At 57.0% G+C, this 57,671-nt stretch carries 28 protein-coding genes and 26 pseudogenes (2 of these 54 cut by a window edge); 24 read left to right on the top strand and 30 right to left on the bottom strand.

Going from position 1 to position 57,671, the window contains the following annotated elements; all coding sequences use genetic code 11:
- Nucleotides 1–187: the final stretch of a hypothetical protein gene (locus tag ML_RS14855; protein ID WP_231846682.1), read on the top strand. It extends 197 nt beyond the left edge of the window; the window shows 187 of its 384 coding nt (coding positions 198–384); its start codon lies beyond the left edge, outside the window; it ends in the stop codon at nt 185–187.
- Nucleotides 188–1,158: 971 nt separating this feature from the next.
- Here ML_RS14855 and ML_RS01790 read toward each other — a convergent pair.
- From ML_RS01790 to ML_RS01750, 11 genes and pseudogenes are all read right to left on the bottom strand, one after another.
- A complete protein-coding gene (locus ML_RS01790; protein ID WP_049769643.1) occupies nt 1,159–1,395 on the bottom strand; it encodes a hypothetical protein in 237 nt (78 codons plus the stop codon).
- A gap of 593 nt (nt 1,396–1,988) precedes the next feature.
- Complete coding sequence (glmM, locus tag ML_RS01785; protein ID WP_010907686.1) at nt 1,989–3,380, bottom strand: phosphoglucosamine mutase; 1,392 nt, start codon at nt 3,378–3,380, stop codon at nt 1,989–1,991.
- Between the two features lie 106 nt (nt 3,381–3,486).
- Entirely contained in the window at nt 3,487–3,948 is a 462-nt protein-coding gene (gene rpsI, locus ML_RS01780; RefSeq protein WP_010907685.1) for a 30S ribosomal protein S9, read from the bottom strand.
- Nucleotides 3,945–4,388: a 50S ribosomal protein L13 gene (gene rplM / locus ML_RS01775; RefSeq protein WP_010907684.1), complete on the bottom strand. Its 444-nt coding sequence runs from the start codon at nt 4,386–4,388 to the stop codon at nt 3,945–3,947. The genes rpsI and rplM overlap by 4 nt, the downstream gene beginning before the upstream one ends.
- Nucleotides 4,389–4,639: 251 nt before the next feature.
- Nucleotides 4,640–4,938, bottom strand: a pseudogene (locus ML_RS01770) (WXG100 family type VII secretion target).
- A gap of 153 nt (nt 4,939–5,091) precedes the next feature.
- Nucleotides 5,092–5,660, bottom strand: a pseudogene (locus ML_RS18420) (MCE family protein); the annotation flags it as partial.
- A 62-nt stretch (nt 5,661–5,722) separates the two neighbouring features.
- A pseudogene (locus ML_RS01765) lies at nt 5,723–6,551 on the bottom strand (MlaE family ABC transporter permease); the annotation flags it as partial.
- Nucleotides 6,548–7,297: pseudogene (locus ML_RS01760) on the bottom strand (MlaE family ABC transporter permease). The pseudogenes ML_RS01760 and ML_RS01765, both read right to left, overlap by 4 nt.
- Before the next feature lie 726 nt (nt 7,298–8,023).
- Nucleotides 8,024–8,302, bottom strand: a complete 279-nt coding sequence (locus ML_RS14845) for a hypothetical protein (RefSeq protein ID WP_231846681.1) — start codon at nt 8,300–8,302, stop codon at nt 8,024–8,026.
- Nucleotides 8,299–8,433: a hypothetical protein gene (locus tag ML_RS17195; protein WP_269147055.1), complete on the bottom strand. Its 135-nt coding sequence runs from the start codon at nt 8,431–8,433 to the stop codon at nt 8,299–8,301. The genes ML_RS14845 and ML_RS17195 overlap by 4 nt, the downstream gene beginning before the upstream one ends.
- Nucleotides 8,434–8,555: 122 nt before the next feature.
- Nucleotides 8,556–8,723 (bottom strand): annotated as a pseudogene (locus ML_RS01750) (ferredoxin); the annotation flags it as partial.
- A gap of 224 nt (nt 8,724–8,947) precedes the next feature.
- Here ML_RS01750 and ML_RS01745 point away from each other — a divergent pair.
- The 3 pseudogenes from ML_RS01745 (at nt 8,948) to ML_RS01735 (ending at nt 12,466) form a co-directional block, all read left to right on the top strand.
- A pseudogene (locus ML_RS01745) lies at nt 8,948–10,127 on the top strand (acyl-CoA dehydrogenase family protein).
- A pseudogene (locus ML_RS18415) lies at nt 10,108–11,165 on the top strand (acyl-CoA dehydrogenase family protein). The pseudogenes ML_RS01745 and ML_RS18415 overlap by 20 nt, the downstream one beginning before the upstream one ends.
- A 41-nt stretch (nt 11,166–11,206) precedes the next feature.
- Nucleotides 11,207–12,466 (top strand): annotated as a pseudogene (locus ML_RS01735) (AMP-binding protein).
- Here ML_RS01735 and ML_RS01730 read toward each other — a convergent pair.
- From ML_RS01730 to ML_RS01715, 4 genes and pseudogenes are all read right to left on the bottom strand, one after another.
- On the bottom strand, nt 12,411–13,958 hold the full coding sequence (locus ML_RS01730) for an acetolactate synthase large subunit (RefSeq protein WP_010907682.1): 1,548 nt from the start codon (nt 13,956–13,958) through the stop codon (nt 12,411–12,413). The pseudogene ML_RS01735 and the gene ML_RS01730 overlap by 56 nt on opposite strands.
- A pseudogene (locus ML_RS01725) lies at nt 13,955–14,763 on the bottom strand (amidohydrolase family protein). Before ML_RS01725 ends, ML_RS01730 begins: the two are co-directional and overlap by 4 nt.
- Before the next feature lie 22 nt (nt 14,764–14,785).
- Nucleotides 14,786–15,555: pseudogene (locus ML_RS01720) on the bottom strand (fructosamine kinase family protein).
- Between the two features lie 75 nt (nt 15,556–15,630).
- Nucleotides 15,631–16,476 (bottom strand): annotated as a pseudogene (locus tag ML_RS01715) (AMP-binding protein).
- 133 nt (nt 16,477–16,609) lie between these two features.
- On the opposite strand from ML_RS01715, the pseudogene ML_RS14840 reads away from it, so the two are divergent.
- Nucleotides 16,610–17,240 (top strand): annotated as a pseudogene (locus tag ML_RS14840) (enoyl-CoA hydratase-related protein).
- A gap of 1,277 nt (nt 17,241–18,517) precedes the next feature.
- Here the strand turns inward: ML_RS14840 and ML_RS17190 are convergent.
- The 3 genes from ML_RS17190 to ML_RS01710 all read right to left on the bottom strand — a co-directional run bounded on the left by ML_RS17190 (nt 18,518) and on the right by ML_RS01710 (nt 23,089).
- Nucleotides 18,518–18,649, bottom strand: coding sequence for a hypothetical protein (locus tag ML_RS17190; RefSeq protein WP_269147054.1), 132 nt, complete (start codon nt 18,647–18,649; stop codon nt 18,518–18,520).
- A gap of 2,972 nt (nt 18,650–21,621) precedes the next feature.
- Complete coding sequence (locus ML_RS14835; RefSeq protein ID WP_145985165.1) at nt 21,622–21,819, bottom strand: hypothetical protein; 198 nt, start codon at nt 21,817–21,819, stop codon at nt 21,622–21,624.
- A 238-nt stretch (nt 21,820–22,057) separates the two neighbouring features.
- Complete coding sequence (locus ML_RS01710) at nt 22,058–23,089, bottom strand: LLM class F420-dependent oxidoreductase (RefSeq protein WP_041322380.1); 1,032 nt, start codon at nt 23,087–23,089, stop codon at nt 22,058–22,060.
- Between the two features lie 1,088 nt (nt 23,090–24,177).
- On the opposite strand from ML_RS01710, the pseudogene ML_RS14825 reads away from it, so the two are divergent.
- Together ML_RS14825 and ML_RS01705 are read left to right on the top strand one after the other, a co-directional pair.
- Nucleotides 24,178–24,589: pseudogene (locus tag ML_RS14825) on the top strand (lipid-transfer protein); the annotation flags it as partial.
- 59 nt (nt 24,590–24,648) lie between these two features.
- Nucleotides 24,649–25,794: pseudogene (locus ML_RS01705) on the top strand (thiolase C-terminal domain-containing protein).
- 307 nt (nt 25,795–26,101) lie between these two features.
- Here ML_RS01705 and ML_RS14820 read toward each other — a convergent pair.
- Both ML_RS14820 and ML_RS14165 read right to left on the bottom strand, forming a co-directional pair.
- Nucleotides 26,102–26,617: pseudogene (locus tag ML_RS14820) on the bottom strand (alpha/beta fold hydrolase); the annotation flags it as partial.
- A gap of 50 nt (nt 26,618–26,667) precedes the next feature.
- Nucleotides 26,668–27,812: pseudogene (locus ML_RS14165) on the bottom strand (acyl-CoA dehydrogenase family protein).
- A 272-nt stretch (nt 27,813–28,084) separates the two neighbouring features.
- Here ML_RS14165 and ML_RS01700 point away from each other — a divergent pair.
- Nucleotides 28,085–29,071, top strand: a pseudogene (locus tag ML_RS01700) (ferredoxin reductase domain-containing protein).
- Between the two features lie 94 nt (nt 29,072–29,165).
- Nucleotides 29,166–29,648 (top strand): annotated as a pseudogene (locus tag ML_RS17720) (hypothetical protein).
- A 225-nt stretch (nt 29,649–29,873) separates the two neighbouring features.
- Here the strand turns inward: ML_RS17720 and ML_RS17715 are convergent.
- A pseudogene (locus ML_RS17715) lies at nt 29,874–31,630 on the bottom strand (acyl-CoA dehydrogenase); the annotation flags it as partial.
- Nucleotides 31,631–32,057: 427 nt separating this feature from the next.
- Between ML_RS17715 and ML_RS01690 the strand changes: the two are divergent.
- Nucleotides 32,058–32,627 (top strand): annotated as a pseudogene (locus tag ML_RS01690) (TetR family transcriptional regulator).
- Nucleotides 32,628–32,660: 33 nt separating this feature from the next.
- Here ML_RS01690 and ML_RS14800 read toward each other — a convergent pair.
- Nucleotides 32,661–33,697 (bottom strand): annotated as a pseudogene (locus tag ML_RS14800) (type 1 periplasmic-binding domain-containing protein).
- 203 nt (nt 33,698–33,900) lie between these two features.
- Between ML_RS14800 and ML_RS01685 the strand changes: the two are divergent.
- The 11 genes and pseudogenes from ML_RS01685 (at nt 33,901) to ML_RS01645 (ending at nt 43,924) form a co-directional block, all read left to right on the top strand.
- The gene (locus ML_RS01685) at nt 33,901–34,809 is read left to right on the top strand and encodes a metal ABC transporter solute-binding protein (protein ID WP_010907680.1); all 909 of its coding nucleotides are present in this window, start codon (nt 33,901–33,903) and stop codon (nt 34,807–34,809) included.
- Nucleotides 34,810–34,883: 74 nt separating this feature from the next.
- A complete protein-coding gene (locus tag ML_RS01680) occupies nt 34,884–35,645 on the top strand; it encodes a metal ABC transporter ATP-binding protein (protein ID WP_172591945.1) in 762 nt (253 codons plus the stop codon).
- A complete protein-coding gene (locus tag ML_RS01675; protein WP_010907678.1) occupies nt 35,645–36,505 on the top strand; it encodes a metal ABC transporter permease in 861 nt (286 codons plus the stop codon). The genes ML_RS01680 and ML_RS01675 overlap by 1 nt, the downstream gene beginning before the upstream one ends.
- A 930-nt stretch (nt 36,506–37,435) precedes the next feature.
- Nucleotides 37,436–38,194 carry a LamB/YcsF family protein gene (locus tag ML_RS01670; RefSeq protein ID WP_010907677.1) on the top strand — a complete coding sequence of 253 codons (759 nt, stop codon included), beginning with the start codon at nt 37,436–37,438 and terminating at the stop codon, nt 38,192–38,194.
- Nucleotides 38,194–39,019, top strand: a pseudogene (locus tag ML_RS18410) (MBL fold metallo-hydrolase). Before ML_RS01670 ends, ML_RS18410 begins: the two are co-directional and overlap by 1 nt.
- A gap of 42 nt (nt 39,020–39,061) precedes the next feature.
- Nucleotides 39,062–40,336 (top strand): annotated as a pseudogene (locus ML_RS17710) (SLC13 family permease).
- A 3-nt stretch (nt 40,337–40,339) separates the two neighbouring features.
- A pseudogene (locus ML_RS13900) lies at nt 40,340–40,496 on the top strand (type II toxin-antitoxin system antitoxin MazE5); the annotation flags it as partial.
- Nucleotides 40,454–40,829 (top strand): annotated as a pseudogene (locus ML_RS01655) (type II toxin-antitoxin system PemK/MazF family toxin). The pseudogenes ML_RS13900 and ML_RS01655, both read left to right, overlap by 43 nt.
- 1,845 nt (nt 40,830–42,674) lie before the next feature.
- Nucleotides 42,675–42,989: pseudogene (locus tag ML_RS18405) on the top strand (PE family protein).
- A 126-nt stretch (nt 42,990–43,115) separates the two neighbouring features.
- Nucleotides 43,116–43,268, top strand: a complete 153-nt coding sequence (locus ML_RS18400) for a PPE domain-containing protein (RefSeq protein WP_368730489.1) — start codon at nt 43,116–43,118, stop codon at nt 43,266–43,268.
- A 374-nt stretch (nt 43,269–43,642) separates the two neighbouring features.
- Entirely contained in the window at nt 43,643–43,924 is a 282-nt protein-coding gene (locus ML_RS01645; protein WP_162618221.1) for a hypothetical protein, read from the top strand.
- A gap of 2,319 nt (nt 43,925–46,243) precedes the next feature.
- Here ML_RS01645 and ML_RS01640 read toward each other — a convergent pair.
- The 6 genes from ML_RS01640 to carD form a co-directional block, all read right to left on the bottom strand.
- Nucleotides 46,244–46,507, bottom strand: a complete 264-nt coding sequence (locus tag ML_RS01640) for a PI-PLC domain-containing protein (protein WP_010907676.1) — start codon at nt 46,505–46,507, stop codon at nt 46,244–46,246.
- 401 nt (nt 46,508–46,908) lie between these two features.
- Nucleotides 46,909–47,838 (bottom strand): 23S rRNA (guanosine(2251)-2'-O)-methyltransferase RlmB, encoded by a 930-nt coding sequence (gene rlmB, locus ML_RS01635; protein WP_041322375.1) that lies wholly within the window; start codon nt 47,836–47,838, stop codon nt 46,909–46,911.
- A complete protein-coding gene (cysS, locus tag ML_RS01630; RefSeq protein WP_010907674.1) occupies nt 47,828–49,249 on the bottom strand; it encodes a cysteine--tRNA ligase in 1,422 nt (473 codons plus the stop codon). Before cysS ends, rlmB begins: the two co-directional genes overlap by 11 nt.
- Before the next feature lie 54 nt (nt 49,250–49,303).
- A complete protein-coding gene (gene ispF, locus ML_RS01625) occupies nt 49,304–49,780 on the bottom strand; it encodes a 2-C-methyl-D-erythritol 2,4-cyclodiphosphate synthase (protein ID WP_010907673.1) in 477 nt (158 codons plus the stop codon).
- The gene (ispD, locus tag ML_RS01620; protein ID WP_010907672.1) at nt 49,777–50,502 is read right to left on the bottom strand and encodes a 2-C-methyl-D-erythritol 4-phosphate cytidylyltransferase; all 726 of its coding nucleotides are present in this window, start codon (nt 50,500–50,502) and stop codon (nt 49,777–49,779) included. Before ispD ends, ispF begins: the two co-directional genes overlap by 4 nt.
- A gap of 18 nt (nt 50,503–50,520) precedes the next feature.
- The gene (gene carD, locus ML_RS01615; protein WP_041322368.1) at nt 50,521–51,009 is read right to left on the bottom strand and encodes an RNA polymerase-binding transcription factor CarD; all 489 of its coding nucleotides are present in this window, start codon (nt 51,007–51,009) and stop codon (nt 50,521–50,523) included.
- A gap of 369 nt (nt 51,010–51,378) precedes the next feature.
- On the opposite strand from carD, the gene ML_RS01610 reads away from it, so the two are divergent.
- Nucleotides 51,379–51,930, top strand: a complete 552-nt coding sequence (locus tag ML_RS01610; RefSeq protein ID WP_010907670.1) for a lipoprotein — start codon at nt 51,379–51,381, stop codon at nt 51,928–51,930.
- Between the two features lie 1,162 nt (nt 51,931–53,092).
- On the top strand, nt 53,093–53,344 hold the full coding sequence (locus ML_RS01600; RefSeq protein WP_064430445.1) for a hypothetical protein: 252 nt from the start codon (nt 53,093–53,095) through the stop codon (nt 53,342–53,344).
- 884 nt (nt 53,345–54,228) lie between these two features.
- Here ML_RS01600 and groL read toward each other — a convergent pair.
- Together groL and ML_RS01585 are read right to left on the bottom strand one after the other, a co-directional pair.
- The gene (gene groL, locus ML_RS01590; RefSeq protein WP_010907669.1) at nt 54,229–55,854 is read right to left on the bottom strand and encodes a chaperonin GroEL; all 1,626 of its coding nucleotides are present in this window, start codon (nt 55,852–55,854) and stop codon (nt 54,229–54,231) included.
- A 208-nt stretch (nt 55,855–56,062) separates the two neighbouring features.
- Nucleotides 56,063–56,632 carry a TetR/AcrR family transcriptional regulator gene (locus tag ML_RS01585; RefSeq protein WP_172591898.1) on the bottom strand — a complete coding sequence of 190 codons (570 nt, stop codon included), beginning with the start codon at nt 56,630–56,632 and terminating at the stop codon, nt 56,063–56,065.
- Nucleotides 56,633–56,759: 127 nt separating this feature from the next.
- On the opposite strand from ML_RS01585, the gene ML_RS01580 reads away from it, so the two are divergent.
- On the top strand, nt 56,760–57,671 hold the 5' portion of the coding sequence (locus tag ML_RS01580) for an SDR family NAD(P)-dependent oxidoreductase (protein WP_010907667.1). Its footprint extends 3 nt past the window's final position; the window shows 912 of its 915 coding nt (coding positions 1–912); it begins with the start codon at nt 56,760–56,762; its stop codon lies off the right edge, out of view.

The raw sequence follows: 57,671 nt of genomic DNA, 5'->3' as shown, positions 1-57,671 counted from the left end.
GGACGAAAAAGTTGAGCTTACTTCCGAGATCGCCAAGGACCGGAAACCGATCTTTTTCTACTCCGAGAAGGCCGAGTCAGTCTGGGGTGAGGAGCTGACGGCCGGCGCTGCCAAGCGGGATCCCACACTAGGGCCACCAGAGATCCTGCTGCATGCGTCGTTGGCGATAGGCGACGGCGATCAATGATCGGCTGAACTGGACAAAACGCAACTGGCCCTTTACACCACATCGACGAAATAGGAGCCAAGAGCCACACCTTCTGACGAAACGCTACGGGCTCGACGCAGTCGCGGACCGAATACAGAAACTGAGCGGCCGTAAGCATGCGGCCATTGGCACGGTTCCGTACGATTTGGTGCACGGAATCTCGCTTTCGTCCCAAGTCGATTCATCGCCGAACACTTAGCCTCCTTCAACGAGGCTGGTGTCACCACACTAGTTGGTGAGACCTATGGCGACAGACCCAATCGAGGTCCGTGAGCTACGTCGAGAAACTCCTGTAGATACAGTCCACTTGACCCGTCACTGCCCCGCCTCCGGAGCCCGCCCGCGGCGATCTTCACGTGTGGAGTTGATCCGTCGGACAGCGGAAGCGCCTAGCCATTTTGACAGCGGCGCAGCAGCTGGCCCCAAAGTGGCAGCCGGCGGTGGTGTATCAACCGATGACACCCCTGGGGCTCGTTGACCCCGGTGATGGCACACCAACCGGGGGGATTCCTAATCGGGCGACAGCGCTTCGAACTTGTCCACCTCGGCTGTTTCTTCCCCTTTTTCGACCCTGGCACCAGGGATGTCATCAGCATCATCATCGGTGGCGTAGTGTGGTGTCCTCGTCGAATGGAGACTCGACCAACCGATCGTCAAACGCCGACAGATCAGACAGCTGTTAAACCGCCAAACCCAGCAGATCACCGATAGATTCGACGATACGACTGGCCAATCCGCCAAGGTTGCTCAGGCCACCGAGAGTTACGAAGCTTGCTGGAGTGTCTGCACAGTGGGTACGCCCGAAGCCTGACCGATTGAGGTTTTCACGCCCTAGGTGGTAGGCGTCAACTCAGTTCGGCACAGCAACCGGCGGTAAGGCCAGAAAGGCAATGGGTCGGCCAGCCTGTCGTAAAACGCTGCTACACCAGCCAGCGTCGAACTCATTACAGTCAGTCGTTGCGAATATCGTTGTCCACGTAGGGCTGTATCTTTTGGTGAACCAGCTCGTCAGCCGTCGACCGATCCCCTGCCCCGATCGTAACCGCACCGGCCGTGGCCAACCCTACCAGCCTGCTATAGTAGCGATCGTCGACGACAATGACCGCAGCGATCTTCGAACCAAGCAAATGCCACAGGTTGTCGCGTAGCGACCCACACCGCTGGGCGGCCGGTACTTGCCCATGCATTCGGTGGCCACCGTGTTTCTGGAGTCGCAACGGGCCTGTAGAAACCGGGCCACGGAGTCTGCTCTCGGGCCCCATCCACGCCGCTGCCAGCTCCGCAACCGGGGCACGCTACATCCGTAGCGCACAGCTCTGCCACGCTCACGATCGAGCGTTCGAAGGTCGAGACCGTCTTCACTGTCGCACCAATCGCGGATCTGGAAGGGGCGCAACATTAGATTGGGCTGTTTGTAGCCAAGCAACTGGCGGGGCCCGCACGTACTTTTGGCGAACCGACCCTCAGCAAGGCGCTCGGCGACGTCTAACCAGCCCAGCCACTATCAGGACGATCCGCGACGCGGCACATAGGTCAACCAGCGGCATAGCGGCCCACGCCAGCCCACAAAGCGACGCCGATCTGCGACGACCGCACACGACCACTGCGATAACTCAGCCGCCAGTCGGTCCAGTGCAGAGCGCAATGCCTCACCACGGGCTGCGTGCACTCAGCCGGCGCTGAAGCCGAAGCCGCCAAAAGCCACCCCAAGCAAGTGGTACGGTGATAACACCGTCGATAAATGCGGCCGCAACGTCGATACTGGTATCAGCAATAGGTCTCATAATCTTAATTCGACGCCCGATATCGCGTCGGGGTTCCAGCATCGGAGAGGTGACCCCTGAGCACTCACCGCTGCAGCGACTCGCGTCGCCACTCGGTGCGCGACATCTTCTTCGGCTGCCTCCACCATGACCCGGATCATCGGCTCAGTTCCTGAGGGACGCAACAGGATTCGACCTGTATTCCCCAATTCGACCTCAGCAGTCTCGACCGCCGTCTGCACTAAAGGCGCAGCGGCAGCAGTGGTTTTGTCTGCAACCTCGACATTGATTAACACCTGCGGCAACGCCCGCATCGCCGACGCGAGGGCAGCCAGCGAAGAGCTGGTCTGCACCATGCGGGTCATCAATCGCAACCCAGTGATGATACCGTCTCCGGTGGAGCCCAATGCGGGCATCACGATATGGCCGGATTGCTCGCCGCCGAGACTAAAGTCACCAGCGCGCAACTCCTCCAAGACATAACGGTCGCCGACGTCGGTTGTACGCACGATGACGCCGACCGAACGCATGGCCAGGTGCAGCCCCAGATTGCTCATCACGGTAGTCACCAAAGTGTTGGAAGACAGTTCGCCGGCTTCTTGCATCGCAAGCGCAAGCACGACCATGATGGCGTCGCCGTCGACGAGATCACCATTAGCATCAACGGCAAGACACCGGTCGGCGTCTCCGTCGTGCGCCAGGCCTAGGTCAGCACGGTGGGCAAGCACCGCTGAACGCAACGAACCCAGGTCCGTAGATCCACAGCGATCGTTGATGTTGATGCCGTTGGGATCGGCGTTGATCGCGATGACCCGGGCACCGGCTGCGCGATACGCGCGCGGTGCCGCTGACGAGGCCGCGCCATGTGCGCAGTCGACGACCACCGTCAAGCCGTCGAGCCGTATGGTGCTGGCTTTGCCCACGTGGCGCAAGTAACGTTCCGTAGCATCCTCGGCGTCGATGACGCGACCGATCGCCACGCCGGCCGGGCGCAACCCGGGCCCGCCGGTAACCAGGTCTTCGATCTGGTCTTCGGTGTCGTCGTCCAATTTATGACCGCCCGGCCCGAAGATCTTGATGCCGTTGTCGACCATCGGGTTGTGGGACGCCGAAATCATCACCCCGAAGTCGGCGTCGTAGGCACCGGTCAGATACGCCACCGCAGGTGTCGGGAGCACTCCAACCCGCAGTGCGTCAACACCCGCACTGGTCAGGCCAGCGATGACAGCGGCCTCAAGCATCTCACCGCTGGCCCGCGGATCGCGACCGATCACGGCTACCCGCCGCCCCGGTTCGCCCGAGTTGGCCAAGCACCGTGCCGCCGCCGCGCCTAGGGCCAGCACGAGCTCAGGGGTCAACTCACGATTGGCCACTCCGCGAACACCATCAGTGCCGAATAGTCGACCCATGCGGACAAACCTCTCGCAATTAATGACTCTGGCACCTATACGTGCCCATGTGTCTTTCTAGCCGAAACCGTGCAAGTTTAGCCGTCGACACACCAATGATCGCCGATCAGCGCTTGCTGTACTGCGGCGCCTTGCGGGCCTTCTTCAAGCCATACTTCTTGCGCTCAGTCGAGCGTGGATCACGGGTGAGGAAACCGGCCTTCTTCAAGGCGGGCCGGTCCTCCGGTGACGCCAGGATCAACGCCCGGGCGATGCCCAGACGAAGCGCCCCGGCCTGACCCGATGGTCCACCACCGTGTAGGAGAGCGAATATGTCGAAGTTCCTTGTCCGCTCAACAGTGACCAACGGTGCTTTAATGAGCTGCTGATGCACCTTGTTCGGGAAGTAGTCCTCCAGGCTGCGACCATTGAGATCGAACTTGCCGGTGCCGAGCACCAACCGCACCCGCACGACGGCCTCTTTGCGGCGGCCAACAGTCTGGATGGACCGCTCGAACACAAAAGATTCACTATGCTTGGCTGCTGGAGTCCCCACCGCAATCTCCACGGCTTCGCTGGTTTCGGTCACTGCGCTACCTGCTTGATTTCGAATGGAACCGGTTGCTGAGCGGAATGTGGATGATCTGGTCCGGCGTAGACACGAAGCTTGCGCTGGATCTGGCGGCTAAGCTTGTTTTTGGGCAGCATGCCAACGATGGCTTTCTCTACGACGCGGTCGGGGTGCTTTTGCATCAGCTCGCCAATGGTGCGTTTGCGCAAGCCGCCGGGATACCCCGAGTGGCGGTAAACCATCTTATGCTGTACTTTATCGCCGCTGATGGCGACCTTGTCGGCGTTGATCACGATGACAAAGTCACCGCCATCAACATTAGGAGCGAACGTGGGCTTGTGCTTGCCGCGCAACAGAGTGGCCGCTACAGCGGCAAGGCGGCCAAGCACCACGTCCGTGGCGTCGATGACGTACCACGAACACGTGGTGTCACCCGCCTTGGGCGCGTATGTAGGCACAGCGCTTACCTCCCTCTTTCGTTTCGGTTTCTACCCGGTTCCTGGATCCCAGGTATAACCCGGGTGCCGGTCAAGAAGCCCTGGCTGATTCAAGGCGGGGTTGTTCTCGGCGACCGACATTGACCCGAGGCTCCCGGCGTACCAGCACGCCAACGAAGAAGCTTACCGACGCGCATCCCAGCAGGTCAAAATGACTGTGTGGTCCCGACGACTCTCCGTTGTCGGGACCCCAACAGATCTGTTGGGCGTGGCTACCCTGCCCAAACGCCACCCGACCGACGGTCGGTGTTGGCCACCTCCTCCGCGCCGGCTCGTATCACGTTACCCAAGTCAACCAGGATCTCATTGAGCGCGGTAGCCGCCTGGTGCCACTTGAGCTGTTCAACCGGATAGACGACCACCGCTGCACGAATCCAACGCTGCTGCAGCGGCGCGATTTGTGATCTCAGTTCCTCGAGCGCCGCATTGAAGCGGGCCGGACGTGCCGTCGATTTCCCAGCTAATGGAGTATTCGATTTCGTCGGCGCTGTTAGGACAACACCGGATCCACGAGCGACCTCTCCCAATCACAGGTTGCAGTCGGCTGCGGCAATGTGGTGTGCATGGTTTCCGGGCAGCCTCGTGCAGCGCGGCCTCGTCGTGCCGAATGGTTTTCGGCGATGGTGTAGATGTTGGCAACAACCTCGGCATTAAGGAAATCTTATTGCAGCGTGGCAAGTTTTGGATTAACCTGCTGCACAAACAGATTGAGGACAGAAAGCAGCGCTCCTAGGTCATCGCATGACCACGCAGACCTTCAGACAGTGAGCTCGGTGTCGCGTTCAGATCGACAAGATTGATCTTCCATAGTAGGTCGATAAGCTACTGGATCAAAGTATTAACTTTCAGCTGCACAGCTGAGGACCGCACGCACGCATTCGAACGCAGCTGCCGCTCCGGAATTTTCTTGGGGGAGGGGGGAACAAATCAACCGATTTCACACCGAAGATGGCGTTGCCCGCAATGTGGACCTTCATATTGGAAGAAATGAAACCATCTCAACGCTGTCGATGGACAGCGTTAGCGGGGCTTGGTCGTAGCGATAGCTGATGTCGGTGACCTTATCAATCTAGGATTCAGCGATACTTAACTTTGGCGCCCTTATTCATCACCAGTCCAGTCCTCGGCGACGACACCGTGACGGTGTCAGCCGATGTGAAAGCCGCCGTGTATGAAAAGTTAAGTGAGGGCGACCAACGCGATTACCAACCCGTCCAGCAGCGACACTGTCAGCCGGTCAGTTCTGCGTCACGATCCGGCGTTTGCCATTGTCCTGTGGAAGTGTCTCCTAACTCGGAGAGGTCGAAGTTACCGAACGCACCGTACACCGCCAACGAGATCACCAAAATAATGACAACCACCATGATCAGCGAGGTCCGCACCGCCTGACCGACTACAATGCCTAACGACCCGCTACTAGCTTTATAACCGTATATAGGTATGCACCATCATCACCGCGATCGAAACCACGATGGCCTGCAGAAACGACCACAGCAAGTCGGAGAGGATAAGATTTTAAGGTACTAAATAGTAGTGGTCATATAAGCCTTTGGATTGCCCGTAGATGTACACCGTGGTGAAGTGAGCCGCGAAGGCACCGACAGCGAATACAGCAGGCTGATCGCCACGAGGACGGCGATCAGCCGAGTGGCGATCAGGTACTACGTCGCGTGCATCGCAATACACTCCACCGCGTAGATTTCCTCGGACACCCGTATCGCGCCCAATTGTGCAGTGAAACCGGAACCAATGGTGACTGCCAACGGGATACCGGCGATCAACGGCGCGACAACTCGGACATTCAAGAACGCCAACAAGAAAAGCCGGTCAACGCCTAGATACCAACGCTAACCAACGACGAGGAAAGTTGCACAGCGATTACGTCACCAGACGCCAGTGTAAGGAATGTCGTACCCCCAACCGTGCCGCCGATCATCACAACCGCGCCCGCGTCCAGCGTCATTTTGGCAACGAATCATATCGTCTCCTTGCGGTATCGGTTGGGCCCGTTCGGGATATAGCGCAGTTTGGCCGTAGAAGAAAGCCTGCTCGCCTAACTCGTCAACCGGATGCTGCAGCCTGGAAACGAAGCAGCGAAACCGGATTGGTCAGGTCGTAACTCATCCCTCGCTCACTTCGCCGAGCGCCGGACACCGATCGACATTAATGATGAACAGGCGGATGAATGCGTAAACAACAGTTTCATTAACCGCATTACCGACGCCCTTGGGCCCATCCTTGACGATCAGACCACGGTAACAGCCAACCAAGACGGCCATAACTCCGAACAGAAGCGCTTTTGATTTTGGCGAGAACCAACTCACGCAGTACTATGAGCACAGTCAACCCGTTGATGAACGCACCCAGGTTCGCGCCCTGAAGCAGGGCGGAAACATAACCTTCTAGCAAGCCGATGTTGCACACCAACTCGTTGAGCAGCAACGCAACCAGCGTAAAAGCTAAAACCCGGGCACGAGGAGCCGTTGGATCGGGTCGATCCCCAGAATCCACGTCGCATCGATTTCCTCACGGATGGTGCAAGCGCCCAGATCAGCCCGGATCGCGGTGGCACCGGAGTCAGCAACGACTAGGCACAGCTAGGTGATGGTCCCTAATGCCGTTCCGACGTCAGACAAATCGGCAGCCCCAATCTCACGTAGCAAAATATTGATAGAGTGAAACCCTACCAGGACCGTAAACGGTATGGAGACCAGCAGCGTCGGAATCAGTGACACGCGAACGATCGTCCGGGTCTGATCTAAAAACTCGCGGAATTGGGAATACCCTAAGGAAAATCACACAAAGTGTATCCAATGAAATTTCGAAAAACCGCCAACAACTCGGGCAAGAACCACAAGTTGCTGAATCAAAACTGGGCCACCCCGTCTGCTACTCGTGTGCAAAGTTTTGCGTTACCACTTTGCACGGAATTTAAATACATATGCGGCCCGCTCCCATTAACACACCATGTAAATAATGTAGCGTTTCGCCGTTAGTTAGTCAGTACAAGTCAGCACCCGGGCAATGCGGACAATCTGATGCTATTTTAGTCGCTAACGGGAACGAAAGAATAGAGCCACTCCGGTGGTAGTCCTTATCCATCCATCAGATAGACCGCGGAAAATTTCCGTTCCAGATCGCGGCCAATAAAAGTAGTCCTGCAATGGGCACTGAGTTGTATCAAGGTCCCAGGCCACAGCGTCCGCGCTGAACTGACATTCCACAGTGGGCAGCCGACGCCAGCGTCACCCGAAAGGCTGTACACGATGAACACCTGCCCATTGACTGCTGCTTGTCGCTAGCAAGGCCAAAAAAGGCAACACCGATGTCACCAAGGAAAGTATCTAACAGAGTCTGGACTGCCACTAAATCAGACACATAGGGCAACCGGACCGGAAAACATCGGACGTCATCACGTTACGTACTCGTGGACAGACAGATCGCGTTGACGCACACCCCGTACCGGGCCCAGTGCCCACGTGGCTGACAGGATGAGCGCGGTGCTGCCCGGCCCTTGGTTAGCCTGGCCCACGGGGCCTGCCAAAGCCGCCTTCGACGAGATATTGATGATCCCCGGCCATATATAATATGGAGCCCTATTTGGCTTCTTTTTTAGCGCTGGTGCGCCAGTACATTGCCGCGGTATAGGTGAGCAGGAAATGGCCACGCAGGTACACAACAATTACCACGTCCCATTCTTCGCCGGGCATGTTGAAAAGCATTCGGCCGTAAGTGGTACCGATATTTTTCACCACGGAACACAGTCCGCCCAGCCCATAGGCACAACTGACCAGCTTGTTGGCGGTGACACGTCGATTAATGTTGCCGGTCACCGCGACGGCTTTGCTACCCAGGGCGCTGATCTGGTCGATCACTCCGGAGACATCTCCAGCGCAGCGACGATGTCGTCGACGACTACAGTGGCACCTGACAGAGCTAAACCGATCGCCTCGACTCGGCCCAGTCCCGCGACCGCACCGGTCACCACCGCGACCTTTACGGACAAACCGAGTCGCGTTCGTAATGCAACCCGGCTAAAATTCAGACCGAGTTTGGGTCTGATGGAAGGAAGCCAAAGCATTTAGCCCTAGTCAACTTATGAAGATCTCTAGTTTCGAGTAAGTCTTGGCGCAGCAGCGCCGCACGTAGGCACTCGGCAATTGCCTGTTCGGCCCTAACTTCCTGGTCTGATGAAACCGGATCCGTTCTCACTACGGCATAATCCTCGTCATCTAAATCAAACACATCTGATGTGCGTCCCAAGCACACCGTATTACCCTCGCACCGGTCCACGATTACTCACACGACCTCCTTCAAGGCTAACTTCCTGCTTCCGTCAAGAAATCAATCAGTATCTAACAACTCACCATAAGGACCCAGTAAGCCTGACAAAGCGGTTGCTGGAATTCACACTAGAACGTGTTAATCAGCAAGACGGATGGATAATCGTTTACCGACGTACGGTGCCCAGCTTTGGCTAGTGATGTGGATACGATCGCTTAATTCAAAGAACGGCTGGAATGCGCATTAGATATAACCCTGGGCAAGAGGAGTTGTGTCACGAACGCCGGTAGTGCTTCACCGCATCTCATGACGTCGGAGGTCGCTAGGCGCCGAGTTCAGTCCAGGGAAAATACTTCCACCGGCAAGGTGTACCGGGAGATCGTCACGCAGATAGGCAAAGACGGGTGGCTCACCCTGAACTGACGCAGGGAGTACGGGGGCCAAGACCGCTCGCCGATGGACTCGGTAATCTTCACCGACTAAGCGGTCATCGAGGATGCCCCGGTTCCGATCCCGGCGATCAACAGCGTGGCGTCGACGATCATGACCTAAGGAATTGACGAGCAGAAGAAGTTTTTCCTGCAGCACATTGCTGACAGGAATCTACACTTCATCAATCGGCTATTCAGAGACCAATACCGGCACCGACCTGGTCAACCTGTGCACCACTATGGTGCGCGACGGCGACGACTACGTAATCAACGGCCAGAAAATGTGAACCAGCTTGATCCAGTACGCCGACGATGTCTGGCTAGCGGTGTGCACCACCCCGGAGGCTTCTAGAGCCAAAAAAGCACCGCGGCAGCTCGGTGTTGATTGTGTCGTACCACCACCGAAAGATTCTCATGGAAACCGGTGCACACCAAGGCCGATACAGATACCAATGCCACCTACTACTCCGACCTGCGGGTGCCGGTGACTAACCGGGTCGGCGCGGAGAACAATGGATGGAGATTGGTAACCAACCAGCTCAACCATGAGCGAGTGGCATTGGTGTCTCCAGCACCGATCATGATGTACCTGCGACAAGTTCGCACATAGGCGCAGAATACCAAGGATGCAAGCGGAACGCGGCTCATGAACTCCGAGTTGTTATAGCTTAATCTGGGTCAAGTGCACACCCAAGTCGAAGTGCTAAGACTAAGCAACTGGGACTGAGCTAGTCACTGAAGTTTACCAGTTGCTGATGGAGATTCTAGGTATCAGGCTACCCTGCGACAGAACTCACCAGGTGTGTTGTTACACAGTCATGACGAGCGGATGCACCGGGCATGCCTGGCCCTAACCTTCGGTGGCAGCACCAACGAAGTCCAACGCGACATCATTGGGATGATCTCACTGGGACTACTCCGAGCCAACCACGGACCTTCGAACAGAAAGACATTCAAATTTAACCATAACCAAAGCGGCGGCTGACCTCGCTGGCTTGGTTGACACCATCGTGGACACGGTATACACACCGGAACATCAACGTGAGCCAGACGGGCTCGACCAACGGGTCGATAAAAAGCTGTGCCGCAAATTCATCAATTACGACATCCTGTCCGCCATTGTAGCGAAATCCTCTGGTTGGCAGTGGACTCGGAGTTCTCGAGCAGACAGCCGTGTTGGTTGTGCGAGACCAGCGACTAGCCACCGTGCCGTATATGGAGTCGGTGGTGCTTGGAGCCGCTTCACTAGCCCGGTTTTAGCTTCGCGGACCTGCAGCAGGAGTAGGGCTCGACCGGAGGTCAGCGACGCAAAGATTCTCACCATCGCCCTCGATAGTGAGATAGGTGCGGTGACAGTGCATTCTGACCGCTCCTGCGACGGCTACCGCCTCACCGGTGTACCCACACCCAGGTCGGCTACGCTCCGCTGGCCGGCGCGTTCCTGGTTTACGCCAATGACCACAGGGCTCGGTGACCGCGCTGCAAACCAGCAGCTTGGGCTGCGTCGAACACTTAGAGCTAGAAAATTTAGCGATCGACACTGCCAGGGTAGTTGGCGAGAGTGAGGCTGTAATCTGGATCACCACCCAGTCCACCTTGGTCCTTAACACGTTTCAACTCAGCGTCCTAGCAGCGAGGCCTGCAGCTGACTGCCGAATTATATGCACGCCCGCGAGCATTTCGACTGTCTCGGTCGGCAGCTTCCAGGATGTGGCGCACGTACTAGCCTGCAGCTACATCCATGTACAAGGGGTTGCGGCTGACGCTTACCCAGGCTACGTGGTGAGTATAGGAGGACCCGCCTACGCTGACATCGAGGTTGCTAATGACCCCATTCTGGGCCATTGAAGCTGGACACCGGGTGGCACACACCATCGTGCACGTACACGGCGACGTCGGCATCGACACCGATCATCCCGTGCACTGTTACTTCCTGGCTGCCAAGGAGACGGAGTGAGCGCTAGGCGGTGCCACCCAGCAGCTACGCCAGATCGACCGTGAACTGGCAGAAACCCCTGCCTAGCTCGGCCCGATGTTTTACATGTACCCACGGTCACAGAACTGATGGTGCCGCTGACCAAGATCGATTACCGGAGTTTCTACTTCGAGGATTCATTCACTAGCTGGCGTGACCACGTCCGGCAAGTGTGCGGCCGATCGCGATGACGCTGCGTGAACGCCTACGATCCGCAGCAGCCGCCACATGTCGGCGTGTTGCTGAAAAATACGCCGTTCTTTTCTGCGGTGCTGGCGGCGGCGTAAGTGTAGGGGATTGTTCCAGTAGGCCTCAGCCCTGTACGCCGCGGCGCGGATCTGACCAGCTACATATGCCAGACCGACCTGCCAGCTCGTGCTGAGTGAATAGAAACCAGCTGCGATGTTGGATGATATCGAACATCTGAACATCGATTTCACTGCATGGGCTACGAAGTGGCCGCACATCAGAATGACGCACCGAGCTTCCGATCAACGGCTCTTTCAGATCGGTGGATGCTGATCTTCACTTCGAACACCGGTGGCAAGCCAAAGGCGGTGAAATGCAGCCACAGCAGGGTCGCAGTTGCCAGAGCGGCTATGATGTAGCACCGCAATCTGTGCCGTGACAGCGTCTAATAGGCATCTATGCCGTTGTTTAACTCCAACGCGGTGCTGGTTGGCTGAGCAGCAGCTGCAGCATGCTAGTACTCAATTGAGTTGCGGAGCCAGTTCTTTGCGTCGAACTTTTTGGTGGATATCCTTGAGCAAGCCTTGGCGTATGTGCTTGCAACACTCGAACAGCCCGATGATGCCGACAACCCGCTGCAGGCAGCGTATTGCACTGCAAAGTATAATTAGCAATATCGAATGCTTCTTCCGCCAGTTCGGTTGTAATGTCCAGAGCAGGTTCGGGTCGACCGAAGCTGGAGTGGCTACCTCGCTTGCCTCGATTACGCTGGCTATGCGTACTTCGCTGGAAAATTTGGCGATTGGATGCGTTTCGACAATGAAAACCGGCGCCGCACCGATCTAGCGAACATTGCTGCGATACCCCGATGCAAAATAAATGTTGGTGATGGCACCGGGCCCGACGTTCGATACCGAGCAATTCCGCACCTTCCTGGCCAAACAGCCGGACCTAGGACCTAAGCAAGTAACCAGCGTATGTCCGAGTCGACGCCTCGCCACCCACCGTTACCTTCAAGGTGCTTAAACGGCAATTGTCGGCCGACGGCATTTGACTGTGCTGGTTCGGTGTGGCCGATTTCACCGGTCAACCGAGTCGGGGGCGTCACCCCACGATTGATGGCACTACCGTGTCGATCAGGTGCGGTCCGGGTTCAGTGAAGGCCAGGCGCAGGGCATCGGCCAACCCCTCTGTGGTATTGACACGACGAGCAGAAACTCCCATACCCTCCGCGATCTTAACGAAATCCATTGTAGGGCTAGATAAATCGAGCAGACTCAGCGCTTTGGGGCCAGGCGTCGACCCGGCACCCATCCGTTGCAACTCAATCCGCAGAATGTTGTAAGCACCGTTGTTGTAGATTATTGTGGTTACGTCGAGGTTTTCCCGTGCTTGAGTCCACAACCCCGAAATCGTGTACATCGCCGACCCGTCGGATTCCAGGCACAGCACAGGGCGGTCGGGGGCGGCCACCGCGGCACCCACCGAGGCCGGGATGCCGTGACCGATCGCCCCGCCGGTCAGAGTCAGCCAATCATGGGCCGGTGCTCCAGCGGTAGCCGCGGCTAGCAGCACCCCTGAGGTATTCGATTCGTCGACGACAATCGCCCGTTCGGGCAGCAGCGCGCCAATCACGTTAGCCGCCGCCCCAGAGGTCAGCGGACCTGACGGCAGCTGCGGGCGCGATGCGGCCACCACCGGCGCAGCGGTCCCGGATGCCACCTCGTCAGCCAATGCGTTTAGCGCGTAAGCGGCACCGCCGTGCTCGGCAAGCACGTGCACCTCACAGCCGGCTGGTACCAAGTCACTAGGCATGCCAGGGTAGGCAAAGAACGACACCGGCGACTGGGCACCGGCCAGCACTAGATGCTTGGCACCGTCCAGCTGAGCCGCGGCGACCTCGGCAAAGTAGGCGAGTCGTTCGACAGCAGGGACACCAGCGCCCCGCTCCAATCGGGCCGGGAACGTCTCGCAGAACCAGCGGGCGCCGGTCGCCGCACCGATCCGCGCGACCGCTGCCAACCCCGACCAGCCGGTGGCGTCTGCACCGATCAAAATCACCGTGGGTTCTCCCGATTCCAGGGCCGTGCGAACCGCCCCCACGTCGACACCGGCACTGGCTGGCTGGTCTGACACCGACGCGGCGGGAATGGCGCCGTCAGACCAGGATACGTCCGCGGGCAGGATCAGCGTCGAGATCTGCGAGCCCACCAGGCTGGCAGAGATCGCCTCCGCTGCGTCGACCCCAACGTCGGCGGTGTCCATTGTCCGGTGCAGCCATCCTGAAACGGTTCCTGCCAGAGCGTCGATGTCGGATTCCAGTGGGGCATCATACTTCTTGTGATAGGTGGCATGGTCGCCGACGACCACCACCATGGGCACCCGTGCGCGGCGCGCGTTGTGCAGGTTAGCCAGGCCGTTCCCTAATCCGGGACCCAGGTGCAGCAGCACCACTGCCGGCCGGCCAGCTATACGAGCGTAGCCGTCGGCCGCACCAGTGGCCACACCTTCGAAAAGGGTTAGCACGCCACGCATTCCGGCAACGGTGTCCAGTGCGGCCACGAAGTGCATCTCCGAGGTGCCGGGATTGGCGAAGCACACATCGACACCACCGTCGACCAGGGTACTGATCATGGCCTGAGCACCGTTCACCTGTTTTCCTCCAATCCAAAAACATGTCCCGCGTTGCCGTGCAGGAAGTCTCGGCGAGCCTGATCACTGCGCCCGAGTTTGTCCAACCCCGCTAGAGCATGCATGTGAGTCATCATTGGGTAATTGGTACCGCACAAGACTTTGCTTTGTCCGGTAATGGTTTTCATAAAGCGGATGAGTTTTTTGCGGAAGCCGTTTGATTACATAGGCCGAGGCGTCGATGTAGACGTTCTCGTACTTACAGGCGACAGCCACCATCTCCTCAATCCACGGATACTCGACGTGGCCGCACACAATCACCAACTCCGGAAAGTCTAGGGCCATCTGGTCGATGTAGAGAATCGGGAACACGGTCTCCGACGCCCCCACCGGCCCAGTTTAACCAACCAGGGTACAAATCGGCACAGCGGCTTGGAGACATTCGGTAAATCAGTATATGTAGCGGAGGTCGATGGGCGGCGCATTCCACAACCAAAGCAGCACCCGCAGTCCTACAAGCCCGCCACCACGCACTCGCCGCCGCAACTCGCGGACCAATTCCATCGGGCCAACCTTGGCCAGGCCAAAAAACCGGTTCGAGTACAATCGGCAACGATCAATCATTGCAGATCAGATCTTAGCCGCCCGGGCCGCGCCACGCACTCAGCAGACCGAGGTCGACGTCGGTGACGTACATGGACAAGATGGTCGCCTCGATCACGACGTCGGTGGCTGGAATTCTCCCAGGCCAGCACCGGCAGTGAGGCTAGCATGTCGCTGCGCAGGAATCGCGCAGTAGGTGCCACATACACACGTCGATCGTCATAGAGCTTCAACTCTAGACACGTTTATCCGGCCAGCGTGGCGCGAGCGGCGGCATGTGTCTGCCCTGCGTACCAGCCACCGAACAACACGACATGCGCTAGCAGCGGAAAGAGTCGATGCAACCAGATACGGTTGTGCTAGGAGGCTTTCAGCGCTTGAACCAGCTAATAGCTGGCGAAGACTGCATCGTAATGCAAGACCAAACAAAGCGAGCATCACTAAGTCGATCTCACGGTGACCAGCGTGCACAGCCGGCTAGATCAGCACTACTCGTGCAGTGCCCACATCACATTGCCGCTCCACAAATCGCCGTGTAAAACCAGAACAGATAACCATAGTCGTCGAAGTCACCTGCCCAGCAACGTACTACGACGGAGTCAATGATGGCACGGATCGTAACCTCCAGGCATGGCGCAACAAGCTGGGCCATCAGGGCCATCCGTTCGTAAGCACAGAAATTGCCCCACCGCGAGTGACTGCCGCAACGACATCGGCAATGGCTGTAACAGCGGTCCTAAGAAACCGGGCCCGTTCCATACGTCGGATCCAGTGCCAACACACCGCGGCACCCACATCGTGTTGTGACAGCCAATCGGCTACTGAACGCGTATGCCACTTTCGGGGCTCGGAGTCACCGAATCAAGCCTCAGCCGGGTCGGACTGGCGGCGTCGATAGATACTACCTAAACACAAAATATACCGCCGTCAACACTGGAAAGCCAACACAGCAAACCAGATTCCCAGGCGAAGAAGCCGGTGGGCAGCCCGACTAGTGCTTGACGAACACAGTCACGCTGCTACATGCACACCATGCTCCGGTGGTCACCTGGCCTGAATGCACATCATCGGCAGGGTGCTACTCAGTCTGTTACATGGCCCAGCAGTAATAGAGTTTACCGTTCGGTAAATATTTTACCTCACCTACCAACCAAAAACTCTGAGGCGCTTTGTGTCCCTCTATCTCAGAGCGTAGAAAACTGTCCAGTTCGGCCAGCACCAACCACGGCCCCGTCCGGACCTGCACGGACAGTAGACACATGCTGGCCTTTACCGAGGATCGATTACACCAACCACCAATGCGTCGCAGAAGTTGGGGTGGCTCTTGAACCCCGCTTAAAACTCTTCGGGGTAGATCTTCTCGCCACTGCTATTGATCGACACCAAACCACGGCACAGCATGGTGACCGACCCCGTCAGCCTCGACCACTGCCTCAGTTGCCCATAATGAATTAGCTTAACACCACTGATAGTCTTAAACATCTCGACGGTCTTCTACTCGTCTTTGCAATAGCCAACAGGGATGTTGCCCTTCTTGGCAATGAAGTCCGCGCACGCCCGAGCCAGGCTTGACCTCGATACCGTCCTCGTCGAGGACCACGGTCTCGATGTTTGGGGTGTCCGGCAGCACTTTGGTGGCCGGGCCGTATGTACTAGCGCTCGTGCACCAGCGCAACCATGTCTAAAGTTGTTGAAGAGATATCGAAGTTTACCCTCGACGTAGCGGACTTTAACGTTGACTAGAATGTTCCCCCTTCACGATGCCGAACATCGCTATGACAATCTCGATGCTGCTGCGACAGTAGAGGACTACTTTTTTGTCGTCCTTATTCACACCCTGACCTATAAGGTAGTGTCCGAAGCGGTTGGCCTTCTCTTCTAGTTGGGTATAGGTCAGCTGCTCGTCGCCACAGATGAGGGCAGCACAGTAAGGCATAGTGTCGATGGCGTGCGCGTCGAGGATCGACAGGCTGCCATGAATCCATGAACTAGAACTTATTACATTTATTGGAAAGCGAGAGACGGTAGCCGTGGCCGAGGCTCCAGCAAACGATTTCGTACAGGACGCGCTGGTGTAACTGCACAGATACACCCCTCATTGTGACAATGAACAGACCGGCCGCGCACAAAGTGCTGAACAGCAAAATAATAAAAATTATGGTCGAGTTATGGGACCGCGTCGACAACTATCCCGACGTCCGGTGCCAAATCCTGACCGGTGCCGGCGTCTGACTAAACCAAACCGCTGATTGCCGATGTCGAAGATACAGCCATCACCGGTGATACCGAGATCCTGCAAGGAACCAATATCCGGATCGCCGGAAAAAGCGCCAAGTTCATCATCTCCGAAGCCAAATGGAGCCTCTATTTCATGGACAGCCCGACCGTACGTTTGGTCTGACAGATCCCCTACACCGTGTCTTGTTACCTGCAGCTAACTGGACAGCGCATCGCCGCCACCGAGGGCCAAGGACATAGCGCTGATCCGCTATGTCCTCCCCGAGGGGCAAGCACTATCCAAGGCTCTCAAAATCGCGGAGATAATCTCGAATAACGGGTCGCGGCTGTGCAGGCGATTCTATAGTCGATCCGCAAGACCAAAGGGAATGACCGAAAGCCAGGAACTCAAGCGGAAACCAGGCATTCAAAATTGACACCCAAATCGATATCGAGGTGTTCCTGTCCAAAAACGCTAAGTAAAACGCGAAGGCGTTCACTGAGAACCACAAGGCCACATTCCAAAACTGCTAAACCCTATTCACCAAACGTGAACTCTACTCTGGTCTCACAGCAGAGGCCTATCTCACCCCGGGGTCCGGGGCTTCCCCGAAGTAGGCGCTCACGAGACATCGATCTGAGCAACTCAGCTTCGATCAATTCGTCACTATCATTGCATAATAACTGGTTCCAGGCTATGGCTTCATCTCTTTACTGGTCAAAACGCACAGGCCGACGTTTAAGTCGGACACAGCAGCTAAGATAGCGCGATGGAACGTCGACGTTAAGACACCAACGACCGGTCCCCTATCACTAGCATCGCTTCTGGTCAAGCACTCGCTCTCTGCCATTGAGCGGCTACGAGTGCATTGTAACCACGATGGCCGAATCACCGAAGATCCCGAAATCCACCTGCGTACGCTATCTTCGACGCTATTGCCACCAACCGGCATAGCCCTTTCGACTGCTTGATGCCCGGCTAAACAACGATTACGTCTATAAAGTCGATACCGAGGTCACAGGAGTGACACAAACCGACAACCTGCCGATCCGGCCAATGCTTACAGTGATCGCCCAAACAACCCTAACTGTTCGAGAACTCAACGAACACGCTATCGCGCGCATCATTAGGCATGCTCGATGATGACAGCCCCTATGCCCGCACACAGACATCTCATTCGGCTCCGCATACGCTCCTCTGATGCATTACAAGTTGGTTGGCCGCGACGTCGTTGCTGACCCACTCTAGGGTGAACCGAAAGCCTTCCGGACCAACCCGGTGTCGGCGATGAGCAGCGGTGGCAACATCCACGTCAGCACGGCATACTCCGTGCTGAGCTAGCCCAATGGCACGGCGCCGACGGAAGCGTGGCATCAGTAACGGCGACGAAACGATATCGTGACAAGGTATTCATTGAATACACCATAGAGTGTCTTCCCGGCCTGCAAGGTGGTGGTAGACACACAAGTCAACATCCGCGACAACGAAATTGTACCTACGCCAGCATTGAGGGACAATGCGTTTTGCGGAACACTACCTATACCGGATGCCCTGCAATGTGCCGATGATCATGCCGTCACTTTGGATCAAGACCGGTTGCATCGAAGCGTACCCCCCCCCCGACATTAGCGCCTTGCTGTTGAGTAACTCCTATCACCCCGACAGTGCTACGCTGACGCGCAGGCTGGCCGATCAGCTTGGATTGCGAGCCGGCTAGCTGTTAGCCTGTATCTCCTCCGGTCTTAGAGCAACGAACTGGCTACTCACAAGCGAATACGATGTCATTGTCGACGGCGTCGATCTCGGCAAAGTCAACGTCAACAACGCACAAGCCGCCGCTGCGGCGGCCAGGTAGGATGTGCGAGTGTGCTTCAATCACGGCGATTGCCAAAGAATTTCTATTGCCAGGCAACAGAGTCGACGCACTAGTGTGCGAATACGCGCCGTGTACCTTCCCCGAACGAAGAACGTCACCTCACGGAAATTCGCCCGGATCCGTCGTCCTGACGGCCCAGCAGGCATCACCATAACAGAGGACAGCCTACCGGTCGAGCTGACCTCACTTACCGACTGTGTTGCTTGCATTGGTTTACGCCCGGAACGGTCACCAACTACACCAGCATTCTCACCCAAGCAGGACTTCAGTTGCGGCACAAAGATCCCCGGGACGGGTTCCTGCTAGAGATGATCTACCGTGTCTATCACACGGATAATCGTTGCGCGACGTAGCACCAAAGATCCTTGCCGACAACAGCGTGGCACGGCGGAGCTGTATCGACATACAGCAGCTAATGACTGAAGTGGTCAAAGGCGGACACATTAGACATACCCTCATCATCGCGGAGGAAACATAACACTCAAAGACACATTCTCGATAAGAAACAAGACAAATAGCCCGGATTCTGGCCGGGATTGCTAATCGATACTGCGGACACCAGTACCCTCAATGTTATCGCCTATCTGGAAACTGTTGGCCAACAACCGATTACGCAAGTAACCGTCCCGGGCTAGGGCTCCCCACTAACTAGAGTTCGCGACGTCGCCAGCACCGTTTATCGATAGCATCACGCTCACCGGATACATCGTCAACATCGGTATAAGACTAAATTATCTTGCTAGCATACAGTCTAGTCTAGCGATCTGGGCTACTCGTCGCCACATTGACCACCATACTCTTCGCGCTAATCGGTACCATCGGGCCGATGAGTTTGCCCGGGGTGACCGATCCGCTAGCTTGGAACCTCGTCGGTTGGATCAGCAATCTCATCCCGAATTTCGTGTACGGAAGTGCTCAATGCTCTTGCGTTGCACTCCCCCACCCATCATCGTGGTAATGACTCCGAAAGTCCTTGACTTGTAATGAATTATATATAATTCAGCATGCAACGCTCAGCCAACTACTGCAGATGAGCGACGTTCATAGCAAGGTCAGCTCAAGCCGCTGAAAACACGAGCGATAACGCGGGGGATCGCATGTCGCACGGTAAGGCTAGTCACTGCGATGCGGGCACCAATGTACAAATCCGGCAGCAACAAACGCTTCTGGCCTCTGAGTCACTGGTAATCGATGAAACATTTTCCGGCCAAAAAGGAAGGAGGCTTCCCATTACAAAGCTTCACACTCAAATTCCTCGGCAATGCATGCTCCGGGCTCTGAATCAGCTCAAAATCGCATTGATACTCTCAAGCATATGATCGGATTGGTAATTTTGCCCCACAGTCAAAGTCATCGGCCAGCTCTGTCTCAGAGCAGTCGCACCACCAGGGGTCGTCGGTGAAAAGGTCCAGCAGCAAATCTGAATCGACGAGTCTACCTGCCACCGTCAAGCTATTCATCGTAGTGAGTAAGCGTCATGATGATTTCGTCAATACCCCCTTGTGCCTGGTACGCGGCCGCGTATCCGGCGTGTATATAGTCTTGCCTCGTGCAGTTTTCGCACACACACCGGCCACAACCCTCGATCGCCGAGTTCAAATTCGACTTCGGAACCCAACTCGACCCCAAACGTGTGCCGCACCTACAGCGGAATCGTTACCTGCCCTTTGATTGTCACCCATATAGAAGCTAGGCCTACGACATGCTAATAACAGTAGAGTAATACTGGACGCCCAACCGCGTCAACCGATACATGGCAGACCGACATACCAGCGGCGGTGGAGAGCCGTTGCTTATCTGCTCACCTCGACTATTTTCGAACGAGCGCTGCGGCACGACTGGCATGCCAGATCTAAGGCACGATGGATTCGGTGACGTGAAACGTCGCGCTTGGCCTGGGTCGGACTGGACTTTCCAGTTGGATGGAAGCCGTAGCGTCGGGGGTTGGAGGTGATGATGGTAGCGAAGCGCCACGTGGAAGTGTTCGTGGCGGGATGCCCGGTGTGCGAACCGACCGCTAGCCTGGTGCGGGAACAGGAAAACTAGCCCGCCCGGACTGCGAAGTAATCATACACAATCTGTGAGAGAATGGTACCGACGCGGCGACCCGGTCCGGGACAGCATCAGTGACTACGGTAGTCGTGAGCAGCACATTCACCGCATGCTGCCAGGGCCGTACGCCGGACCGGCAGACACTAGCAGCCCAGCATCGGACAGCGACTCTAGCAAGGACCCCGGGGCGGCCTACCCAACTGAGACAGACCGCAACCTCACTGTGAGCCAGTTTGTTGCATAGGAAAAGAAGTGTGCTCGATAATTCCGCGTTAGCAACTGGTTTCAGCGGTGGACCGCTGCGGGGTTAGTGATTGCGCGGTGACCAGTTGTTCACGCGGCCGGCTCATTTCGACAACCGTTGGTCGATCTCGGCGAACTTGTGATCGAGGACCACGTACCCGCAAGAAGAGTTAGCTACGATCGCGTAACGCGAGAAGCTCACCTAGAATCAGCCCGAGTCGCTGAGTTGTTTTGATGAAAGTGAGCCGGTCAACTTCGGTGGCACTGTATATGTAGCGGTAACCAGAGGATGTGCGCCACGAGTCCTATTGACACGCAGTACCGTATCGCCATGGCGCTGGTTCCCAGCCAATTAGCAAACTCGCCAGTGTACACATCTACCTCCAACATTCTATTAGGCTGGCAAGTTCTCCTCGATGGGCGCCGGCCCCTACTCATCCAGACTGTTAGCATCACCAGCGTGTTCATGTCCTCGCTCAACGCCACCCGTGCCCTCTGGGCGGCTGCATTAAGAAACGGACATCAGGCCACGAGACTAGACTGGCGCCGCCGTGACGAACACGGTTCACCACCCCCTGGTGGTTGACGTGCCTGCAAGCTCACCGACAAACTCCAGAAGCACTCGTGAACCCGGGGTTGCGTGTCACGTTTCACCTGGTCAACATTTCTTACCATTAGTGCCACCGTCACTCTCAACAGTCGGCAACAGCGTAGCCTTGCTCTTCGATTGTCTCGATTGTCCGAAAGGGAAAAACGTTCGCCTTCAATGTCCGCGCCGACTGCCAGCTGATCGCCGGAATCGAATTCCGGCCCGGTCTGCCCGTGCCGACTGGGCAGGAAACAAGAGCGCCGCGGATGTTAAAGACGTACTCCCACTTGGACAACGTCACCTGGGAAATCCCTTGGGAAAAGAAGTATAGAGTCTACAAAACCGATTTGGCGAGGCAAGTGTGCGGCTGAGCGACCATCCGCATGCCAGGGAACTTGTCTCTCCGGGGCTGGTCAAGCGCGCTGATGTCGTAGTCGGTGGCCAACGTGGATATGGTCTTCCGGCGACACTCACGGATTCTGAAGCAAACGCCATCCGGTCAATCTAGAAGGCGTTCTAATCGCCTAGCAAGGATGCGGTCAGAACAGCCCAGCCAGGTCTCGAACCTGCTCTACGCTAGAAGCAGACACCATCATCATGGTAACCCCTGCGGCTGACCAGGCCGCGATCTGCTTACACACATAGTCCACGTCACCGACGATCATAGTGCTGTCGACGAGCTCGTTGGGGATGATCTCGGCCGCCTTGTCCTTCTGGTTGGACCGGAACAGCGCAGTCACCTCGTCGACCACCTCAGCATAGCCCATCCGACGATAGACGTCGGCGTGAAAGTTGGTGCCCTCAGCACCCATACCGCCCATGTAAAGTGCCAGGAACGGCTTAATTCCGGCAAACGCAGCCGCGCGGTCTTCGGTAACAACGATCTGAGCGGACGCACAGATCTCGAAGTCCTCACGGCTGCGCCGCGCGCCCGTCCGGGCGAACCCCTCGTCGAGCCATTCGTTGTACATGTCAGCCATCCGGGGAGAAAAGAAAATTGGTAGCCAGCCGTCGCAGATCTCGGCGGCCAGCGCCACGTTCTTCGGCCCCTCGGCACCCAGCATAATCGGAATGTCTGCGCGCAGCGGATGGGTGATGGGTTTCAACGCTTTGCCTAAACCCGTCGCACCAGCACCGGTCAGCGGCAACGGGTAGTGCTGACCGTCGCTGACCACCGGCGCTTCCCTGGCCCACACTTGGCGGACAATGTCAATGTATTCACGGGTGCGGGACAATGGCTTTGGAAACGGCTGGCCATACCAACCCTCGACCACCTGTGGGCCGGACACACCAAGCCCGAGAATATGGCGTCCACCGGACAGATGGTCCAGCGTCAGCGCAGCCATCGCGCATGCCGTCGGGGTTCGCGCCGACAGTTGGACCACCGACGTGCCCAGCCGCACCCGCTGCGTGGACGAGCCCCACCACGCCAGCGGCGTGTAAGCATCGGATCCCCACGCTTCCCCGGTGAATACTGCGTCGAATCCGGCGCCCTCCGCCGCGGCCACGAGTTCGGCAGCGTTTCCTGGCGGTTGAGCAGCCCAATATCCCAACTGCAGCCCAAGCTTCATGGCGTTCGCCCTTTCCACCAAAACCCAACCTTATTGAAACCGCTCTTAGAACCGATTCTAAACAAAGACGTGACAACCAGTTCGAGCCGCACATCCTTAGATCGACCACTCCGAACCAATTCTCTCCGCGCCACTGACGTTGCCTTTCGACTACACCCGTTCGGTAGGCTCCAAGCTGAACAGGTTTTTCACCACGCGTTGAGTGTGACATCCTGAGGCGCGGGGATTTGTATAGCCAAGTGCATGTGCCTTCCGCGGAATACGACCCAGTTACCTATGAGCCATCTGGGCGAGATAATAGCCAGTGCCAGCTGGCGACACGGTCACATCCTGGACTTGGCAGACTGAGTCGCCGGACCGACCGTTCGTCATGGGCGCTGATCAAGCTCGGCGGAGCCAACGCCAAAGATGTTACACGTCATACGTAGAAGTTGAGAACTACCTACCCTTCAGCGATACGCGCCAGAGCCCGGGTACATGTGTATTGGTCCAAACAACCAGCGAGCGCCATAACCTACATCACATACTTCGCGCTGGGCGGAGAACCCGAGCCGATTAACAGAGCGAGCAACCAGTGAACAGGATTCTGTCACCATTATCGATAACACCAATCGAGCTTACAATTCAGCACACCTCCTAGCACAAAGAAAGCGCATACTTAACAAGCCATCTCCAAGAGAAAATTGCTCAGTGCTCGAACCCAGTGTTCCGGCCCCTCAACGGGAAAGTGTATTTACCTCTGCATAACGCCTACCGGGACACTGGTCTGCTCACCACTGAATTCGTCGAACTACCGGATAAGAGTACAGTGACGACGTTTGCGATCATCAATATACCGTTAATAGCCCAGCGCATCAAAACGCCTTACATGGCCTGCCTATGTGCTGACGGCCTACATCCCGTCCTTACACCTGGTCTCTGAAATCGACGCACACAAGGTGCGGATAGTTATGCGTGTCAAGGCGGTATGGAAACCTTGCACAGGGTGTAACATCAATAACATCAAGTACTTCCAGTCTACCAGGGAATCCGACACCGACTACGACAGCTATAAGCATCATCATATAATGTAAAGGGCTTAATTTATAATGAGTGCTCGCAACGTTCCGATGGTCGGCTTCACCCACGCGCCGCATGTCCGCCGCACTAAACGGCGTCGAAATGTTGATGTCGTATTTGACCCAAGCTTTACGATGAGCTGGTCATCACCAAGACCAGTATTGGCTTCCGGGTGCCCTGGTTTGTCGGATTACCTTAGCCGAAAAAATTGTTTATTTAAAAAATTTTATTTATATCTGCAATAGACTCGATCGGCGCTGTGACGCCGATCGAGTCTATTGCAGATATAAAACGCCCCACGGAGCCTACACCAAATTGCTAAGCGATGAGGTCGACACCGCGCTAGTGTACAGATTAGAGAAGTCCTCGTCTGAAACACTGCGTAGCATCTTGTCACGGCAGACCGACCCCTACACCGTTGCGCCGCTGTTGCCATATTCAGGTGTCACTGGCCGAAGCAGGTGCACACCTGAAAGAGGTACCTTAGCACCGGACAGACAATGTACGTCGCGAAGCACCAATACATTCCAATGAACAGCCTGGTCTGCGAAGCCATCAGCCTAGTACTTGCCAACCCCGCGACGACATCAACGCTCTCATTGTCAGTTGGCGGCAAGACCCCCGAGTTCTTCGAGGGCGTCATGATGCTGAAGTTGTTTATAGCCGACACCATGGGGCAACCGACAATCCATTGATAAAAGGTGCATAACGCGGGTTCGATGGGCGGCTCAACCGGGGTGGTGGCTATGAGTATCGTGCAGTCCGGAAAATTTCTGCGGATGCTGGGGATTACTTAAAAGAAGCAATCGGAATCAAATGCCGTGTAGACGTTATCGATTCCTATTCCATTCATCAAACCGGGTGGGCACCAGCGCAGGAAAATATTTCGCGCCGCACGTGCGAGCCTACATCCGACACTCGAGTGCATCGACAAACACCGGCGCGGTGGTACCGACTCAACGGCAACCACCACCCACTGACGACTTTGCAGCAATCCGACATAACCATCAAGAAGGTGATGTAGTTCTCCCAGACTTTGGAATCAGATCAACTACAACGAGACCTTACCCATCGTCTGATAGCGCATACGCTGTGGTTACCGGCTACGAACAGGTCGCTGATGCAAGATTGGCACAAGGACATACGGTTGTCTGGATCCATGACACCACGTTGCGCACTGAACCGCTGGCATTCTCCGAGCGCAACCAAGTCATTCCGCAAGCTGGGCTTTAAGCTACCGCCGCATTATGTAAGTTCCGCTGGCATTACCAGTCCCATCGACTAGATCGACGTCGCTGGAATCTACGTACCCTTCTCATGGTTTGAACCGACTTGCTTGGCAAACATCAGCTTTACTAACTAGAGCGAAGGCTGGAAAATCACTAAAGCCGGGAAGATCACGATAGGCAGATAGATTCCGGTGCACCCATTTAGCAGTAGGGCTGTCGTCGAACCCAATAGGTGCCTCTGGCTTGATCCGTTTCGTCTAATCGGCTACCCAAATGGTGGGCAAGGTCGGTTATCACCAAGTTCCCTTAGTACGAAATGATTTAGCGTATAATGACGGCAACTGCTCACAGTATTACTCTATGTGGATAGCCAACGCCGACAAGCAGGAAAAGATACACGAGAGAACAAACGCATAAACGCAAATAAAACACCCCGCGCATGACGCCAACCGCCGATCCCGCAAAGCGTTACAAGCCAAAGATAAAGAAACCTGGCTGGCGATGTTCGCCGACGACGTCGTCGTCGGCGAACATCGCCAGCCATCGTCCCCTCTACCCAAGATCTAACAGGGTAACTTCACTATCTTTGCCGCGCGCTCTGGAGGATTGCTGAAACTTCCCGAAAAATAAAACAATCTGCAGTAGTCGCGTCACAAGCACGTGAGAGTCTAGCCAGGCCAACGGTAATAGTGCACCCGGCAATCGCGGCGCCAGGTGTCAGAGCAGTGATCAGGTTCTTGTCGTGCACTATGATACGCATAAACGCTTCGAGACTCTCTCTCGGGTAGGCTCAGCAGAGAACTTCGAGCCGTTTGACGCCCTCATTCGAGTCGGGCGGAAACAAGTTAATGTTTAGCCCACCGGGACCCAGTAGCACCCAGCCGCCCAACCAGGTAGGGGTAGTCCAGCCCAAACCGCACCACTCCCCTACCCGGCGAGTTGCCCAATAGCGAAACACCGCAGATTCAGCTGGTCGAAAAGCTCGTTGAGCGCGATCGCGGCAAAGCGATTGAACTGTTCATGCTCCGGCACGCCTGTCAAAGTAGCCATAGTCGAGCCGGTTGACAGCCAGCACAGCAATGTTGCATGAGAAGTTCGTCCAGCTCGATGCGCCGAGACCACCACCATGCAGCAACACCACTGTCTGGTCGGGGCCGACGTCGGCTTCGTAGAAATGTACCCGTAGTGTCCTATCTTCTACTTGGACCTACACGAAGTGCGAGGTGGATTCGAAGGTCAATTCCTCGGTGGGCGGCCATGGCGCATGACCACCGTATCACCGGGTGGCCACTAGAACTCGCTTGTCCAGAAAATCACATAGGAACGTTCGGGATCGCTAGAATCATGAACCTAGCTTGTGTACGCATCGCATCAGAGCCGTTGATTTTAAAGATCATTGGCCAACCAGGTAGCACCAGAGTCCGCGAACAGCCTGTCGATCGAGACGATCGACAGGCCAGTAACATATACCTAGTAGCGCGTATGCAAGCACGTAACTCAAAGGGAATCTCCTTGCCGACGACCAGTAATACTTACTCGTAGCAGACATTGCCAATCAGCTGACGCCACGCGGCATTAATATCGCTAACCGCCTAGGGCAATGCGAACCCTGGCGAACGAGTCATCCTTGGACTTCTCTCCCACGAACGCCGCACACACCCGCTTGCTCTGATGCTCCACATGCACGGCATAAGGCATACCCACGATAGGAGCATGGCTACATTATAGCTCAAGGAATTGAGTACAAAGTAACGATATTCGTCTGCAACCTTCCGGCGGTGTGGTTGTTCATCACTTTGCAGTACAGGAACCGGCGCCAAAGCACGAAGACATCTTTGATCACCGACGTATTAGTATTTGATATCCTGAAAAACCGACCCCATACCAGGTGTCGTCAATTTCGTATTCGGTGTGCGGGATCAAAAAGCTGCCGAAGGCCACCCACCGGCCGTCCTTAGTGACCGGGCGACCCACGAATATACAGCTAGCATAATCACAGCCCGACGACCAATTCCACGAGCTGCTAATGCAGGTAACCGCCCTCGACCACGACACCGGAACCCATTGGTGCGTATAACGACGAAATCCACGTTTCGGGTTCTCGCACCAGACCTCCTTCTAAGCCAGCTGGTCAAACGGTGCCAAATTCCGGTTGTGCACAGCCGACTATTGAACTCACCCAGCCGGTAGAACCAACATGCGCTAACAAACCGGCGCGTCGTCTAGATAGAACAGTGTCGTATCGCACTGCAGACCTCCCTGCTGCTCGGGCTACAAGCGGGTGAAGAAGCCGACAGAGGCGCCGGGCTTTGACGGTGTCGTTCAGCAGCCTCTGCAGATCCTTGGCCGCTTGGGCGCACTGACGAATCTGAGTAAGCAAACCATCAAATGGCGATCAAGGTTGACTGCGCATCACACTGTTGAACGGACGTCACTTACGCTTGCCTCTGGGAGTGCATACCGGACAACCTGCTGGCCCGTGGCGGAGCCCGGTAAGGCCGGACAATATAAAACCTGATGAAAACCTAGAGAAAGGCAAGGCTAGGACACGTTCCGGTGCGTATCGATCAGAGTTTTCCTGCTACTGATAGCGACACGAATCCTGTTTTCTCTAACATGTTCTTAGTTATGTTGGAAGGAGGAGAGCGGGTATTGACCGAGACTATATCCTGATGAACCGCTCGGCAGCCATGTACTTGGACTACAGATCGCCGAGGTCGTTACCGACACCGACGACGTACAGTCGCTGATGTTAACGGTGCCGAAGGAACCAGACGGCCAAGTCATCGCACCGGACCGGCTACGCTACACGCCGGCCAGCTTTTGACGCTACATATTTCCAACGACCTTACCGGCTGGCTACTCGTTGAACACAGTCACCGAAGACGCGCCCGCTGTCACGGTGAAACGTACCGCGAACGGATACACGCCCAACTGTTTGTGCAACCACACCCACCAGGGTATGGGCACTTATGTGCTGGCTCTTTCGGGCAATTTCGTGCCCAAAACACTGGATGACGACTTTCTCTTGATGGCCACCGACAGTGAGATCATCCCGATCATGTCAATACTGTAAGTCAGCGCTTGCCGAGGACAGCGGCCAAATGCCTGTACTTTACGCCAACCGTTATGAGCGCGCGGTGATCTTCGACGACCCGTTGCGCGAGTTAGTCGACAAATATCCCGATCGGCTGACGGTCATGCACTGGCTGGATTCGCTGCAGGGACTACCGAGCGCTGGCGAAACCAGCTGCTACCTACACCGACCGGCATTCATTTGTGGGCCCGAACCATACATGCAGACAGTGCGAGACGCCTTGGCAATGCTGAAAACTAACTTCCCAGCAAGTGCACATCAAAGTAGTCAAAGTCTCTGGATTCAGACCCGTTCGCAGCGGTTAAAATTAAGGACACTACCGACGAGCCATTCGCTAACGCGGTGGTGCAGCTAGACGATCAAACCCACACCGTGTCGTAGCCACGCCACACCAAGCTGCTCGATGTGTTACTAGCGGCAGACCTCAACGCACCACTCTCGTACCGGTACGGTCACCGGAGTAAGTGTGCGTGCGCCTTGCGCAACGACGAAGTCAACGACGTCCTTGAGCAGCAGGAACCGTCGACGACAGCCTCACCCTGGCTTGTCAGTCCCATCCGAAATCCGGGTCAGTATGAAGTTATCTACGACAAGTAGCATCCGGGCCAAGTTCTCCCGAAGAGCCAGTGCGACGAAAACCAAAGAAAACAGCATACATCATCTGTTCAGGAGCGGCGTGGTCGTCGAACTGATGCTGATGTTGGCGTCCACACCAGTCTCCGCGGCGACCAGCAACACCGTTACCACGGTGCTCCCAGACAACAACATGACTCAGCTGGAAATGCACGCCGTGCTCGCTTGCCATAAAGTAACCGGAAGTTGCAACTTCACTACCAAGGCGAAAATGCGTACATCCGACGGTGTAACCGGATTTCCTCCGGTTCTGTGGGCCCACCAAACCACCGAGATCCGGTCATGAAACCGGTTGGCTTCTTGGACACCCATGCGACCAGACCGTTCGATAAAATCATGAACCCAGGTGGGTTCGACGTGATTATCACCATAACTATTTGGTGGAGGCTCGCCGGGTAAGTACCAGATCACCATCGATTCGATCTATTAATCGACCGGCCAACCGAAGGCGAACTTGCACAGCATCGTCTACACCCACATCCAGGCAGTCCACCCTGGCGTCACTCTCACTCTGCCCTGCAGTCAGACGACTTTTTCTTAGCAGTGCTCTCGGCTCGCTGCTGTCGGCTACAACATCCCTTCGGCAATGGGGGCGAATGCTAACTGGCAATTGTTCCAATAGTTCAGGACTTAGTAGCTCGCAAGCAAATTTGCTCCTGCAGCGAGAACCGCTAACTCGCCCCTAGTATCGTCGCCAAACATTGTGCCCGCGATCGTGCTCTTCGCAAACCCACAACTACAACGGAATCTCACCACCAAAGAAGAGCTAGCGGGGCATGCCAAGCAGTCGCTCAGCGGCCACCGTGAGCAAAATCTCTTCGGTGCCTCCGGCAATAGTCAGACACCGAGTATTCAGGAAGTAGTGCACAAAGCAATTTTACATGAGGACGCCACCCTCGGACATGTCCATCATATGTATTCAGCCAGCGCCTGCCGGTAACGGACCCCATGGGTTTGCGTACGGGCTAGATTGCGCCCCGGGTCCTGACCCCGCCTGCGGCGAGCTGGACGATGCGCTGGTCCAGCAACGTGCCGGTTCGCAGCGGGGACTATGAAATCGCCCCAACCGGGTCTTGCCGGGCCACATCGCTATAGGTTCCGACAGCATCTCAAATAGCTCTATCCATTGGATTGCCCAGCGCGGTACCGGTGACCATCGCGACACGTTCGTTCGGCAACGTGGTGCGGGCCAGCTTCCAGCTGTCGTTCACTACGCCAACAACCATATCGTCGGGAACAAACACGTTGTCCAATAAAATTCCGTTTAACAACACATCGCCGGTGATATCGCGCAGCGCCCTGATCGCGATTCAGGTGGCGGTCATGTCGACAAGAAAGTTAGTATGATGCCTTTGTGCTTCGGGGAATCTGGATCAGTGCGTGCTAGGCACATACCCCACTCGTCAGGTACACCTTGGACGTCCGAGACTTCATGGCCGGTCAGTAGACAGCCGCCATCAGTACGTACCGCCTTGGTGCGCAACGACACCAAATCAGAGCCAGCCGCAGAACCGGAAAACAGCTGGCAATAAAGGAATTCACAGAACATAGTGGCCGGAACAAACCGCTGCACCTGTTCGGGTATGCCGTGCGCAAGAATAGTAATGGTCGGAGCCACCCACCAACCGATCACCAAGTCCGGCCGCACGATGCCGGCCGCCAACATCTCCTGATCGATCAGCAGCTGCTCGGCCGATGATACCCCGTCCATAGGGTGCCGGCCAGTGCCACACCAGCAAGCCGGCATCGACAAAAACCACTTGGCGCAGCAGCTCAGGCAGTGTGAGGCAGTGTGGCGACCTGAGCAACGGCCACGGCGATGTCGGTTCGCATGCCTACACCTCATTTCACGTCCAAGCCCACGCGACGAAGGACACCGACCGGGTCAACGCAGAAACGCTACGCAATCAACGCTCAGCTCCGCCCAGACACTACCAAATGCCATGGCCTCTAAGCAGGTACAAATGCACGTCGTCCCAACAGGTGCAGTCTATCCCACCGAATACCTAGATGCAGTCTTGACATTGGCCCTTGCAGCGACTAGGATGACACCGGCGGACAACGCCGCCGCAACAGACAACTGGGAGTGAATGGAATCCGCAGCGGTCCGAACAGCATCGTCGGCGGTCTCTTCGGCTTACCGAATTGCTTACGCACCTTAGGTGTATCCAACGGCGGTATCCAAGAGCCAGCGTGTCATGCCGGCTGCCTCAGCCGCAAGCACCTTCACAGCCAGCTCCGCCACTTGGTACCGCGTCACCGCCTCCGCGGGTTAACCAGACCAGCGAAGCTCTCACCCGAGGCAGGCGTATACAGCAATTCTGGATTAGGGACCACCAACATGGCCAACGGAGTGGTGGTAACTGGCCCAGATACCAGCGCCTTGGCCGCCTCCTCAACCATCGTGCCCAGATCCTCGATGTTGCCGCCGGCCCCACCACAGTCTTCAAACACGGCGACAGCGAACAATCCGAGGTCAGCCAAACCCGCCAACACTTGTGGCCAAGCGTCGGCGCCACTTTGATTCAGGGAGTCAAGCTCACCTCCATGCCGAGGATCACCACAGTCCCGTTCGGCCCAGAGGCCACATTACGTGTCCAGCAGCGCACCAAACTTACGCGGTGCGGACCAATCGTCGGATGACGGTCGCTACCACGTGCGAATCTTCCACGTCCTTTGATTTCGAAGTGACAATGGAGTGCTTTCGTTGATTAGAATGTGTTCTAACACTGCTAGTGATCGATCGTCAGGTCAACTTCTATTACAGCAGGACCGTCCCCAAAAGATCACAGTACCCGCGGTACCGAGATAGGAACTTCCTGCTCGGCATGCGTATCGTTTCCACACGAACCACCTGGAAGAGGAGCAGCCAATCAGATGTCACCAACGAACATGACCCCGGCCCACGTTGCTGATTCACAACCGCGCGTGGTCACGAACGTGGGGGCCGGTGCTGGCGGAGTCCGAACTTGGTTCAGAGGCGCAGCGGGAACGACACAAACGCATCTTGAACGGGCCGCCATGATGATCGCGTTGAAAGGCGGCTACGAAGCGTTTCAAATGCTCAAATGCGCGTCGTGGCAGACCGGGCCGACGTGGCCGTTGGGACGCTGATCGCTACTTCCCGTCGAAAGTGCACCTGTTGATGTCGGCGTTGGGCCGAGAATTTAGCTGCATCGACGCCAAGACGATCGATCCTTGGTGTCCGGCAACAGCCCCTATCAGCGGCTAAACTTCATGCTTAGCAAGCTTAAGCACGCGATGCAGCACAATCCGCTGCTAACCGAAGCGATGACACGCGCCTACGTCTTCGCTGACGCCTCCGCAGCCAGCGAGGTAGACCACGTTGAGAAGCTCATCGACATCATGTTCGCGCGCGATGGCCGACGGCGAGCCGACCGAGGACCATTACCACGTCGCTCGGGTGACCTCGGATGTGTGGCTGTCGAACCGGCGGGCCTCGGCAATCGCCATCAGCAAACGGCTGAATCTGGCCATGCATCTGCTGATTGGCGACTAAAAGTCACCAAAATGCAACTAGCGCGCTGTGAGCTCAGCCTAGACAAGCGAACCGGCGGTGCGCCCCCGATATCAGCTCGACGACCAGCAGGTCCGACCGCTGTGGTTTCAGCAGAAATTCGCCTCCCCGGCGGCCCTGCTGCAAGCTCGGCTGCGCCACCGTGATCAAGCCGTGACTAGATCGCTTCGGGCACACTATCGAAACCGGTCACGGCTCACCCGACAAGACATGTAAATACCTTGTACCCGAAAGTAATCCACGGTTGATAAGAGCAACATGTCCGCGGTGCAACATCAGCGCAGTAATCGGCAGATTGGCCTATATGGAGCACTGGCGGCGGCGCCACCCGACATCGGCAGATGTTCGGGATCTCTCCATCACAGTCAGTGAATCCGGCGCGACATCGGCGGCCGTCCATTGCTCTCCGGACATCGAAATAATGCGCTCGTGTTGGACACCAAAGATCGGTGACTGTAGCCGGTCAGCGTCCACTTAGATCTTGGCGGCGGTCCCGGTCCAGCCTCATGATCAGCGAGTTCGCGCATCGCGGCACGATCATCAGATAGCCAGCCGGACAACAACCGACAAACCCTTAGACTCGTCAACTACAACAACGAGCAAACGGTGCGGAAGAAAGACCTGAAATCCGGGATCACCGTCGCAAACTGAATATATCACTGAACCCATCCGCCCCAGAGACAAGCACACCAACTGTTCCGTCCTGCAAACTGCGACCGGTTCCGGACATCATCAGGAATATCCCCACTCCCCCCAACTTTAATCACAAGCAACTTTAATCACAAGATTATGTTAACACAGCAAGCAACGAAATCTCGTGCTGCCGGATCATTGAATAGAAATTAGGTCTGTGGTTCGGCCATGGACCAAGCCAGCCGGACCGTCCTTAGGAGTCCGCAGCAGTCGGGCGACCGGTATTGGGCTCTAGCATAACCGTGCCGCTTGGCCGTGGCCAACACCCATTCGCACAGGTGAATCGATCGGTACGGTTGAACGCACTCAAAACCATGGTGTGAATAAACCTTGAATTTCGCCGCTAATGACACCAAAATAGCACACCTACGTGGTGTGAGACTAGCCTTCGGTAAGACCTACCGCAGATTAACATCAGTGCCTATGCGTGTCCAATCAACCACTAAAAGTTGTTGGAAAAAAATTTTCGTTAAGTATTATTTAGCGGTTGGCCGGCCAGCGAGAGGAAAGTCGAGCGTGCGATATAGCCCCGATGGGACACCCAATGGCATCCGTTAATCCGATGCGTTGGTTGACGACTATCATTCTGTGCTTGATCAGTTCGACCGTTGCGGGTGGCTGCGGCAGCCTTAGTTCCGGGCACCTGCGCCCGACAGCCGTGGTGGCATCCACTGACGTGTGGGGCAGTGTGGCTCGCATTATTGCAGGCAGACACGTCGCCGTCACCTCCATTGTGACCGGTGCCCACACCGATCCGCACACGTATCGTGTCAATCCCGCTGAAACTGCCGCGATCACCGACGCCGCACTAGTGGTCTACAACGGCGGCGGTTACGATCCATGGGTCGACAAGGTGCTGGCCGGCCGTCCGGACATCAAATCGGTGGATGCTTACTCGCTTCTCGCTAGCAGGGGCGCCACCACCGAAGGACCGGCCGACGAACACGTCTTCTACGACCTGAACATCGCCAAGTCGGTGGCCTCCCTGATCGCCGACCAGCTGGTGACCATCGATCCGGACAATGCCGCGGACTACCAGGCCAACGCCACCGAATTCTGCCGCAGCGCCGACGCTATCGCCATATCCGAACACGCCATTGCCAGCGACTACCCAGCCGCCGGGGTAATCGTAACCGAGCCCGTGGTGCACTACCTGCTGCAGGCATCCGGCCTGGTCAATCGCACGCCGCCGGCCTTTACCGCAACCCATGAGAACGAGAACGATCCGTCGGCAGCCGACATGGCGGCCGCCCTCAATCTGATCAACCACCGTCAAGTCTCGGCGTTGCTGGTAAACCCGCAGAAATCGAACGCCGCTACCAACGGCCTGCAGGCTGCGGCCCGACGGTCAGGTGTGCCAGTGACCGAAGTGACCGAGATGTTGCCGAACGACACCGATTACCTTACCTGGCAACGTAACACGATCGATCAGCTGCTCACTGCGCTGCAATCGAACCGATCACCCCGATAATCTTTGCCGTGGCGGTTGAAAATCTCGACGCGGTCTCGAGACGACCGCAGTCCGCGGACAACGATGCCCGCACGATCTCGCTTAGCGGCGCACGGCTGGCGTTCGGCGATCAAACGCTTTGGGATCACCTCGACCTATCGGTGTCGGCGGGAGAGTTTATCGCGGTGCTGGGCCCCAACGGCACCGGTAAGACGTCGTTACTCAAGGTGCTGCTCGGACAACTGGAGCTCAGTGCCGGCGTTGCGCGGGTGGAGGGCAAGCGGATCACCGCTGGCAGTCCACGCATAGGCTACGTGCCGCAACACCGCCCAATCGATCGTGAAGTACTGCTGCGCGGTCGTGATCTGGTTAGACTAGGCATCGACGGACGCCGCTGGGGCGCCCTGCCGCTGCGATCCGCCGATCGAGCTCGCCGGCGCGAGGCCGTATTCACGGCGCTGCAGCAAGTAAATGGCGAGCAGCTGGCTGATGTCCGAGTCGGGGTAATGTCGGGCGGCGAGTTGCAGCGCATCCGCATCGCTCAGGCGCTGGTCAACGACCCGACGCTGCTGCTATGCGACGAACCTTTGCTGACATTGGACCCGGCCAACGCCAAGCTGGTATCGACGTTGATCGACCGTCGCCGCCGGGAAGCCGGCACCACGGTGCTTGTCGTCACCCACGAGATCAACCCGCTCCTGCCGTATGTGGACCGAGTGCTCTATCTGGTCGACGGCCGATTCCTGATCGGCACTGTCGAACAGGTTATGACCACCGAGAGGCTGTCAACGCTTTACCAGGCAAACATCCGGGTGGTGAAGGTCGAGGATCATTACATTGTGGTTGGCGAGCCTTGATGGATGACCGACTCGCTCACATGTGGAACCACCTGTTCTCCTTTGACATAACTACACATTTGCTCAGTCACAACTTCGTCCAGCAGGCACTGCTGGCGGCGTTGTTGCTGGGGCTGGTGGCCGGGCTGATCGGGCCGTTCATCGTGATGCGCCAAATGTCGTTCGCCGTGCACGGTTCCAGCGAACTCTCGCTGACCGGAGCCACATTCGCGCTTCTGGCCGGGTTTGAGATGGGAGTGGGCGCTCTAGTCGGCAGCGCTTTGGCGGCAACGCTGTTCGGCATCCTCGGTCGGCGAGCCCGAGAGCGAGATTCGGTAATCGGGGTAGTGCTGGCGTTCGGGCTGGGGTTAGCGGTGCTGTTCATCCATCTCTACCCAGGACGGACCGGGACCAGTTTAGCGTTGCTGACCGGCCAGATCATCGACGTGGGCTACTCCGGGCTGGCTACGCTGGCGCTCGTTTGCCTGTTTGTCATTGCAGTGTTGACGACCTGCTACCGACCGTTGTTGTTCGCGACGGTCGATCCGGAGGTCGCGGCCGCGTGTGGCGTGCCCGTTCACGCGCTGGGCATCGTATTCGCCGCGCTGGTCGGTCTGGTAGCAGCGCAAGCCGTGCAGGTCGTCGGGGCGTTGTTGGTGATGTCACTATTGATCACACCGGCGGCCGCGGCAGCACAGGTAGTCGCCTCGCCGGTCGCGGCAATGGTGGCAGCGGTGATCTTCGCCGAGGTCTCTGCCGTTGGGGGCGTCGTGCTGTCGTTGGCGCCTGGTGTGCCGGTTTCGGTGTTCGTCGCGACCATCTCGTTTTTGATCTACCTATTTTGCTGGCTACTCGGGCGACATCGTGAGGTCTGCGCATAAGCGTGTCCACTACGATGACCTAATCGATGGGACAGCCCGAGTGTTCCGGCTCGCGCAAAGCTCTGGGGAGGACCAGTGCGGGAGACAAATTTCAGGCGTTGCGCTGGCCGGCCTGTGAACACTCATCGTCGCTTACAGCACCACGGTTAACGGAGAGGCCTTAGCCGCCCCGAACGTAACCGAATGCGGTAGCGGTTTCAGCGCTTAACGGGCTGCTGCTCAGCGTGCGTCAGATCAATAGCGCGTTGGGCGCTAAATCACTGAAAATATGTGACAACACCATAGGAATGTGGGACTAGAGCGCCAGCGTGTGTGACAGGACTTGCCTACCAATAAATGGACCGACACAAGCCAAGGCCTATGCGGACACCAGGTAGGCCTGGTATCTCCGTGGCCAAACCCTCGACGACAGTGTCGACAACTTCAAAAAAAGCGCAACCCTAAGCCATTAAGGCTATGATCTGGTTACCTGCAGCGCAGGACGTTTCCGCATTCTACGATGCCTCAACACGAAGCTGGCCCACCTGCTCGAGGCACCGGTATTCCTATAGGAACCCCGGTGCCTCGGACACTGTGTGAACCGTGACTAGGGTGACCAACGCCAACGGCATGCTCGGCACCTCGTAGCCTTAAGAAGGCGGCTATGAAAATAAGTGTGCCAGCGTGCGCTGACCGTGCACAACAATGTCGCCATCGACATCGTGACATGCGACTATAGCCAAACAGGTGCGGTAGCGATCGACATCACTTCCCACAGAGCGCCACCAAGATGCCTAAGCAAGTAGCAATGGGCTAGGGCAATGCAACAGGCAACTCTATGGCGGTGCGGACTCCCTCGCCGCCGAAGCGCGGGTCTACGGCCTCCTCGATCAAGTCGTAGCCAAGATCCCACAATGAATTTGCTGCTGGGCCAGCTCCTAAGCTGGCCGAATGGCCTGTATCGACCTTAACGCCGACTTGGGTGAGGGCTTCGGCGTGTGGCGGCTCGGCGACGATGAAGCCATGCTGCGGATCGTCACTAGCGCCAACGTGGCGTGCGGGTTCCACGCCGGAGATCCCGCCGGGCTGCTTAGGGTATGCCGGTTAGCAGCCGAACGTGGCGTGCGCATAGGAGCACAGGTGAGCTATCGCGACCTAGTCGGGTTCGGCCGACGATTCATCGACGTTACCGCCGACGATCTTCTCGCCGATGTAGTTTATCAGATCGGCGCATTGCAAGCGATCGCACAGACCGCCGGTTCCGCGGTGTCGTACGTAAAACCCCATGGAGCACTGTACAACACGATCGTGACCAACCGCGAACAAGGTGCCGCAGTCGCTGCGGCAATACAGCTGGTGGATTCCACGCTGCCAGTGCTGGGTTTGGCTGGTTCGACGTTTTTTGACGAGGCCGCGCGCATTGGCTTACGCACGGTAGCGGAGGCGTTCGCCGATCGAACCTACCGACCGGACGGTCAGCTGATTTCTCGGCGCGAACCCGGCGCGGTGTTGCACGACCCTGCGGTGATCGCGCAAAGAGTGGTAACCATGGTGACCACCGGTAAGGCCACTGCGGTCGACGGCACACAGCTTGCCGTCACCGTGGAATCGATTTGTTTGCATGGCGATTCCCCCAACGCTATACAGATGGCTACCGCGGTGCGCGATCAACTCAACGCCGCCGGCATCGATATCAGGGCGTTCTGCTGATGAGATCGAGCCTCGGTCACCCCGACATCGCGCGGTATTCGGATAGTTTCAACATTCCTGCCGCCAAACCTTATGCATGCGCCGCTTACGGTAAGATAAATCGCTTACGGTAAGATAAATGTGGTGTCGCTACGCTGCTGCTCGACAACGGATCGTACGCGTTGATCACCGGCGGCTACTTTTCCCGCCCCAGCCTCGCGTGACTGGCAATCCGCAAGACGTCACCATAGCGCCACCACGCGTGGACGGCTGTCTTGCCCGGGCCAAGGCATCTCAGCTTGGTGCTATCGCTGCGGTGCACACGCACATCGACCACGTTGATGACCCCACATAAGGTTTCCGACACCACCGGCACCCAGCCGATGGAGAGCCAATTGGCGACCCAGGTTGGGCACGGATGCGGACTCCCCGAGAGCCACCTTGTCGCCGCGGCCCCAGTAAACCAATTCGATTGGGCGCCTACGATGTTAGGCTGGTAGCAGTCAGACCACTGCCCACACGACAGGTTGCCGAGTGTGATCAACGCACTGCTGACACTACCAGTGCGGGCGTCGACCGATCGCTGTGTCAAGGCGTGGTCGACGCTGGTGTACCACCGACATAGGGCCGACCACTATTCATCCAGCGCACCACCGGTTTCATCAAGAGTACGCTGACCAGCCACCATGCCGATAAAGTCTATCTCGACTTTGGTCAACTGGGACTATAATTCTTCCGACCGCTGGTCACAGCCTTGCGGGCCTTGTCATACACGGGTGATGATTTTAAACATGCCGGTGTGGATTCTCGATGCGATGGCCACCCCAGTACGGGGTCACACTGTAGCTGCCAACGGTATTTCGGCGCGAGGATATCTGGATCTAAACGTTGACGCTGATCGTTGCGCTGTTGCTGCTAACCGTTGTCTTCGGGTGCGCAGTTACCCGGCCAGAGACACTGGCAACTGTCATTCTAGATAGAGATTGACGCGATTTCGGTTCAACAGGCGGCCGTGCAGGTTGCCGTACTTGTCCGAGTGGTCGCATTTTTAGGCCCGCTGCTGATGCTGGCCAAACTGTGCGACGACGAAGGCTCGTGCGAGACCGCAGGCACGGTAATGGCACCCGTTCGCATCGGGTCACACGGGCCCTGCAGCACGTGTTCGTCATCACCGCCACCGACCCTACTGCCGCGCCCAGCCTGGACACCACGGTAATCTTATTGACCCCACTGGTGTTAGCGACCGTGCGCCGACTACGAACCCCGACGCAACCATACGCCTACACCACCGTCCATCTGGCCAATGCCGCCTCGCCGCTTCTTCCGGTGTCGAATCTGACCAACTTGTTGGCTTTCTACCTCGCTAATACTTCATCAACCAAATTCACCCCGCTGATAGCGGTGCTGTGGCTTACCGCGGTAGCCGCAGTGTGCCTGGTATTTCGCTGGTTTTCGCCAATGATCTGCGTGTGCCGCCCAACTCTAAGCAAGTCAGGCTCGAGCCGTGGCCACCGGTAGTTTGTCTTGGCGGCGGCCGCTTATGCGTGCCGGGTTCGTGGTCCTCGGAATCTATGGAGGTCTCGGCCTGGTTACACTGGTATACTGGCCGGCGCTTCGGTGTTGGCGCTTCGCAGTTTCAACCGTCGACACATGTCGGCGGCCGAGATCGTGCGTTCGATGGATCTGTCGTTCCTGTTGTTCGTGCTGGCGCTTGGGCATCGCGGTGTAAGCAGTCATTATCAACGGAATGAACAGCGCCATGTCCGCACTGCTGCCGTCCCGGTTGCGGACTGCCGGCATTGTTCCCGATCGCCGCGGTGACCGCTGTGTTGGCCAACGCCGTCGACAATCTGCCCGCGACGCTGGTTAGGTTGCTGCCGCTAGTCGCGGCCAGCGGACCTACGCCATCCTGGTGATGGGCTGATCGAGGTCACCAGTCGGGCCCCCAACCTGACCTATGTTGGTTCACTGGATATTCTGCTGGGGCTCAGCACGCCGCGCCTCAGCAGAATATCCAGGCCAGCCGACGGCGAGTACACCCGTATCGGACTGTGTATGTGTACCGTGCCCCTGCCGGCCCTGGCAGGGGCTATACCGCGCACGGCAGCTGCCGGACATCGCCGCCGGGCTGGTCGACCAATGGAAGGGGGCAGGCTAGGATGAGCAGACACAACTCTGATCAATAAGGCTCTTGGAGCATTACTTTACTCGTTATCGATCGACCGAGGTGGATGCGAGCGACGCGGCCTACAACAAGCACCCAGTCAATGAGCCTGACGAATGGGGCAACTGGGCACCGTGGCGACGGACGGCTGCAGACTCGTTAACGCGCTTCCAGCACATGGAGAAGTGTGGTGGTGTGAGATGGCCGAGATTGGCCATCTCAAGTCGTTGTGTTCTCATGCGATGCGGCGATCCCCCGAATTCGGCGCGCACTCGTCGCACCTTACACCATAGATCATCCGAGGGTTGGCTAACGAGGTAGTTCTTGACCCGGTTCCGACCTGATCCAGCGCCGTTCCGCGGTGAATTTGGACTCAGTCGAGAGTGTCTCGGTCGCGGTATTGGTCACTCGGCTTGGCCGGCCACCTCGCCGAAACGCACAATGCGCGCAATCTACACAGCCGTCGAAGCCGCAATCGACTGCTCTGGCTGACACATCAGCAAACTAGCGAGAATTCGAAACGGATGCTGATGAAGAGATTCGACATGCACACCGCTCAACAAACTAAATGGTTTGGGGACAGCGAATCACGATCGAACCGAATACACAGAATCAAATATACAAATTTATCGGTAAACCATCCTATGCATCTCGGTTTTGTTGTGCAACAATCCATTTTGCCATCGGGAATGTTGACGGAACAAATATTATCTCCAATGATAACATCGTGTAGGACCAATCGGACAGTATATCAACGAATGCGTCATCGGATTACGGATCCCGAACTTGATCGTTGGCTGCGATCGAAAGACCAGCCACGCCATGGCCTGATTCTTACTAGGACCGTGCGCTTTGAAGACTGGTACCGTCCTGCAGTTCGGTTGAGACGATTACCGCCTTGGCCCTTCGGGCGGACCTGTCCATCGATCATTTCAAACCAGGTTGGTTTATTTCGGATAACGACGTCAGCGGGTAGCGTATGCTCAACACAATCTGGGCCCCCAGCCACCACCAAGAGAATCCACTCGACGATAAAGCCCGGCTCCCAATGCCAAAATGATAGTGAGTACTAGCAGAACTGGGGAGGGTGGCAGCCACGTCCAGAACCCCGTCACCAAAGCGACCCACAAGAACCCGTTTTCCCAAGCATTGCGGACGCGGCCAAGCAGTTCAAAGCCCAACAACCGCACAATTAGAACCAACTAAAACACAGTGCTATCAGGACAACGACCGATAGACGAGCAGACTCCCACATGCCGCACGGTGGACCTCGCAGCCGTTGACAAGATAGCTAAATTGTGCACAAAAACGAAAGCGTACGATTGTCACCCAAACCCAAACCGGAAAAATTACAAAAAACTACGTAGTAGCCTCAGTTGCGAGGGTTCATCGGACAGCGACGATGAATCACGCTATCGTGAACACCGACGCAATAGTCTTCACGACAGTCAGATTACCAGTGTACTCGGTACAACGGCTACGGTCACAATCTCTCTTGACTAGTAGCTGGTCGACATAACTGACGAAACCAAAGTCGGCGAGGAAGACCCGATTAAGAGGACAATCCTGCGCTCCTGAAAGTCACACGCCGTAATGTAGGTAAAATGGTCCTGGAGTCAAAGCCCTTTTGGGTGAATACCACGTTTTGGACGCGGCCTTGAATCTGACAAAGGATAATCCAACGGTAGGTGACGCTATACAAGCAACATGGCTAATTCATCCCACCTTTTCGTGTGCGGTACCGATGTCCGCCAGTAGGAAATCAGGCCGGCTTTATGGCGATTTCATCATGGTTGTCAACGTGATTGTTGTCGGCCGTAATGGCTATACTCTGGCCGGTTCCGTCGAAAATGCAATTATCCGCTGTGGGACCCAGTTCCGCAGAAAGCTCAAATGCAAGGGTTGGCCGTGCTAATTGAGAAAATCCCACACTTCACCGAAATCTATGTCTAACATTGTTAATCCGCACCAATCCGGGCTGTGTTAAGTGCAAAGTGCTATCGAATAGTACTGTGTGTGAATAATGTCAAATCTGGTCGTGGCTACCGCGTACGCAACAGCGTGTTGTACGCAGTTCGGTCCGTATATAAATCCCCCATGTGCCCGATATTGGTCGTCTGGGTGTCACCCTACCGTTGCTGCCAACAACACTGTGAGGAGGTAACGGTTTGATCGTGACTGATGGCGACATCCGACCTAATGTATCTCGACGCGATCCGCCGCAACCTCAACTGGATATGGATACGCAAGTAAATACCTGCGGGGTGGTCACTTCAGTTACATCAAGTTCTAAATGAATTCCTTTGGTCAGTACGATGGGTGCACAGAAGAGTAGGGTTGTTATTTATACTGCGGGTGATTCCGGAGGGTTTAGCTGCTGCGGTGCCGATAATTACGGCGGCGGTGCCGCCGGCGGCGAACCCGATGTCAGTGCGTACCACGGTTGAGTTAAGTGCTTCGAGTAGCTAACATGAACATGCCGTGGTGGCGACTCAAGGGGTCGAACAGTTGGGCTATTCTGGAGTCGGTGTGGCGCAGTCTTCTGCTAGTCATGCCGCCGGTGATGCGGCCGGCCGCGTAGTCGTTGATTTGACAGTTAACCGGTTTACGAAATCCGTACCGGTTCCGAGTTGGTTGGCCGTGCCACCGTAGGTACATTTAGACATTGCTCAGTGCAGGTCAGGGTACTGGTTCTTTGTTGGCGGCGGTATGGACCTCGCTAAGTGACGAATATTCTTGGGCAACAAGAGAACTCCCAACACTGCGATCTTGGTTGAGATGTTGGTTGAGTTGTCAGCTGGTGCGTGGGAGGAGCCTCACGCCGTGAGCTATGTGGCCGCACATGACCCGCATCTGGCCTGTGCGACAAAGATTAGCGCCAACTGCACGCAAGTTGCTACCCAACTTGAAGCAGCAACTGGAGCGTATTAAGCTACGCTCGCCGAAATGCCGGCTTAAGGCCCAACGAGCCGCTCATGCAATGCCGTTAGGGGCGAATTTCTTTGTTATTAAGCGATCCCGATCGCCGTAAATGAGTCCGATTATGTGCGGATGTGGATTCAGACAACGACCACAATGAGCGTTTGACAGCATTGGGTTCGGTAACGGCATCGAAACCACGGGCTACACCGGCACCACCACGGTGCAAAAACTCCGGTAACGCAACCAACGTTCTTGCCCCCGCGTCGACAATCGGCGACCGCCCTAGGTGTGCTATTGCCTAGCCACCTGCGATATTGTTCGAATTGCTGTTTCCAATCGGCGCATACGTGATCATAACCGCGCCCATCCTACCGTTAGTAATCGTGTTAGAGACAAGCGCCCTCGCGCTCGTCGGAATCCTCTTGTCCTCTACCGTTCCGCGCGGTCACTACGCCATTTTGTTGGCAAAACTAAGTTATTGGGATGACGATTGCTTTGTCGACTTCGTTGCCGATCAGCATTGGCGAGTAGCCATCCTCGACTACCAGTCGAGGATGGGGATGAAGGCTATCAAAGTCGGTGTAGAGACACCAGACGCGTCGTCTCATACCGCACGCTTCTTAGGTAGCTATGGTGTCGATGAGTCGTCTGCGGTGGCGCCATAGGGGCAAACTTGGTGTCGGCTCCATATTGAGTGTGTCGGAGTCTGTGGTGGTTTGTGATCGGTGTGGCGGCACGTTGGGATTGGCTGGGACCGCGCTGATAACGAGTAGGTTGGGTGCCCTTTTGGACTGACGGTCTGAAGTAGTTATTTTTCGGTGGCAGTCCGCGGGTGTCGATCATGCCGGCTATGTGGTCACCGGATATGGTTGTTACAGTGCGGTAACAGGCGTAGATCAGTGTGATTGACCCGATAGTTAACAACTAGAATATCGAAAACGAGAAGAGCATAATGAGTTTTTGGCGGATGCCCATATTCCGCAGTTGGTGACGTCGCAATCGGTGTTTGCAGTAAAGGTAGGGTTGATACAGCACATAATTTTGTGGCTGCTAGGCAGTCAGCGTTGGCGATATTGACCTTTTCCATCCGGGGAGGCTGTTGCGCCTTGCCAAGGCGCTCATGCCGGGATAGTGTAGGCAGCTATACAAAGGTTAATGCATTGTTGGACATCGTGCAGGCGAATTTGGATGAGGCTACAGGTATTTATGTGGCAGACGATGCCGCTGCTGTGTCGAGCTACATCGGAATCTGAAAGGTTTTGTAACGTCGCAGATTATGTATAACTACCCAGTGATATTGGCTCATGCCGGAGACCAGTCAGGTTATGTTGGCCCCCTGCAGAAACTGGGGACCGACACCTCTGTATGAAATAAGCTGTATTATCTATTATTTAGCAAGGTGACACCGTGATCACGGATCAGGGTTGGCAGGCATACTGGAGCCAATCCATGGAGGATTTGGTGTACCCGTATCAATCGATAGCCGTATGTATGAGTCCAATGCATTGGCTATGTTTCCCCACAATCAAGCCGAAAACGCCAAATGAGATACCCTAGCCTGGATGGCGAGGCAGGCCTCCTGCAGCGACCGGATGCCGTGGTGCCCCTGCTGCTGAGGTCGCTGGTCCCTGAGGATGTATCGGTAAACCGGTACATACCATATGGCGCTACTAATTTTGGAGGTTGGACACAGGTGCAATCCTCTGTATGCCGACACTGTCTTCTGCGCACTGTCCCGAATCTGATATGAGCCACACATGACCTCGTTGACGGCAAAAAAACCTTGGCAGCTCGGACGATGTCTTCGCCATCGACAGCATCACGGTATAAATCACCACACCTGACCAGCTCAAAGTCGTGCTAACGGGCCCCGCCCCCGACCCGATCCAGGACGATTCCCGTGTCGATGTCGTCGTAAAACTCGGCTTACACAAGTTCTTCAGCCAGCACTTAGACCTGTTCGAGGCATTGAAGCATTGGTGCGTCGATACATGTGGGCGACGTCGCGGCTACGGTCAACGTGGACGGCTGAAACGACAGAGATCACGCCATCGACGCAGGCAAACTGAGTATGACCTCGACCGGAACATTCCAGAACGCGGCAGTCGCCGACCTGTTGTTTTTGACCGACAATTTGGATGGCATGGCCAAGATTCGGTTCACACGCAACATATTTAAGCATCTTTTATATCGAGCGCGGGATTTGAGAGCAATACTACACGAACTCGCCTAACCGGAGAAATCGTCGAACTAGGATGCACGTACCCTGATCTGAAAGAGATATATTTGCCCCCCTGCATTGCGGCCGTAGTTCGGGATGGTAGCGCTCTGTCGTACCAGCCACTGGTAGGAACGGTGACCGAGGTCATTGTTCTAGGTTTGTGCGCACATCTGAATCTGCCGCTGTTCACAGCGTAGACTCTAGATCGATGGTTAACGGAGTTCTCGATCGGATCGCGCCGTGGTTCGCTCACTACAAATCACTGCGCCACGCCAGTGAGTTGATGCTTGGGATGGTGTAGGGTCTGGATCGCAAAAATTGCTATCGGATGGTTTGCAGCATCGGCCTGGCTCAGGCGAAATGGGACACTGGGACAGTTCAAGATGATCGGCGCGACTAAAATCGTCAATGCCTTCGGTGACTCCGGCGCAATTCTGATAGTTGACGAAACAGGCAACATCAAGAATGTTACACTCTGTTGAGAGAGTAACATTAGTCTACCGGAACCGGCGGAAGCATCGAGAACACCCAGGTCGTGGTGTATCTGACTTATGCAAACCTCGCACAGACACACTCTGATAGACCAAGCCCTGTACCTGTCACACAGCTGGTTTAGAGGATCTCGGAAAGTCTTTGCGGTCAGGCGGGATTCCCGCCTGACCGCAAAGACTTTCCGACCAAACTCACCCTGGTGCGGAAACGTTCACTCGCGCGGTAGCCGCCAACGTCTCAGCGACCTGGGTAGCTGGCTACTAAGATCCGCTCATCCCATAAGGCCACCAACGGTATAGACGGCTAAGCCTGACGCACCATCGGCAGGGCGTTCGCCAGGCGAAGCCACCCGGTCGACCTTGCCGACGGATCTGACCACGGCGAGCACCACATCAACGAACTCTTGAGAAAAGACGGATACAGCTGGCCGATCGGCCGCTACCTTGGTCTCGATGTTGAACCGTACATCGGCCAGATAGTAATCGGTGAGCGCGAAAACTTCCGGTAAGACAACTATCTTGTTGCCCCGCAACACTTCAGCCCCGGGAATTCCTCTTCTCGGCTTGCCGCGGTCCAGCGTGCGAAGCTGGCCAAGTTGAGCGCGTGCACGAGTTGTCCGACGTACGGATATCGGTAGTTAACCAACTAACGCGGGTGTAGAGCATTGTTGCGAGTCAACTATAAAATCATGCCACACCAAATGGTTAACCATCTTTGGTGATGTTGATTCCGAACTCGAACGTGGTGACCCCAAGTTCAAGCGCTTTAGTGCAGGCGCGCAATGACTAACCGGTTGTACTCACAGCGATCATCAGTATGGGCCTGCGAATAGAAGCCGGGTGGTTACGAGGTCGCCGATGGCGGCAGCGCAAGAACCACGGACAGCCATCACCACTAACACGGCGCCGACGTAGGCGGGCCAGCCGAGCAACGGCTTTAAAGCCTGCGCTGACGGGCGATTTCGGCAAGCACCACTCCGACGGCCACAGAGGCATTCAGCGATTCGACCTGACCGGCCATAGGTATCGACACCACCTCATCGCAGCTGTGCCGCACCAACCTCGACAGACCCTTGCCTTCCGAGCCAACGACTACCGCCAACGGGTCCGTGCCGTCCAAGTCGTCGAGTGCGGTGTCACCATCGTGGTCCAGTCCAATCACCCGCAATCCTTGATCGGCCCAAACCTTGAGCGCCCGAGTTAGATTGGTGGCCCGCGCCACTGGGATCCGCGCCGCAGCACCGGCGCTGGTGCGCCACGCTACCGCGGTGACCGAGGCGGAACGCCGCTGTGGTATCAAGATGCCATGGCCGCTGAATGCCGCTACCGATCGCACGATTGCACCGAGATTACGGGGGTCGGAGATGTTATCCAGCGCGACCAACAACGCCGGCGGCGAATCGGTAGCGGCGGCGAGCAGATCATCGGAGTGAACATAGTGGTACGGTGGTACCTGTAGCGCAATGCCCTGATGTAAGTGGTTGTTAGTTATTCGATCCAGGTACGTGCGCGGTACCTCGAGGATCGCCACGCCCACATCGGCTGCTCTCATAACGGATTCGGTGAGCCGCTTGTCGACTTCGGTACCGAGCGCAACGTAAAGCGCAGTTGCCGGGACGCCGGCGCGCAGACACTCCAGCACCGGATTGCGGCCAAGCACCGTTTCTGTCTCGTCGGTGCGTTTGACCGGCCGGTGCGGCGAGGATTGATTCCGCTTGGCGGCGGGGTGATTGGGACGCAGATACGCCGGCGGTGTCGGACCACGCCCCTCCAACGCACGGCGACGCTGGCCGCCCGAGCCAACGGTGGTCCCCTTATTGGTGCCGGATTTGCGGACAGCCCCCCGGCGACGCGAGTTACCGGGCATCAACTTGCTTATCGCCAGCCAACAGTTCCCACTGCGGCCCGTTGACGGTATCAGTTACCTCAATACCGGCATCCTTGAGTCGATCGCGGATCTGATCGGCAAGTACCCAGTTACGCTGCTCGCGTGCCATCTGCCGGCTTTCTAGCTCAGCGGCCACCAGCACATCGACAGCCGCTAGCGCCGCCGACGTCTCATCGCGGGATTCCCAACGTTCGTCAAGCGGGTCGCAACCTAAGATGCCCATCATCGCTCGAATAGCGCCGGCGTTCGTCAACGCACCTTCGTGGTCGCCGATGTCGAGCGCTCGGTTACCCTCCACACGAGCGTGGTGCACCTCAGCCAGCGCGATCGGCACCGCCAGATCGTCGTCGAGTGCTGCAGCGAACCGTGGGGTCAGTTCGCCGGTGCCAACGGCACCAACCCGAGTACGCACCCTAGTCAGGAAATTCTCCACTCCGACATAAGCTTTGACCGCATCCTGTAGCGCGGCCTCGGAGAACTCCAGCATCGACCGGTAGTGGGCGCTACCGAGATAGTAACGCAGTTCGGCTGGCCGAACCCGCTGCAGCACGGCTGGGATGGACAACACGTTACCCAGCGACTTACTCATCTTCTCCCCACCCATCGTTACCCAGCCGTTGTGCAGCCAGTAACGGGCGAAGCCATCCCCGACAGCGCGGCTCTGCGCGATCTCATTTTCGTGGTGCGGAAAAACTAAATCCATTCCACCGCAATGGATGTCAAATTCAGAACCAAGATAAGCACGAGCCATTGCCGAGCATTCCAGGTGCCAGCCTGGACGGCCACGGCCCCACGGCGTAGGCCACGACGGTTCACCGGACTTGGCGCCCTTCCACAAAGTAAAGTCGCGTTGATCACGTTTGCCGGTAGTCACACCTTCGCCTTGGTGGATATAGTCCATCTTGTGCCCAGATAGCTGGCCATAATCCGGGTAGCTGAGCACGTCGAAATAAACATCAGAGCCGCCCGTATAGGCGTGACCTGTCTCGATCAACAGCTCGATCAGCTCGATCATCTGGGTAATGTGCCCGGTGGCTCGCGGCTCTGCTGACGGCGGCAAAACGTCCAAGGCGTCATAGGCCGCGGTAAACGCGCGCTCGTGGGTGGCCGCCCATTCCCACCACGGCCGGCCAGCCGCGGCAGCCTTGTTAAGAATCTTGTCATCGATATCGGTGACGTTGCGGATGAACGCGACGTCATAGCCGCGTGCCATGAGCCATCGGCGCAGAATGTCGAAGGCTACCCCGCTGCGGACGTGCCCGATGTGCGGCTGTCCTTGAACGGTGGCACCACACAGGTAGATCGAGACGTGCCCGGCTCGCAGCGGAACGAAATCGCGCACAGCACCAGCTACCGTATCGTGGAGCCGCAAATGGCCGCTATCGATCACGACGGGCCAGCTTACCTGTTGGTTCCGTGTTGGCGGATTCTCAGCACACGGCTGTCAGACCTGGACCACCAACGCAGTCGCGATGGCGGACAAGCCCTCGCCACGCCCAGTCAGGCCAAGTCCCTCGGTGGTCGTCGCCGCCACTGATACTGGCGCTCGCAGCAGAGCTGACAGCAACCGTTGCGCCTCGGTACGGCGCGGACCGATTTTCGGTCGGTTACCGATCACTTGAACGGACGCGTTGACGACCTCGTAGCCATGTCGCAGTAACAATTCGACTACATGGCGCAGCATGTCAGCACCGCTGACGCGTTCCCAACGCGGATCGCCAACGGCGAACAGGCCGCCGATATCACCCTGCCCTGCGGCCGACAACACGGCATCACACAGCGCATGCACCGCTACGTCACCATCGGAGTGCCCGGCGCAGCCGTCGTTGTCCGGGAACAGCAGCCCCACCAGCCAACACGGCCGCCCCGGTTCAAACACGTGGACATCGAAACCCAAACCGACCCGGGGCAGTTCACTCACCGGCGCAGAATCTTCTTCGCCAGCAGCAGATCCAACTGAGTGGTGATCTTGAACGCCAGTGGATCGCCGGCGACCACCTGAACCTGGCCACCGAGATGTTCGACAAGGGAAGCATCGTCGGTGAAATCGACGGCATCAAGATGGGGGCCACGCTGATAAGCGCACCATAGCAGCTCGGTAGCAAACCCCTGCGGGGTCTGCACCGCCCGCAAGCCGACCCGCGCCGGAGTGCCAAGAACCATTCCGTTGGCGTCCACGGCTTTAATGGTGTCAGACAGTGGCAGCGCTGGAACGACCGCGGTATGACCAGCACGCAAAGCATCAACCACCCGCACGATTAACCGTGCTGGTGTCAGCGCCCGCGCGGCATCATGCACCAATATAAACTCGGGTGCGCCCACCCTTGACGGGGCGGGAAGGGTCGCAAGAGCCTGACACACCGATTTGGTGCGGTCGGCCCCGCCGGCCACAACTGTGGCGTGTTGACCCGCCGAATTGGCTAGCCGTTGGGATAGCACCCACTGGGTCTGGGCAATGCGATCAGCAGGCACCGCCACCACAACATGGTCAACAACGCCAGATTCCAGCAAGCCAACGACAGCACGTTCGACAAGCGTACGCCCGTCAAGTTCACAGAATGCCTTCGGAATGCCGGCCGCTAGCCGCTTCCCCGCCCCGGCGGCCGGGACCACTGCAACTACAGTGCCCGTTGCCACAGCCATCCTCAAGCCTCAGGGTATTCAGGAAGCGGCGGCCAAAACCTCGTCGAGGATGGTTTCCGCCTTGGCGTCGTCAGTGCTCTCCGCCAACGCCAACTCGCCGACCAAAATCTGCCTGGCCTTAGCCAGCATGCGCTTCTCTCCAGCTGACAAACCACGGTCCTGGTCTCGTCGCCACAAATCGCGTACTACCTCTGACACCTTGTTGACATCACCGGAGGCGAGTTTTTCGAGATTAGCCTTGTACCGCCGCGACCAGTTAGTCGGCTCTTCGGTATGGGGGGCCCTCAAAACCTGGAAAACCTGGTCAAGCCCCTCTTGTCCAACGACGTCGCGGACACCGACGTACTCGGCGTTTTCGGCAGGCACTCGAACAGTCAAGTCTCCCTGCGCCACTTTCAAGACGAGATACTCTTTTTGCTCTCCATTGATGGTTCGAGTTTCGATCGCCTCGACTAAAGCAGCACCGTGATGCGGGTAGACAACGGTGTCGCCGACCTTGAAAATCATCAGATTCAAGCCCCTTTCGTTACTTCAATCCTAACACGGCGGGCCGACAGGCGCGCACAACGGTGCAGGTCAGGAGGTACAACACCGGCAGATTAGGGGTTGACAGGCAGAGCAAGACATGCAATGCACCGCACTACCAACATCCTTTTGTAGCAGTGTAGACGCACTTGAAAGGTCACTATCGGCAACCTCACGGGAGCCCGAACCAAGGCCCCCCGCAACGGTAGATTTTGTGTCTTCCGCTACGGTCTTACCGTGCGACAGCACGTTCTTAAACCTACCTAATGTATATTCCTCACTACTGTGCATAGTTGCATAGTTGAGCCGCTGTCCTAATGCCTTGACCAGTATCCCAGCAGGAGGCAGTCAGTGAGCCGCTTCAAGATCAGCCTTCCCGCGCTGGCTACCCGGGTCGCCGTCCTAGGCTTTTTGACTTTGATGGCCTCGGTGCTTGGCGGTTGCGGAGCAGGCCAGATCTCGCAAACCGCGACCCAGGAACCGGCCGTCAACGGCAACCGGGTCACACTCAACAATCTGGCATTACGCGACATACGCATCCAAGCCGCGCAGACCGGTGACTTCCTCCAATCGGGCCGAACGGTGGACTTGATGCTGGTGGCCATCAATAATTCTCCGTATGTCACAGACCGGCTAGTGTCCATCACCAGTGACATCGGCACGGTAGCACTGAACGGCTATACCCAACTGCCCACCAACGGGATGCTGTTCATCGGCACATCCGAAGGGCAGAGAATAAAACCGCCCCCCCTCCAGTCTAACAACATCGCTAAAGCAATCGTAACCTTGGCCAAGCCCATCACCAACGGCCTCACCTACAACTTTACCTTCAACTTCGAGAAGGCTGGACAAGCCAACGTGGCTGTACCGGTCTCGGCCGGACTCGCACCACGGCAGACCTAAACAGCTCTAACCACTAGTAAACCGTCTCCACATTTAGGCTATCGTATCACCCCGATACGGTCATCGTATAGCTATTATGCATTCGGACGTACCCCCTGCTCGGAATGTCACCATGTCACCGCTACGTGGGGGATATTGCCTGGAGTACGATGCGTGGGATACTATAAAAATTAAAATAGACTGTAGCATTACTCGGTAAGATCGGTGACAGCGGATGTCATTTCGCAAGCAGTTACGATTAATTCCATTGACGTGCACCACACGTTGCCATGCCTTACGAGTGTCGACGAATTAGATTGAAGCCTTGGTAGCAATGTGGAACCCGGCTCGGTGACGCTGCTAGCGGGTGGTCCGAGTCTGGGCAACTCGACGCTGCGATTCTCAAGGTTGCCCACCACTGAACGCAGTCCGGCCGGCGTACGCCGAATATCTCCGGCGAAGAATCCGCTGGCCCAGATCCAGCTGGGCGCAAACTGGATCGGCTGGTGACAGCACACAAGCGGTCAACCTGGCCGTAGAATTCGACCTGCACACCGTGCTGGGCCACGTCGTGATGGTCTGTCTGCGCTGAGCAGCACCGCCTCAGTGCAAACCATGGCCACTCACCGAAGCCGACGAAATCACCGGTGGTGGCACCCAAGTACGTGCCGTAACAACGACGCCGAACGCCAAAGCCAACGGTAGTTGCGTTGATTCTGGTCGGACATGTCACCAAAGACGGGTCCATCGCCAGGCCGTACTCGCTCGAACACCTCGTCGACGTAGTGCTGCATTCGCAGGAAAATCACAAACTACCCGATGCAGACGGTCCGGGACGTCAAGAATCAATTCGGAGCCACCGACAAAGTGACAAAGTCGAGTGTTTCCTGTTGCGTGACGACGGAATCGACGACGTTGCCGATCCATTGAAACCTTTTCTTCAATCAATCAGCGGCCAACACCGGTAGCCGGTACTGCGATCACGATGACACTGGGTGGAGGAAAGCAACCACTCATCGGCGAGATCCAGACGCTATTGGCAACGCCATATTAGTGGCTCGCCGCGCCGTGTCATCAACAGGATCGACACACGCCCGGGCAGCTATAGCCACCACCGCCCTGGAAAAACACAACCAACTAGAGCATCGCGGTCAATAACGTCTATCTTTTCACCGTAGACGGCATGCGGTTAACCGATCCGGCACCAGATCTCTCAGTCGCGATTGCGCTAGCCTCAGCCTACTCTAACCTGCTACTGCCCAACACAGCGTTGATCCCAACCGGGTTGCTATGCGGCGGCAGCGGGCATCTGCGCGCTGAACGCACCCACCATATCGTCGTCGTGATGGTCATTTGGTGGTTATTTTTTGCTGGTTTGGTTTGGGTGGTGGTGTTGTGGTGGGCTGGTGGGGTGTGGGTGGTTGATCTGCGCTAGAAGGTTGCCGTATGTGCCGCCGACGGCCGGATCATCGATGCACTGTTCACTAACACGATACTGCTGCACCCGGCGGCATGCCTGCTTGCTGGCTGAGGGCCGGTCAACAAGCCGCCGACACCGATACCAGCGGCAGAAATGGTGCAAGGGATAACATCAGGTGCGAATAGTTATACCGTGCACGGGGACGTGCCTGTTCAGGTGCGGCCACATTGACCACGCCGACACCTCAAGGCCATGACATGCACACTAAAACGCCCCTACCCCGCGGCGCTAACAACTACCCTCACACCCACGCCTGCATCGATATCGCCTTCAGCACAGCCCAGGTGCCCAGCCCCTGGCATCATCAACATGTAGACCAAGCAGCACCCACCACCGACATGCTTACGTGCGCCGCGCTAATCGTGTCCACTGCGGCAAAGCACACGAAGCCTCATCGAAAGCAGGCAGTCAGCCACCCACCAACAAAAACCCCGCAACACAGCAAAACACGTCAACAGGATTCCGGGCTGCCCCCCACGACTACCGAACATATCGGCCAGTCATAAAACGCAAAAACAGCCATTTCACCCACCACCTATGAAACACCCACAACACCCTAGAACGGCTCGGGCGCGCGCGCTCCTTCCAGCGCAACGACGCGAGCCCCGGCAACGAGACTGCCCGGTTCAGTGTCGTTCCGACCCACGCTCCTGCACCTCGAGGCCAAGCCCGACTCCCCTGGACGCGCAAGAACAAGAAAGAGCCCGGTCCCTTTTTTTGGGGGGCCGGGCTCTTTTTCTTTGTCAACTCCTAATTCGATTGTCCAGTTCGCCCGCCGCTACTCAGTTGATGAAGTACCCCACTTCAGACCACGTAGCTACCTGCATCATGACCGGACGTCAGAAGTCCATACCACCCATGCCACCGGTCGGGTCGCTCGCCGGAGCTGCCGTCTTCTCCGGCTTGTCGGCGACGACGGCCTCCGTAGTAAGGAACAGGCCGGCGATGGACGCTGCGTTCTGCAGCGCAGAACGTGTAACCTTCACCGGGTCGGCAACGCCGGCCTTGAGCAGGTCCTCGTACTCACCGGTGGCGGCGTTCAGGCCGTGACCCACTGAAAGGTTACGCACCTTTTCGGCCACCACGCCGGGCTCCATCCCGGAATTGAAGGCGATCTGCTTGAGCGGAGCTTCCAACGCCACCTTGACAATATTGGCACCGGTCGCCTCGTCACCGGTCAGCTTCAGCTTGTCCAGAGCCGGAGCAGCCTGTAGCAGAGTCACACCGCCGCCGGCGACGATCCCCTCCTCCACCGCGGCCTTGGCGTTGCGGACTGCGTCCTCGATGCGGTGCTTGCGCTCCTTGAGCTCCACCTCAGTGGCAGCACCGGCCTTGATCACCGCAACACCACCGGCCAACTTAGCCAGGCGTTCCTGCAGTTTCTCGCGGTCATAGTCAGAGTCACTGTTCTCGATCTCGGTACGGATCTGAGCCACTCGCCCGGCGATGGCGTCGGTGTCACCGGCACCCTCGACGATGGTGGTTTCGTCCTTGGTCATAACCACCTTGCGGGCCTTGCCCAGCAATGACAGATCGGTGTTCTCCAATGTGAGACCGACCTCCTCGCTGATGACCTGGGCTCCGGTGAGAATGGCCATGTCTTGCAACATTGCCTTGCGGCGGTCACCAAAGCCAGGAGCTTTGACCGCCACCGACTTGAAAGTGCCACGGATCTTGTTGACGACCAGGGTAGACAACGCCTCACCCTCGACATCCTCAGCAATGATCAGCAGCGACTTGCCGGCCTGGATGACCTTCTCTAGCAGCGGCAGCAGGTCCTTGACGGTAGACACTTTGGAGCTGACCAGAAGGATGTAGGGCTCCTCTAGGACAGCTTCCTGACGCTCGGCGTCGGTGACGAAGTAGCCCGAAATGTAGCCCTTGTCGAACCGCATTCCCTCGGTGAGCTCGAGCTGCAGACCGAAGGTGTTGGATTCCTCGACGGTGATAACACCCTCGTTGCCAACCTTGTCCATCGCCTCGGCGATCAGATCACCGATCGACTGGTCACCCGCCGAAATCGCTGCAGTGGCAGCAATTTGTTCCTTGGTTTCGACCTCCTTAGCGTCCTTGAGCAGAGTCTCAGTTACCTTATCGACAGCTTTCTCGATGCCACGCTTGAGACCTAGCGGGTTGGCGCCGGCCGCGACGTTGCGTAGGCCCTCTTTGACCAATGCCTGGGCCAGCACGGTGGCCGTCGTGGTGCCATCACCGGCGACGTCATCTGTCTTCTTGGCGACTTCCTTGACCAACTCAGCGCCAATCTTCTCGTACGGGTCCTCCAGCTCGATCTCCTTGGCGATGGACACGCCATCGTTGGTGATCGTGGGAGCACCCCACTTCTTCTCTAGAACGACGTTGCGCCCCTTCGGACCCAACGTCACCTTTACCGCGTCGGCGAGGCTGTTCAAGCCCCGCTCGAGGCCGCGACGGGCCTCTTCGTCGTACGCAATTGTCTTGGCCATTGCGAAGTGATTCCTCCGGATTAGGAATGAAGCTAGGGTCACCGGGTGCCGACAACCCCCATTACTTACGCTGGCCGGGTGCAGTGCCCGCGACGGACGACCACAGCTTGCTGGCTGGGTCTCACCGTCCCGACCTGGCACTCGCTGATCGCGAGTGCCAGGATCATTTTTAGCACTCCCCTAAGGCGAGTGCAAGAACACCCTGGGGCTATCGCGCCGCGCGCAAACCATCGACAACGACATCGGTCACCCGCTCAGCCAATGCCGAGTTGTACGCTTCCATCGCTTGGCATCCGACCAGGATCGATTTGACCTCGCGGACGCCGACGTCAGTGCGCGCGGTGCCCGCATATTGCGCCGCGTACAGCAGGTCACTGAGTATAGTCAAAAACGCATCCTCGGCGTCGGGCGCGACGCCGAGGATGTCGATACCACCGGCGCCGGCCAGCGCATCAACCAGTCCGCGGTCGGTAGCGCCCCAGTGCAACACGAGCGAGCGCAGATAGGTGAACAGCGCCTCACCCGGCCCGGCAGACTTCAACAGCACATACCCGTCGTCTACGAGGTGAGGCATGCGGTCCCCGATGACCGCCGCACACAGCGCCTCCTTCGTCGGAAAATGCCGGTATACAGTGCCAGCTCCGACACCCGCGCGTCGGGCAATTTCGTCAATCGGCACCGACAAGCCCTCGGTCGCGAAAGCTTCGTAAGCAACACCCAGTATTCGGGCACGGTTTCGCGCCGCGTCGGCACGCAGCGGCCGTGCGGGTTGCGCCATCTGAACACTCAATCCTGATCTAGGAACGGACATTGCACAGCGGGGCTAGCGTTCCGTATGGTTTCACAATCAACCAATCAACCGGAGCGTTCGCCCCGCTTACTGTAACAAGCTTGAGGAGCTATTCATGGCCAAGTGGACCACCGCGGACATTCCCGACCAGACGGGTCGTGTCGCCGTCATTACCGGCGCCAACACCGGCCTCGGCTATCAGACCGCGCTGGCACTCGCCGAGCATGGTGCCCATGTGGTGTTGGCGGTGCGCAATCTCGACAAGGGCAAGGACGCTGCCGCACGCATCACGGCCACTAGCGCACAGAACAACGTTGCGCTGCAAGAGCTCGACTTAGCGTCGTTGGAGTCTGTGCGCGCCGCAGCAAAGCAACTACGGTCCGACTACGACCACATCGACTTGCTGATCAACAACGCCGGGGTGATGTGGACACCGAAGTCGACCACCAAGGACGGTTTCGAGTTGCAGTTCGGCACCAACCACTTAGGTCACTTTGCCTTCACCGGCTTGCTGCTGGATCGGCTGCTGCCGATCGTCGGTTCGCGGGTGATAACTGTCAGCAGCCTCAGTCACCGCCTGTTCGCTGACATTCATTTCAACGATCTGCAGTGGGAATGCAACTACAACCGGGTCGCCGCCTATGGGCAATCCAAGCTAGCCAACCTACTGTTCACTTACGAACTGCAGCGACGACTGGCCACCCGACAAACGACGATCGCTGTGGCCGCCCATCCCGGTGGCTCACGCACCGAACTGACCAGGACTCTGCCCGCGCTGATTGCGCCCATTTTTTCGGTGGCCGAACTGTTCCTCACCCAGGATGCAGCAACCGGCGCACTACCGACCCTGCGGGCTGCCACCGATGCGGCAGTGCTCGGCGGGCAGTATTTCGGACCAGACGGGTTCGCAGAAATACGGGGCCACCCCAAAGTTGTGGCGTCCAACGGCAAGTCCCACGACGTTGACCGGCAGCTCCGGCTGTGGGCGGTCTCCGAAGAACTCACCGGGGTGGTCTATCCGGTCGGC

This window comes from Mycobacterium leprae TN, assembly GCF_000195855.1.
In the GTDB taxonomy this organism is placed as follows: domain Bacteria; phylum Actinomycetota; class Actinomycetes; order Mycobacteriales; family Mycobacteriaceae; genus Mycobacterium; species Mycobacterium leprae.
The sequence above is the reverse complement of the archived record's forward strand: the minus strand, read 5'-3'. Positions and strand labels throughout refer to the sequence as shown.

Coding starts and splice junctions, on each gene's coding strand:
- ML_RS01790 (WP_049769643.1), bottom strand. CDS start 1,395: ATGCATGGGCAAGTACCGGCCGCCCAGCGGTGTGGGTCGCTACGCGAC.
- glmM (WP_010907686.1), bottom strand. CDS start 3,380: ATGGGTCGACTATTCGGCACTGATGGTGTTCGCGGAGTGGCCAATCGT.
- ML_RS01710 (WP_041322380.1), bottom strand. CDS start 23,089: ATGAAGCTTGGGCTGCAGTTGGGATATTGGGCTGCTCAACCGCCAGGA.
- ML_RS01685 (WP_010907680.1), top strand. CDS start 33,901: ATGCGTTGGTTGACGACTATCATTCTGTGCTTGATCAGTTCGACCGTT.
- ML_RS01675 (WP_010907678.1), top strand. CDS start 35,645: ATGGATGACCGACTCGCTCACATGTGGAACCACCTGTTCTCCTTTGAC.
- ML_RS01670 (WP_010907677.1), top strand. CDS start 37,436: ATGGCCTGTATCGACCTTAACGCCGACTTGGGTGAGGGCTTCGGCGTG.
- ML_RS18400 (WP_368730489.1), top strand. CDS start 43,116: ATGTTGGTTGAGTTGTCAGCTGGTGCGTGGGAGGAGCCTCACGCCGTG.
- rlmB (WP_041322375.1), bottom strand. CDS start 47,838: ATGCCCGGTAACTCGCGTCGCCGGGGGGCTGTCCGCAAATCCGGCACC.
- ispD (WP_010907672.1), bottom strand. CDS start 50,502: ATGGCTGTGGCAACGGGCACTGTAGTTGCAGTGGTCCCGGCCGCCGGG.
- carD (WP_041322368.1), bottom strand. CDS start 51,009: ATGATTTTCAAGGTCGGCGACACCGTTGTCTACCCGCATCACGGTGCT.
- ML_RS01600 (WP_064430445.1), top strand. CDS start 53,093: ATGCGGTTAACCGATCCGGCACCAGATCTCTCAGTCGCGATTGCGCTA.
- groL (WP_010907669.1), bottom strand. CDS start 55,854: ATGGCCAAGACAATTGCGTACGACGAAGAGGCCCGTCGCGGCCTCGAG.
- ML_RS01585 (WP_172591898.1), bottom strand. CDS start 56,632: ATGGCGCAACCCGCACGGCCGCTGCGTGCCGACGCGGCGCGAAACCGT.